Source organism: Paeniglutamicibacter kerguelensis (genome assembly GCF_017876535.1).
Taxonomy (GTDB): Bacteria; Actinomycetota; Actinomycetes; order Actinomycetales; family Micrococcaceae; genus Paeniglutamicibacter; species Paeniglutamicibacter kerguelensis.
The window spans coordinates 57672-113885 of sequence record NZ_JAGIOF010000004.1 but is presented as its reverse complement, the minus strand read 5'-3'; the positions used below and the strand labels follow the sequence as shown (position 1 = coordinate 113885).

49 protein-coding genes and 3 tRNA genes (2 of these 52 running past the window's edge) are annotated in these 56214 nt (G+C 65.4%); 26 read left to right on the top strand and 26 right to left on the bottom strand.

Annotation, left to right across the window (positions count from 1 at the left end):
- On the bottom strand, positions 1-733 hold the 5' portion of the coding sequence (locus JOF47_RS19995) for an Lrp/AsnC family transcriptional regulator (protein ID WP_210002224.1). It extends 254 nt beyond the left edge of the window; 733 of the gene's 987 nt are visible here — the first part of the coding sequence; it begins with the start codon at positions 731-733; the stop codon falls past the left edge of the window.
- 164 nt (positions 734-897) lie between these two features.
- On the opposite strand from JOF47_RS19995, the gene JOF47_RS19990 reads away from it, so the two are divergent.
- Together JOF47_RS19990 and JOF47_RS19985 are read left to right on the top strand one after the other, a co-directional pair.
- Positions 898-2145, top strand: a complete 1248-nt coding sequence (locus tag JOF47_RS19990) for a M20 metallopeptidase family protein (protein WP_210002222.1) — start codon at positions 898-900, stop codon at positions 2143-2145.
- A 166-nt stretch (positions 2146-2311) separates the two neighbouring features.
- Positions 2312-3568, top strand: a complete 1257-nt coding sequence (locus tag JOF47_RS19985; RefSeq protein ID WP_245357113.1) for an MFS transporter — start codon at positions 2312-2314, stop codon at positions 3566-3568.
- A gap of 84 nt (positions 3569-3652) precedes the next feature.
- On the opposite strand, the gene JOF47_RS19980 is transcribed toward JOF47_RS19985, so the two are convergent.
- The gene (locus JOF47_RS19980) at positions 3653-4762 is read right to left on the bottom strand and encodes an oxidoreductase (protein ID WP_210002218.1); all 1110 of its coding nucleotides are present in this window, start codon (positions 4760-4762) and stop codon (positions 3653-3655) included.
- A gap of 1 nt (position 4763) precedes the next feature.
- Positions 4764-5531 (bottom strand): hypothetical protein, encoded by a 768-nt coding sequence (locus JOF47_RS19975; RefSeq protein WP_210002216.1) that lies wholly within the window; start codon positions 5529-5531, stop codon positions 4764-4766.
- Between the two features lie 183 nt (positions 5532-5714).
- Here JOF47_RS19975 and JOF47_RS19970 point away from each other — a divergent pair, with 183 nt between their 5' ends.
- Complete coding sequence (locus JOF47_RS19970; RefSeq protein ID WP_210002215.1) at positions 5715-6287, top strand: YdeI/OmpD-associated family protein; 573 nt, start codon at positions 5715-5717, stop codon at positions 6285-6287.
- Here JOF47_RS19970 and JOF47_RS19965 read toward each other — a convergent pair.
- The gene (locus JOF47_RS19965; RefSeq protein ID WP_210002214.1) at positions 6284-7051 is read right to left on the bottom strand and encodes a glutamine amidotransferase; all 768 of its coding nucleotides are present in this window, start codon (positions 7049-7051) and stop codon (positions 6284-6286) included. The genes JOF47_RS19970 and JOF47_RS19965 overlap by 4 nt on opposite strands.
- A gap of 167 nt (positions 7052-7218) precedes the next feature.
- On the opposite strand from JOF47_RS19965, the gene JOF47_RS19960 reads away from it, so the two are divergent.
- Entirely contained in the window at positions 7219-7998 is a 780-nt protein-coding gene (locus JOF47_RS19960; RefSeq protein ID WP_210002212.1) for an SDR family NAD(P)-dependent oxidoreductase, read from the top strand.
- A 69-nt stretch (positions 7999-8067) separates the two neighbouring features.
- On the opposite strand, the gene JOF47_RS19955 is transcribed toward JOF47_RS19960, so the two are convergent.
- Complete coding sequence (locus JOF47_RS19955; RefSeq protein ID WP_210002210.1) at positions 8068-8844, bottom strand: DUF1684 domain-containing protein; 777 nt, start codon at positions 8842-8844, stop codon at positions 8068-8070.
- A 64-nt stretch (positions 8845-8908) separates the two neighbouring features.
- Between JOF47_RS19955 and JOF47_RS19950 the strand changes: the two genes are divergently transcribed.
- Positions 8909-9214 carry a hypothetical protein gene (locus tag JOF47_RS19950; protein WP_210002209.1) on the top strand — a complete coding sequence of 102 codons (306 nt, stop codon included), beginning with the start codon at positions 8909-8911 and terminating at the stop codon, positions 9212-9214.
- A 53-nt stretch (positions 9215-9267) separates the two neighbouring features.
- Here the strand turns inward: JOF47_RS19950 and JOF47_RS19945 are convergent, their stop codons facing one another.
- From JOF47_RS19945 to JOF47_RS19920, 6 genes are all read right to left on the bottom strand, one after another.
- On the bottom strand, positions 9268-11142 hold the full coding sequence (locus tag JOF47_RS19945; RefSeq protein WP_210002207.1) for a hypothetical protein: 1875 nt from the start codon (positions 11140-11142) through the stop codon (positions 9268-9270).
- Positions 11143-11144: 2 nt separating this feature from the next.
- Positions 11145-11750 (bottom strand): DedA family protein, encoded by a 606-nt coding sequence (locus JOF47_RS19940; protein ID WP_210002205.1) that lies wholly within the window; start codon positions 11748-11750, stop codon positions 11145-11147.
- Between the two features lie 26 nt (positions 11751-11776).
- Positions 11777-12877, bottom strand: a complete 1101-nt coding sequence (locus JOF47_RS19935) for a pseudouridine synthase (RefSeq protein WP_210002828.1) — start codon at positions 12875-12877, stop codon at positions 11777-11779.
- 112 nt (positions 12878-12989) lie between these two features.
- Positions 12990-13823, bottom strand: a complete 834-nt coding sequence (locus tag JOF47_RS19930; protein WP_210002203.1) for an Fpg/Nei family DNA glycosylase — start codon at positions 13821-13823, stop codon at positions 12990-12992.
- A 106-nt stretch (positions 13824-13929) separates the two neighbouring features.
- On the bottom strand, positions 13930-18921 hold the full coding sequence (locus JOF47_RS19925; protein WP_210002201.1) for an ATP-dependent helicase: 4992 nt from the start codon (positions 18919-18921) through the stop codon (positions 13930-13932).
- A gap of 60 nt (positions 18922-18981) precedes the next feature.
- The gene (locus tag JOF47_RS19920) at positions 18982-19440 is read right to left on the bottom strand and encodes a 23S rRNA (pseudouridine(1915)-N(3))-methyltransferase RlmH (protein WP_210002199.1); all 459 of its coding nucleotides are present in this window, start codon (positions 19438-19440) and stop codon (positions 18982-18984) included.
- 97 nt (positions 19441-19537) lie between these two features.
- On the opposite strand from JOF47_RS19920, the gene JOF47_RS19915 reads away from it, so the two are divergent.
- The 4 genes from JOF47_RS19915 to JOF47_RS19900 all read left to right on the top strand — a co-directional run bounded on the left by JOF47_RS19915 (position 19538) and on the right by JOF47_RS19900 (position 23470).
- A complete protein-coding gene (locus tag JOF47_RS19915) occupies positions 19538-20245 on the top strand; it encodes a phosphatase PAP2 family protein (RefSeq protein ID WP_210002197.1) in 708 nt (235 codons plus the stop codon).
- Between the two features lie 95 nt (positions 20246-20340).
- Positions 20341-21126, top strand: a complete 786-nt coding sequence (locus JOF47_RS19910) for an SDR family oxidoreductase (RefSeq protein ID WP_210002195.1) — start codon at positions 20341-20343, stop codon at positions 21124-21126.
- A gap of 154 nt (positions 21127-21280) precedes the next feature.
- Complete coding sequence (locus JOF47_RS19905) at positions 21281-21931, top strand: DUF6318 family protein (protein ID WP_210002193.1); 651 nt, start codon at positions 21281-21283, stop codon at positions 21929-21931.
- A gap of 972 nt (positions 21932-22903) precedes the next feature.
- A complete protein-coding gene (locus JOF47_RS19900; RefSeq protein ID WP_210002191.1) occupies positions 22904-23470 on the top strand; it encodes a dihydrofolate reductase family protein in 567 nt (188 codons plus the stop codon).
- Between the two features lie 78 nt (positions 23471-23548).
- Here JOF47_RS19900 and JOF47_RS19895 read toward each other — a convergent pair.
- Positions 23549-23639, bottom strand: a tRNA-Ser gene (locus tag JOF47_RS19895).
- Between the two features lie 69 nt (positions 23640-23708).
- Here JOF47_RS19895 and JOF47_RS19890 point away from each other — a divergent pair.
- Together JOF47_RS19890 and JOF47_RS19885 are read left to right on the top strand one after the other, a co-directional pair.
- Positions 23709-24947: a DNA glycosylase AlkZ-like family protein gene (locus tag JOF47_RS19890; RefSeq protein WP_245357078.1), complete on the top strand. Its 1239-nt coding sequence runs from the start codon at positions 23709-23711 to the stop codon at positions 24945-24947.
- Between the two features lie 191 nt (positions 24948-25138).
- Complete coding sequence (locus JOF47_RS19885; RefSeq protein ID WP_210002188.1) at positions 25139-25645, top strand: hypothetical protein; 507 nt, start codon at positions 25139-25141, stop codon at positions 25643-25645.
- 26 nt (positions 25646-25671) lie between these two features.
- Here JOF47_RS19885 and tadA read toward each other — a convergent pair whose 3' ends face one another.
- Together tadA and JOF47_RS19875 are read right to left on the bottom strand one after the other, a co-directional pair.
- Entirely contained in the window at positions 25672-26154 is a 483-nt protein-coding gene (gene tadA, locus JOF47_RS19880) for a tRNA adenosine(34) deaminase TadA (protein ID WP_342592875.1), read from the bottom strand.
- 92 nt (positions 26155-26246) lie between these two features.
- Positions 26247-27659 (bottom strand): FAD-binding oxidoreductase, encoded by a 1413-nt coding sequence (locus tag JOF47_RS19875; protein ID WP_210002186.1) that lies wholly within the window; start codon positions 27657-27659, stop codon positions 26247-26249.
- A gap of 151 nt (positions 27660-27810) precedes the next feature.
- On the opposite strand from JOF47_RS19875, the gene upp reads away from it, so the two are divergent.
- Positions 27811-28449, top strand: coding sequence for a uracil phosphoribosyltransferase (gene upp, locus JOF47_RS19870; protein WP_210002184.1), 639 nt, complete (start codon positions 27811-27813; stop codon positions 28447-28449).
- A gap of 89 nt (positions 28450-28538) precedes the next feature.
- On the opposite strand, the gene JOF47_RS19865 is transcribed toward upp, so the two are convergent.
- From JOF47_RS19865 to JOF47_RS19855, 3 genes are read right to left on the bottom strand one after another with little or no spacing between them, the layout of a single operon-like run.
- On the bottom strand, positions 28539-29087 hold the full coding sequence (locus JOF47_RS19865) for a GNAT family N-acetyltransferase (RefSeq protein WP_210002182.1): 549 nt from the start codon (positions 29085-29087) through the stop codon (positions 28539-28541).
- Positions 29088-29146: 59 nt separating this feature from the next.
- On the bottom strand, positions 29147-30856 hold the full coding sequence (locus tag JOF47_RS19860) for a sensor histidine kinase (protein ID WP_210002180.1): 1710 nt from the start codon (positions 30854-30856) through the stop codon (positions 29147-29149).
- The gene (locus JOF47_RS19855) at positions 30853-31593 is read right to left on the bottom strand and encodes a response regulator transcription factor (protein ID WP_210002178.1); all 741 of its coding nucleotides are present in this window, start codon (positions 31591-31593) and stop codon (positions 30853-30855) included. The genes JOF47_RS19860 and JOF47_RS19855 overlap by 4 nt, the downstream gene beginning before the upstream one ends.
- Before the next feature lie 583 nt (positions 31594-32176).
- Between JOF47_RS19855 and JOF47_RS19850 the strand changes: the two genes are divergently transcribed.
- Entirely contained in the window at positions 32177-32974 is a 798-nt protein-coding gene (locus tag JOF47_RS19850; RefSeq protein WP_210002176.1) for a winged helix-turn-helix domain-containing protein, read from the top strand.
- A gap of 78 nt (positions 32975-33052) precedes the next feature.
- Positions 33053-33574, top strand: coding sequence for a SixA phosphatase family protein (locus JOF47_RS19845; RefSeq protein WP_210002174.1), 522 nt, complete (start codon positions 33053-33055; stop codon positions 33572-33574).
- Here JOF47_RS19845 and JOF47_RS19840 read toward each other — a convergent pair.
- A complete protein-coding gene (locus JOF47_RS19840; protein ID WP_210002173.1) occupies positions 33571-34509 on the bottom strand; it encodes a LysR family transcriptional regulator in 939 nt (312 codons plus the stop codon). The two genes, JOF47_RS19845 and JOF47_RS19840, sit on opposite strands and share 4 nt — an antisense overlap.
- 73 nt (positions 34510-34582) lie before the next feature.
- Between JOF47_RS19840 and JOF47_RS19835 the strand changes: the two genes are divergently transcribed.
- On the top strand, positions 34583-35626 hold the full coding sequence (locus JOF47_RS19835) for an EamA family transporter (RefSeq protein ID WP_210002171.1): 1044 nt from the start codon (positions 34583-34585) through the stop codon (positions 35624-35626).
- Here JOF47_RS19835 and JOF47_RS19830 read toward each other — a convergent pair.
- The 3 genes from JOF47_RS19830 to JOF47_RS19820 are packed head-to-tail and all read right to left on the bottom strand — an operon-like array spanning position 35607 to position 39294.
- Positions 35607-36215, bottom strand: a complete 609-nt coding sequence (locus tag JOF47_RS19830; protein WP_210002169.1) for a TetR/AcrR family transcriptional regulator — start codon at positions 36213-36215, stop codon at positions 35607-35609. The two genes, JOF47_RS19835 and JOF47_RS19830, sit on opposite strands and share 20 nt — an antisense overlap.
- The gene (locus tag JOF47_RS19825; protein WP_210002167.1) at positions 36212-38530 is read right to left on the bottom strand and encodes a YhgE/Pip domain-containing protein; all 2319 of its coding nucleotides are present in this window, start codon (positions 38528-38530) and stop codon (positions 36212-36214) included. Before JOF47_RS19825 ends, JOF47_RS19830 begins: the two co-directional genes overlap by 4 nt.
- A complete protein-coding gene (locus tag JOF47_RS19820; RefSeq protein WP_210002165.1) occupies positions 38527-39294 on the bottom strand; it encodes an ABC transporter ATP-binding protein in 768 nt (255 codons plus the stop codon). Before JOF47_RS19820 ends, JOF47_RS19825 begins: the two co-directional genes overlap by 4 nt.
- Before the next feature lie 154 nt (positions 39295-39448).
- Between JOF47_RS19820 and JOF47_RS19815 the strand changes: the two genes are divergently transcribed.
- A complete protein-coding gene (locus JOF47_RS19815; protein ID WP_210002163.1) occupies positions 39449-40477 on the top strand; it encodes a lactonase family protein in 1029 nt (342 codons plus the stop codon).
- Between the two features lie 239 nt (positions 40478-40716).
- Here JOF47_RS19815 and JOF47_RS19810 read toward each other — a convergent pair.
- Positions 40717-40793 (bottom strand) — tRNA-Arg (locus JOF47_RS19810).
- A gap of 380 nt (positions 40794-41173) precedes the next feature.
- Between JOF47_RS19810 and JOF47_RS19805 the strand changes: the two genes are divergently transcribed.
- The 5 genes from JOF47_RS19805 to lepB all read left to right on the top strand — a co-directional run bounded on the left by JOF47_RS19805 (position 41174) and on the right by lepB (position 46455).
- Positions 41174-42604, top strand: coding sequence for a GH1 family beta-glucosidase (locus JOF47_RS19805; RefSeq protein WP_210002161.1), 1431 nt, complete (start codon positions 41174-41176; stop codon positions 42602-42604).
- Positions 42605-42720: 116 nt separating this feature from the next.
- Positions 42721-43338, top strand: a complete 618-nt coding sequence (locus JOF47_RS19800) for a methyltransferase family protein (protein ID WP_210002159.1) — start codon at positions 42721-42723, stop codon at positions 43336-43338.
- 387 nt (positions 43339-43725) lie between these two features.
- A complete protein-coding gene (locus tag JOF47_RS19795) occupies positions 43726-44259 on the top strand; it encodes a hypothetical protein (protein ID WP_210002157.1) in 534 nt (177 codons plus the stop codon).
- A gap of 181 nt (positions 44260-44440) precedes the next feature.
- Complete coding sequence (locus tag JOF47_RS19790) at positions 44441-45940, top strand: multicopper oxidase family protein (protein WP_245357076.1); 1500 nt, start codon at positions 44441-44443, stop codon at positions 45938-45940.
- On the top strand, positions 45937-46455 hold the full coding sequence (lepB, locus tag JOF47_RS19785) for a signal peptidase I (RefSeq protein WP_342592873.1): 519 nt from the start codon (positions 45937-45939) through the stop codon (positions 46453-46455). The genes JOF47_RS19790 and lepB overlap by 4 nt, the downstream gene beginning before the upstream one ends.
- A gap of 114 nt (positions 46456-46569) precedes the next feature.
- Here the strand turns inward: lepB and JOF47_RS19780 are convergent.
- Positions 46570-46646 (bottom strand) — tRNA-Arg (locus tag JOF47_RS19780).
- Between the two features lie 305 nt (positions 46647-46951).
- Here JOF47_RS19780 and JOF47_RS19775 point away from each other — a divergent pair.
- From JOF47_RS19775 to JOF47_RS19760, 4 genes are all read left to right on the top strand, one after another.
- A complete protein-coding gene (locus JOF47_RS19775; protein ID WP_210002153.1) occupies positions 46952-48781 on the top strand; it encodes a phosphoenolpyruvate carboxykinase (GTP) in 1830 nt (609 codons plus the stop codon).
- 126 nt (positions 48782-48907) lie between these two features.
- Positions 48908-50710, top strand: a complete 1803-nt coding sequence (locus JOF47_RS19770; RefSeq protein WP_210002151.1) for an SLC13 family permease — start codon at positions 48908-48910, stop codon at positions 50708-50710.
- Between the two features lie 103 nt (positions 50711-50813).
- Positions 50814-51341, top strand: coding sequence for a PadR family transcriptional regulator (locus tag JOF47_RS19765; RefSeq protein ID WP_210002149.1), 528 nt, complete (start codon positions 50814-50816; stop codon positions 51339-51341).
- The gene (locus tag JOF47_RS19760; protein ID WP_210002147.1) at positions 51338-52519 is read left to right on the top strand and encodes an alpha/beta fold hydrolase; all 1182 of its coding nucleotides are present in this window, start codon (positions 51338-51340) and stop codon (positions 52517-52519) included. The genes JOF47_RS19765 and JOF47_RS19760 overlap by 4 nt, the downstream gene beginning before the upstream one ends.
- A 142-nt stretch (positions 52520-52661) precedes the next feature.
- Here JOF47_RS19760 and JOF47_RS19755 read toward each other — a convergent pair whose 3' ends face one another.
- Both JOF47_RS19755 and JOF47_RS19750 read right to left on the bottom strand, forming a co-directional pair.
- Positions 52662-53843: a globin domain-containing protein gene (locus JOF47_RS19755; protein WP_210002145.1), complete on the bottom strand. Its 1182-nt coding sequence runs from the start codon at positions 53841-53843 to the stop codon at positions 52662-52664.
- 142 nt (positions 53844-53985) lie between these two features.
- The gene (locus JOF47_RS19750; protein ID WP_245357075.1) at positions 53986-54432 is read right to left on the bottom strand and encodes an RrF2 family transcriptional regulator; all 447 of its coding nucleotides are present in this window, start codon (positions 54430-54432) and stop codon (positions 53986-53988) included.
- Positions 54433-54604: 172 nt separating this feature from the next.
- Here JOF47_RS19750 and JOF47_RS19745 point away from each other — a divergent pair, with 172 nt between their 5' ends.
- Positions 54605-55933, top strand: a complete 1329-nt coding sequence (locus tag JOF47_RS19745) for a hypothetical protein (RefSeq protein WP_210002141.1) — start codon at positions 54605-54607, stop codon at positions 55931-55933.
- Between the two features lie 79 nt (positions 55934-56012).
- Here the strand turns inward: JOF47_RS19745 and JOF47_RS19740 are convergent, their stop codons facing one another.
- Positions 56013-56214: the 3' end of a hypothetical protein gene (locus tag JOF47_RS19740; RefSeq protein ID WP_210002139.1), read on the bottom strand. It continues 278 nt past the right edge of the window; the window shows 202 of its 480 coding nt (coding positions 279-480); its start codon lies beyond the right edge, outside the window; it ends in the stop codon at positions 56013-56015.

Genomic DNA, 56214 nt, shown 5'->3' with positions numbered 1-56214 from the left:
ATCCCGCCGGCACGCGGGCGAACCACTGGACGGTCAGCGGGTAGCCGGTGTAGTGGCTGGCCAATTCGCAGCGAAGGCTCACCATACCGGTCTCCAGTGCGGTCTTCAACGCGCGCCCGGTCGTGGAGGGATGCTGGCCGGTGACCTGGGCGATTTCCGAGGCGGTGGCCCGCCCGTCGCGCATCAGCACGTGCAGCATCGGCCAGAAGGTGTCAGGGATGATGGTTGGCGGGGCCACGGGAGGGTGGCTCAGCCGCTGCAGGGATGCCTGCTGCGCGGGGGACAGCACGTCCAGGCGCCAGGCGTTGCCCGTGGCGAAGAGCCTTGTGCACAGCGAGACCTTGATGCGTTGGACGCCCGTGGCATTGCGGATCTGCGGCAACACTTCCCTGGCCATGGTGAGCCAGTCGGCGGCCAGACAGGTGAGCCGGAAGTCCGCGGTGCTGCTCGCATCGTCGACCGTGAGCACCTCGGAGATGGAGCAGAGCTCGGAGGTGGCCTGGTCGATGAGTTCCGGGTTCGCCTGCACTTCGACGAAGGCCGTGCAATGCTGTTCGGGAAACCCGCCCAGGTGGCCCAGCACCCAGGCCATGCGGTCCTCGCGCAATTTGCCCCACCGCGCGGAAAGCGTGGCGGGGTGTCGGCCCAGTATGTCTCCCAACTCGGCCCAGCTGGCCCGCGGCGCGATTTGAAGCGCATGGACCAGTTGAAGGTCTTCGACGGGTAGTTCCACGTTTAGCTCCCTGGCGTCCCGTGCACAAGATCGCGGTTTTTGGCATGCCTTGCGCAATTTTTCTCGAATTTTATCCCATGATCCTGCCCGTGCCTCACTATCGAAAGTGATACGGCTCACGAAAAGTGAATCGAAATCACCGAACTACAGGAAGCGACCACGGCATGGGCAACTCACCAACCTCAATCCTTCAGGACGCGCAGGAACTGGCGCCGGAGATCACGGCGCTGCGCCACACGCTGCACCGGGCGCCCGAGGTTGGGCTGCAGCTGCCCGGCACCCAGGAACGGGTGCTGGATTGGCTGGAACCGCTGGGGTACGAAATCAGCATGGGCAAGGACCTGACCTCGGTCACCGCCGTCCTGCGCGGCGGCGCCGCGGCCGATGTCCCCGTCGGCGAGCGCCCCGTGGTGCTGTTGCGCGGTGACATGGACGGATTGCCGCTGCAGGAAAAGTCGGGCGTCGATTACGCCTCGCAGACCGGGGACACCATGCATGGCTGCGGGCACGACCTGCACACCTCGATGCTGGCCGGTGCAGCAACACTGTTGTCCGAACGCCGCGAATCGCTGGCCGGGGACGTCGTGCTGATGTTCCAGCCCGGCGAGGAAGGCTGGGACGGAGCCTCCTATATGGTGCGCGAAGGCGTGCTGGAGGCCTCGGGCAAGAAGGTCGATGCCGCCTTCGGCCTGCACGTCATGAGCGCCATGGAGGAAACCGGCGTGTTCACTGCCAAGAGCGGCCCGATCATGAGCGCCAGCGACGGCCTCTTTGTCACGGTGCATGGTGCCGGCGGCCACGGCTCGGCACCCTTCGCCGCCAAGGACCCTGTCACCGCAGCCGCCGAAATGGTCACTGCCTTGCAGACCATGGTCACCCGCCAGTTCAACATCTTCGACCCGGTGGTCATCTCCGTCGGAGTGCTGCGTGCCGGCACGGTGCGCAACATCATCCCGGACACCGCATATTTCGAGGCGACCATCCGCTCCTTCAGCAACGAGGCCCACGAGAAGCTCCAGGCCTCCGTTCCGCAGCTGCTGCAGAACATTGCCCGGGCCCACGGCCTTGAGGTCACCGTCAACTACCAGACCGAGTACCCCACCACCATCAACGACGAGTCGGAGACGCTCTTTGCGCGCAACGCGGTCGAGGAACTCTTTGACGCAACCAGCTACAAGGCCATGCGCGACCCGCTGGCCGGCAGCGAAGACTTCTCCCGCGTCCTGAACGAGGTTCCGGGTTCCTTCCTCTTCCTCTCCGCACTGACCCCCGGGGCGGACCTGGCAACGGCCGAGTACAACCACTCGCCGTATGCAAAGTTCGACGACTCGGTGCTCTCCAGCGGCACCGCGCTCTACACGCACCTGGCCGTCAGCCGGCTACAAGCACTTCGTGCATCAGCGGCAAACTAACCCGCTCCCACCACTTCTCCCCGGCACCTCCCGAAGGAACCACACCATGAGCATCACCGAGAACCTCACCCCGGCCACCGGGTCGGACACGCTTCCCGCCGGCCCGCGCCACGCGGATCCCGTTTCCCCGCACGGCGGACGCCCGCAGTCCAAGGTCAAGACCCTGATGGGCATCGGTGCCGGCAACGCCGTGGAGTGGTTCGACTGGGCGATCTACGCAACGTTCGCCTCCTTCATCTCCGGGCAGCTCTTCTCCAAGGCGGATGCGACCTCCGCGTTCCTGGCCACCATGGCGATCTTCGCCGTCGGCTTCGTGGCACGCCCCTTCGGTGGCCTGTTCTTCGGCCTGATCGGGGACAAGGTCGGCCGCAAGGCCGCCATGACCTTCGCGGTGGCACTGGCCTCGGTCGGCTCGCTGATCATCGCGATCACCCCGACGTACGAGTCCATCGGCGCTGCAGCCTCGTTGATCCTGCTGGTAGCCCGCCTGTTGCAGGGCCTGGCGCACGGCGGTGAAATGCCCAGCGCGCAGACCTACCTGGCCGAGATGGCGCCGGCCCCCAAGCGCGGCCTGTACTCCACGCTGATCTACTTCTCCGGCACCGCCGGCATCGTCGTCGGCACCCTGCTCGGCGCCATCCTGACCATGACGTTGAGCAAGGAACAGATGGCCGGCTTCGGCTGGCGCATCCCGTTTGCCATCGGCGCCCTGATGGGCCTGTACACCCTGATCATGCGTTCGCGCCTGAAGGAGACCAAGCAGTTCGAGGAGCAGAAGGCCGCCAAGGCCGAGCAGGGCAACCGCGGACCCTCGGTGTTCTCGCAGATCATCGCCAACTGGCGCAAGGCGCTGCAGGTCATCGGCCTGACCGTCGGGCTGACGGTGGTCTACTACATCTGGTCGATCTCCACCCCCGCCTACGCCATCTCCACCCTGAAGATGGATCCCGCCGCCGCGCTGTGGACCGGCGTTGCCGCAAACATCGTCTTCATGATCGCCCTGCCGTTCTGGGGCAAGCTCTCTGACCGCATCGGCCGCCGCCCGGTGCTGATCATCTCCTGCGTCGGCGCAGCCGCCCTGCAGATCCCGATGGCATCGTTTGTCCGAGGCGAGGCCTGGCAGCTGTTCATCTCGATGTCGGTCATGCTCATCTTCATCGCCGCCTCCGCCTCGATCGTCCCGGCCGTCTATGCCGAACTGTTCCCCACGGCGATCCGCACCGTCGGCGTGGCCATCCCGTACGCCATCTGCGTCGCCGCATTCGGCGGCACCGCGGCCTTCCTGCAGGCTGGCTTCGCGGCCTGGTTCGGCATGGCCACAGGTGCCCTGGCCTTCTCGGTCTACGCGATGGTCTTGCTGCTGACCAGTGCCGTCACCGCCTACAAGCTGCCCGAATCCGCGGGCAAGGACCTGAACGGCTAGGACCCGCCGGCCCGCCAAATAGACCGGGCACGCACTCCACAGGGGGTGCGTGCCCGGTTTTTTGGGGTCTCAGGGAAGGGGTGGTTACCAGTTGGCGCGCCAGTACTGGGCGGGGAACGGGATGTTCTCGTGCGGTTCGCCGAGTTCGGCGGCCGCGATCGCCGGCCAGTTCGGGTTCTTCAAGGCCGCCCGCCCGATCGACACCCCGTCGGCAGCGCCCGTCACCAGGACCTGTTCGGCCTGGGCCGGTTCGGTGATCAGGCCCACCGCCGTGACAAACGCACCGGGCACCGCGGCCTTGACCGCCGCGGCCAGCGACACCTGGAAGCCCGGGCCGCTGGGCCCGTGGTAGGCCCCGATCCCGGCACTGGACAGGTCGAAGGCGCCGACGCCCATCCCGAAGGCCTCGAGCGCAAAACGTGCGGTGTCGGCAATGCTCCAGCCGCCCTGAACCCAGTCGTCCCCGGAGAGCCTGATCGCCAGCGGCTTGTGCGCCGGCCAGGCCTCTCGCACCGCGGTGATGACCTCGCGTGCGTAGCGCGTCCGGTTCTCGAAGCTGCCGCCGTAGGCGTCCGTGCGCGTGTTGGTCAACGGGGAAAGGAACTGGTGGATCAGGTAGCCGTGGGCCGCATGGATCTGCACGACGTCGAACCCCGCGGCGTCCGCCCGCCGGGCCGCGGCGGCCCAGTCGGAAATCGACGCGTCGATCTGTTCCTGCGTCATGGCCGTCGGTGAGGCCAGCCCCAGCACGTCCGTGGCAGACGGGCCGATGGTTTCCCAGCCGCCGTCCCGGGGACGCAGGTTCCCGCGTTGCCCGGCGGCGGTGTGGCCGGGCAGCCAAGCGTAGGTGGAGGCCTTGCCGCCGGCATGGGCCAGCTGGATCCCGGCCGCCGCCCCTTGCGAGTGGATGAAATCGACGATCGGCGCCCAGGCTTCGGCTTGGTCGTCGTTCCAGATGCCCGTGTCCTGGTCGCTGATGCGCCCCTGCGCGGTGACGGCGGTGGCCTCGGTGTACACCAGGGCGAACCCGCCCGCGGCACGGGCCCCCAGGTGGGTCATCTGCCACGCATGCGGCACCCCGTCCCGCTTGGTGATCGAGTACTGGCACATCGGTGCCAGGAACGTGCGGTTGCGCAGTTCCAGGCCCGTGCCGTCCGGTGTGCCCAGGGTTGCCGGGGCAAAAAGCTTGCTCATGTCAGGTGCCAACCGGTTCGCCGGCAACGCTATTCCCTTTGGCTTGTGTGCAGGCGACCCGCAGCCGGCCGCCGTCGGGGTGGCGCACCGACAGCACGGTGTTCGGCCCCTGTTCGAGGACCGAGGACTCGTACCCGGCCAGGGCCAGTCGTTCTTCCATGGCCGAAGCTGAGCCCGTGTATTCAAAGGAGAGTCCGGCCTCGGGAACGTCGTTTTCGGTGACGTCGACGTATCCTCCATGTTTGGCCCGGTACCTCGCCCGGCCCGGGCCCCCATTGGCTGCTTCGGGTTTTGCGCCGGTGTTTGCCAGCGTGGAAATCGCCCCGGGGACATCGGGTGTGCCCCAGCACGCCACCACGGCCAAGCCGTGCGGATGCGGGTCGGGCGCCTGGGGCGTGCCGTCGGTGATCAAGGGGTCGACGGGGCGGGCACTGAAGGACACCCCGTCGGGGGCAACGATTTCCGCAATGGTCACCGAGCCGCCAGCGGCCGCTTCGGTTCCCAGGAGCACCGGCGTTCCGTCGCTGATGGTCCACTGCGCAAATTTCTGGACATCACGCACCTCGAACCCCAGTCGGGTTCCGAACGTGTCGGACTCGGAGACCAGGATGCGTCCGGCGTCCGCGGCGAAACACCGGCCTCCGGCAACGCCAAGGGCGGTGCCAAGACCGTTGTCGGCAACCCGGATTTCACCAAGCCCCAGTGCCGTGAGCAGCGCAACCCATTCGGGTGCGTGGGGGGTGTGCAGAATCGGCCTGACGCGCAACATTGGTGTTCCTCCAGAAAAATGGCGGGGGTTTTCAGGGCAAACGCGGGTTCCGAAATCGTGGAACCGCGGGATCCTGATTCGTTGCCCTACTTGGGATGCTAGCAACACGGCCCGGGATTGCGTGCCAAGCCCTGATGCGGCTTTTGTGTTGCTCCGGGCCCGCAGTGTGATGGGATGGTTCCCATGGCGTTAGATCTTGAAGAACTTTTGGTACCCCATGAGGATGCGTGGCGATCATGGCTGGTTGAGAACCATGCCTCGCACCCCGGCGTGCAGCTGGTGCTTCACAAGAAGGGCGGCAGCGTCACCGAACTCACCTACGCGCAGGCGGTCGACCAGGCGCTGTGCTTTGGGTGGATCGATGGTCGGCGCAACGGCCGCGACGAGGAGAGCTTCAGCAATAGGTTCACGCCGCGAACTACAAAGAGCAATTGGTCAGCCAAGAACGTGGAAACCATCACTCGGTTGACTGATGCGGGGCTGATGGCGCCCTCGGGAATCGCCGCGGTTGAGGCGGCCAAGGCCGACGGCCGCTGGGAGAATGCCTACGCGGGGCAGAAGGACGCTCAACTGCCTGAGGACTTCGTGGCGGCGCTGGAAGGGCATCCCGTTGCGCAGGAAAAGCTGGCAACCCTGGGCGGCAGCGAACGCTTTGCGATCTATTTGCGCCTGCACACGGTCAAGCGCGAGGAAACCAGACGAAGGAAAATCACCGAATTCATTGCCAAGCTGGACGCCGGCGAAGGAATCTTCTAGATTTCGGGCGGGGCTTGCCTATCCGTTTTCCCGTAGCGGTCCACGAAGTTCCGCAGGATCAGCTCCGGCCAGTCCACCTGGGATGCAAGGGCCCTGTCGTGCAGTTCCTGCGCCTCGTGCGGCGGGAAATAGCCGGCATCCCGGTAGACCATGATGCGCTGGGCCAAACCCGCGGGGTCAAGCTCCGGGTGGAACTGCGTGGCGTACAGGTTGGATTTGATGCGGAACATCTGCACCGGGCACGCCGCGGAATCCGCCAGCAGCACGGCTCCCGCGGGCAACACCGACACAGCTTCCTTGTGTCCCACGAACGCATCGAATTCATCCGGCAGGCCCGCCAGCAGCGGATCCTTCCGCCCGGCATCCAACACCCTGATGCGGGAGGTGCCGACCGGCTCGCCGAACTGCCTGTCGATGATCCCGCCCTGGTGCACTCCAAGGGTTCCGACCCCGTAGCAGGCGCCAAGGAACGGGAAGTCCTCGGCGACAAGCACGTCCAGCAGGGCGTCGAGGTCGGTTTCGCAGCGTTTCTGCAGGTTGGATTTCTTGCCGGGGTCATCGGAGGCGTTGAACGGGCTGCCGCCGAGGATCACCCCCGCGCAGTTGTCCAGGTCCAGCTCGTCGATCGGTCCCAGCGGGCCCCGGGCCAGGCTGATCACCTGCATTTGGTCCTCGCGCAGTCCGCCGGCGGCCAGCACCCCGCGCACCTCGTCGGCCGCGGCCAGATCGTGTTCACGTGTGGAAACCAAGATGAAGCGCTTCATGGCCACAGTCTATGGCCGCCGCCCAAGCAACTGGGGAAGCACGCCACGCGTACGCAAGACCCTTTTGTCCCGGCCGTTCCCGGTCTACGCTGGCATGAGTTAATAGCCGCTAACTTAAAAGGAAGCTCCGGGGCACCGGTCCGGAACTTATCCACGATGGAGGATTCATGCAGATCACCGATTCCGTAGCGCTAATCACCGGCGGGGCTTCCGGCCTGGGCGCAGCGACGGCCAAGGCGCTCCACGATGCCGGCGCCTACGTGGTCCTGCTGGACCTGCCCTCGTCCAAGGGAGCGGAAACGGCGGCGGCGTTGGGGGAGCGGGCCCGCTTCGTGCCGGCCGACGTCACTAACGAAGACGATGTCCGCGCGGCAATCGCGGCGGCCCGGGAACTCGGCCCGCTGCGCGTGGTCGTCAACTGCGCCGGCGTTGCGACCCCGGGCAAGGTGCTGGGGCGCGAGGGCGTGCTGCCGCTCGCGAACTTCGAGAAGATCATCGCGATCAACCTGACCGGCACGTTCAACGTGGTCCGGCTGGCAGCCGAGGCCATGGCCGCACAGGATGCCGTCACCGATGCCTCAACCGGCACGCAGGAGCGCGGCGTCATCATCAACACCGCCTCGGTAGCCGCCTTCGACGGCCAGATCGGCCAGCCCGCGTACGCAGCCTCCAAGGGCGCCGTCGCCGCAATGACGCTGCCGCTGGCCCGCGAATTGGCCCGCCACTACATCCGCGTGATGACCATCGCCCCGGGCATCTTCGAGACCCCGATGATGGCCTCGCTCTCCGCCGAGGCGCAGGCCTCGCTTGGCGCGCAGGTTCCGCACCCGGCGCGCTTGGGCAAGCCCGAGGAGTACGCCGCACTGGTCTCCCACATCGTGGCCAACCAAATGCTCAACGGCGAAACCATTCGGCTCGACGGCGCCATCCGCATGGGACCGAAGTAGGGCGACGGTTCAAGAACGGAGGGCCTGCGGCATCGACGCCGCAGGCCCTCCGTGGCTCCGACCGAAAATCTATTCGGGCAGTTGTTCCCCGGCGTTGACCGGGACGTCCAAGCGGTTTCCCGCGGCGGGCGCCGGGCAGACCGCATAGGGCGAGAACGCCATCGGGTAGTTCAAGGTGCGGTTGAAATCGATCGTGACGGAACCGTCGGCCGCCGGGGCCGGGATGCCGACAAAGCGCCAGGCTGCGGTGCTCATGCCGTTGGTGGCATCGCCAAAGGCCAGCACCAGCGAACCGTTGTCGTTTTGGGTCGCCGCAAGGCGATGGGTCTGCCCGGCCAACTCGAATTCGACCTTGCCCACCAGCTCGGCGGTGAAGTTCGCATCCTCGCGGAAGCTGCCGATCGGCACCGTGCGCGGGGGCTCGAACGCGGTGAAGCGGCCCTGGACAACGAATGCCGGGTCGTACGCAAAGACCGGCACGCCGGTGAACTCGCGTAGCGTCGGATGGCTGCGGTTGCGGGTGCGGACCATGTACCGCCCATCCCGCACGCCCAGCTCGACCAGTACGTCGCCGACGCGCACAAAGTGGATCGACTCGTCCTCATCCAGCTGCTTTTCCAGCGTGCCGGACAGCGGTTCGCCGTCCGGGTCGGTGACACCGTCCTCGGGGACAAACACGGCGTGGGCGCCATTGGCGTCGGCGCTCCAGAAGCCGGGCAGCAAATCCAGGGGCCCCGGCGTGCCGGGCAGCCACTGGTAGCTGCTCAGGGTCAACCAGCCGAATTCAACGGCCAAACCCTCGTTGCGCATGCGTCGCCACTGGGTGAAATCTGTTGGTGCACTCATGAAACCAGTCTGCCACCTTTGGCGGTCCCGCCCCGGGCCTGTTCCGCGCATTAAGCTGGAAGACATGCCTTCATACCGTGCACAACTGAACATCATGGGCCTGCGCCCGGGACACGCCCCGGAAGCCGTCATGGACACGGCCGTGGCGGCGCTGGCCGAACGCCACCACGTGGATGCGAACCAACTCGACGTGGTCGCCGGGGTCCCGCGCATCACCGTGCGCTACACCGTGGAGGACGACGGACAACCCGACGCCCGCGGCATCGAATCGGCCGCGCTGATGCGCGCGGCGGTGGAGGGCGTGGCGGTGACCGAAAAGCTTGTGGTGCTGCGCCGGGTCAAGGGCCGCTGGGTGCTGCTGCGACGCTAGGCGCCGTGCCTTGGGGGCTGGGGCTGGAACACCGTGCCACGGGACTCCGGGTGTCAGAATTCCGTGGGTTTGCCGCGGGCTGCCCGGTGCTCGGCATGGGTGATCTGGTAGCGGCGGTTCTCCGTGGCCACAAGCACCACAAATCCCGTCATGGCGGCCAACACCGCAACCCAGATCGACTGGTCGGGGCCAAGCAGCCGTGGCATCAGCAACCAGAACATGCCCCAGGCGAAGCCGGAGGCCAGATCGATGCGCCCGCGTTCGGTTCGGGACAGGCTTATGGCAACATGGCCGAGGCCCAAAACGATCAGGCAGGCAAAGACATGGGGGAACACGAATAAGTTCCAGGACTGCAAAAGCTCGGCAAAGGACGACGCCGACACCACCAGGAAGAAGCCTGCCATCAAACCCGCCGGGGCGTCGGTGAGCAGGCGTTCGGCGGTGCTCCGGGCCGTGTGGCCGTTCAGCTCACGCACCGTCACCAGCAACAACGCGGCGGCCAGGGTGGCCGTGCAGAAGGCAAGGAAAAGCGACTCGGCGTTCACCGACACCAGCCACAGCGCGGCAGCGGCCAGTGCCGTCGGGAAGGTGCGGCCCACGGCGCGCTGGCGCACCGCCGAACCCTGCGAAGGACGCCGCGCGAACCACGCTGCCAGCAACGACCAGCCGGCAATCACCGGCAACAACATGTAGGCGGCGGGTGCCAAGGACAACAACGTGTCCCGGCCGGGCAGCGAACCCGACACCAGCTTGCCGGTGCCGAAGATCGTTGTGACGGCCATGAACGCGGCGGCAAGCATGAAGAGCAGGCGCCGAATGCTGTCCTGCGCGGTGGCTTCCGGGTTGGGAGAGGTGTCCGGCAGGGTGTAGGGGGTGACGTAGAGGGCGTCGGCAAGATCCTGTTGCCTGTCGATGGCGGCCTTGGCGCTTGCCACCAAGGCCGCAAGCTGGGCGGGATCCGTCGGTGTCCGGGTGGGTGCCGGCGGTGCCACGGCGGGCAACGGCACCAAGTTGGATTCCTGGGCGGCGGCGACGCGTTGCTGTTCCAAGCGCTGTTGTTCCAGGCGCTGTAGATCAAGTTGCTGCTGTTCAAGACGATGCAGCTCCAGGATCCGCTCTTGGCGTTCATCCTCCAAGAGTTGCCGTTCGGCGACTTCCTGCTCGGCGCGGAGCCGGGCGGCATGTTCGGCTTCGGCGCGTTTGGCTTCCTCCGCAAGGGCCTCGGCATGGGCGGCGTCCATCAGCCGGGTCCGTTCGCGCGCCTCGGCCGCGCGGGCGTGTTCATCCTTTGCCCGTGCAAGCCGGGCCTTGAGTTTTGCGGGGGATTCGTAGATCTTGTCGCCGATCCGTTGCCACTCGGGCTCCGGCAGGGAGTCCAGCCAGTTGTTGACCGGCGAGAAGCCTCCGGAAACCGCCGTTGCCTCGTGGGTGTCCGCCGGGGTGGCGGGACTCGCCGGGGCCGCAGTGTCCGGCGGGGCGGCAGGAAGCGTCGGGGCCGTGGATGGCTTGGGCGGGATTGCTGCCGTCCGGGCCGCGGCCTTTTCCGGTGCTGCAGGATCGTGCGGATCGTCTGGATCGGCACCGGATCCGGACTGCCTGTCCATGTGCCTGAAGGGCGGTCCCGTGTGCGGCTGCGGGTGCGCGGGGTGCAGGATTTCGTCGAGGTCCTGCGGGATTTCCTGGTGGTGGCGCGGCACGGGATGGGCGATGCGTTCGGACACCCGGTCCGGCAAGGGCCGGTTGGCGCCGGGCGGAGCCGGAGCCGGAGCCGGTTGCGCCTGGGGGGCCTTGGCGTTGGGGGCCGACTTGGAACTGTCGGCATCGGGGAGGGCAGGTGCCGTCGGCCCGTTTTCGGACCCGGACGCGGCGTTGCGAAGCCGGGCCAACGCCGCGGACGCGGCAGTGGTGTGGGTGTCCGATGTGCTCATGCTCAACCCCTTCGTCGCCGGTACATGGCCAAGGCCCCAGCCAGTACGATTCCGACCAGCGTACCGAAAATCATACCCACGATGGTGGAAGCCCAGACAGGGAATCCTGTGACACTGGCGCTCAGGCGCCCCAGCAGCAGCATCCAGATCGCCCACAGAACGGCCCCGGCCGCCGCAAGAGGCGCAAAAACACGCCACGTGATGCGGGAGATTCCGGCCGCCGCCATGGAGGCGCTGCGCCCGCCGGGCAGGAACCGCATGCCCAACAGCGACGCGTAGGTTCCACCGGTCCCGAGCTTGAGCATCAGGCGTGTCATGTTCAGGTGCAGCCAGCGGCCCCACCTGTAGCGGGCCAGGTGTCGCCCGCCGTGTTTGAACAACACATAGAGGGCAACATCCCCGGTAAAACAGGCACCGGCGCAGACGGCAACCGCCGCCACCGGATTCAGCAGCCCCGCCGCGGCCATCGGCCCGGTGCCCATGGCCAGCACCTCGCTGGGGATTGGGGGAACCAAGGCGTCGAGGGCCACCAGAACGAAAAGCACCGGGTAGAACCAATCCCCGCCGGCCAGCAAGGAATCGAGCAAATCCCCGAGTGTCGATTCCATGCCGGCGAGCATCCCTGCGTCCGGCCCTAGCCCAGGGCCAGCCCGGGCGCACCCGGCGCCTGCGCCGCCGGGGACTCGGAAAGTTCAAGCTTGGAGCTGTAGGTGACGGGCTCCCCGCTGATTGGATCGACAAAGGAGATGGAGCGGGCCAACAGCTGCAGCGGCCGGGTGTAGTCATCCGGCGCCAAGTCCAGCAGCGTCGGGTAGAACGGGTCGTTCAGGATGCCCAGGCCCAGCGCGGCAAGGTGCACGCGCAGCTGGTGGGTTTTTCCCGAGTGCGGGCTCAACCTGAATTTCGCGACCTTCAGCCCCGCGAAGTTGCCGGCGGAGGGTCCGACGCCCAGCAATTCGACGAGAGATTCGGCGTTCGGCTCCCCGGCCTCCACCAGCGAGCGCAGCTGGCCCTTGATCTTGCTCATGCGGTTCCGGTAGATCAGCGGCAGGTCTTCCAGCGCCGCCTCCAGCCCCGCGGAGTCCAGCAGGCTGTTGCCCGGGCCCGCTGCGCCGGGAATGAAGTTGCCGCTGCGGTCCTCGGCGCGCCCGCCGAGCCCGCCGACCCCCATGACCTCGCCCGCCGGGCGGCCGTCCACGTCCTCCAGGGCACTGACGGCCTCATAGGTCTTGGATATCTCGCGGCGTTCGAAGAGGGTCTGGTAGTCGCCGCGGGTTTCCGGGTTGGTGGAGAAGAGCAGCACGCCGGCGGTCGCCCGGTCCAGCCGGTGCATGGGAATCAAGTCAGGGTTGCCCACCCTGTTGCGCAGGCGCACGAGCGCGGACTGCTGGATGAAGCGCCCGCCTGGGGTGGTGGGCAGGAAGTGGGGCTTGTCGATGACCAGCAGGTGCTCGTCGTGGTGCAGGACCGACTCGGTGAACGGGATTTCCGCCTCAACGGGAAGGTTCCTGTAGTACCAAATGAATTCGTGTTCGCCCAGCGGCGTGGAGAGCTCGATCGGCACCCCGCCCAGGCCTACCACCTCACCCGTCTCGAAACGCCGCACGATGCCGGCCTCGTCCACGTGCCCGAACCTGTGCAGCATGTAGTCGCAGACCGTCTCCCATTCCCCCGCGGAGGGGATGCGGAGCCGGGTTGCGTTGACGCCGTTGCGCACGGGCAGGGGGGAGATCATGGCCATGGAATCCAGTGTGTCATGCTTCCGCCGAGGGACCCGGCCGCGGACCAACGCAGCCCGGGCCCCCATCGGAGCCGCCGGGCCGCGTCCCCCAAGGACCGGTGATGCGTTAATGCGCTGTTTCACTCGTCGGAACGTAGACGTTCTGGCAGTCCGGGCAGAAGTACACGTCGCGTTCGGCGCTGCGCGGGGATTCGGCGAGCGTATCCTTGTGCAACAAGCCGCCGCAGCGCATGCACGGCAGGCCCTCCCGGCCGTACACCCAATAGGGGTTCATGCCGTCGGTGCCGGTGGTCACCCGGCGCGCACGGTCCTTGTTGGCGTGCAGCAGCCGGTGGGCGATGTCCACCAGGTGGCCCAGGTCCTCAATCGCGCCCACCGGGGTTCGCGGGTGCACCCTGGTGACAAAGAGCAGTTCCGAGCGGTAGATGTTGCCCAGCCCGCTGATCAGCCTCTGGTCGAGCAACGCCAGGCCGATCGGCCGGTCCGGGCTGCTCATCAGGCGGCGCACCGCCTCGTCCGGATCCCAGGAGTGGCCCAGCGGGTCGGGTCCGAGGTGCCCGATGACCTCGACCTCGTCGGTGGTCCGCAGCACGTGGAGGAACCCCAGCTCGAAGCCGACGGCGGTGAAGGCCGGATTGCCCAGCACCGCGCGGGCCTTGAACGCGGGGGTGCGCCAGCGCTCGCCGGTGGCATAGACATCCCAGTGCCCATCCATGAGCAGGTGCGAGTGGATGCTCAGCGGCGGGGCCGCGATCTTGGCCGGTGGCTTGACGCGGATGAGCAGATGCTTGCCGCGTGAAACCACGGACTCGACCATCCAGTCCACGATCGACAGAGTCGAGTGTTCCGGAACCCGGAAGTCACTGACGCTCAGCCGCCTGCCGGCCAGCGCGGCCTCCAATCGACGTGCCGTGCGAAAAACTGTATCCCCTTCGGGCATTGTCTTTACCACCAATCGCCTAGTCGGACACCCGACCCCCATAGTCGGGTGACCCTGGTCACTAGACTAGCCCGAGAATCCCGCGCTTGGGGGAAAATTCCTGCGCTTAGCTCCTAAACCGTAGCCCACTTGGGGTGGAATAGAATCCAGCGCGTCGTAATGCGGCACCCCAGGGTGAATCGGAGACGGGTTCGCCGTTGACCTTGTGCACCGCAAGCTTCTCGATGCCGGCCCGGCGCAGGGCCGCAACGAGCTCGAAAGCCGCGGTGTCGAGCAGGTTTTCCGCCGCTCCGGCCCCCGCGAAATCGAGGACGGTCTTGCCGCCGCGCTCCATATACAGGGCCAGCCGCCCGTCCAACAGCACCACCATGGCCCCGGCCTTGCGGCCCGGGCGGTGCCCTCCGGGTCCCTGCGGCCAGGCCAGCGCGGCACCGTAGGGGTTGGCCGGGTCGGTTGCCGCCAGGGCCAGGGCGCCGGGCGGACCCGTCTCCGATCCAGCGTCGCGCACGAAGGTGCGCAGCCTGTCGATCGTCGGGGAGGTGGAGAACTGCGCGGCCCCGAGCCTTTCGACGAAGTAGCCCCGGCGGGCATGGCCCGCCTCCTCCAGCCGTCCGAGCACCCGGTAGAGCTGGCCGAAGCCGCCGGGCACCGACTCGGCGGCGACCGATCCACGCGTCACCACGCCGTAGCGTTCGAGCAGGAACTCGGCGCTTGCATGGGCCCTGATGGTCGGGTCCTGAACGGGGTGCGGCAGCGCCGCCCAGCGGCCCGTGCCCGATTCCGGGACCCCGCCGAACCCGGAGCGCGGGCCCAGCTCGCGCCCCTGCAGGCGCATGACGCCGGGATCGCCGGCACCCGGTGCCTCGAACCCTGCCCTGCCCTGCCGCAGCATGGCCATCCGCCCGAGCCGTGCCGTGCGTGCCCGGGGGGCCAGCGCCGGCGCACGGTGCGCGGACTTGCCGCCGGAGAGCAGTCCGCGGACGGGCGCGAGCGTGTCGGGGGAGACGGCGCCCGCCCAGAACAGCTCCCACAGGGACTCGAGCACCGCCTCTGTGCGCGGCTCCGTCCCGGATGCCTCGTGCGCGCCGGGGACGATGGAGGGGACGGCCGCGGGGTCGGGAACCCCGGCCACCAGCCGGGCCAGTTGCGGCACAAAGTAGGCCCCGCCGGCATCGAGCACCACCAGCAGCCGGCGGGCCAGCGCCCCGAGGTGGTCGCGGTCCGGTTGCGGCAGGCTCAGCGGCGCGTTTTCCGCGGTGTGCAGCGCGACCCAGCCGTCGGTTCCGGCCAGCGCCCCGGCCCCGGAGACCAGCACCTCCCCGGCGCTCATCAGCTCGTCGAGCATGCCCGGGGCGTAGTTGCGCACGCGCACCGGCAGCACGAAGGATTCGATGGCGGAGGCCGGGACGGGTACCCCGGCCAGCTGCTCGACCACGGCCAGTACCCCGTCGATGCCGGAAAGCCCCTGGCCGATGCCCTGCCAGGCAGGCAGGAACCTGGCGAACGTCGGCTGGTCGACGGGCTCGACCTCGGCGCGCAGGGCCGCGAGCGAGCGGCTGCGGATCATCCGCAGCACCCCGGCCTCGCAATACTCAAGCTGTGCGGACCGGAACCCGGCGGCGTCCTCCACCAGGAGCTCGGCGGGCCTGAACGCCCCGGTCATGAGCCGGTTTTCGGCTACCAGCTGGTCCAGCGCGGCCTTGGCCACCGCGACGCCCAGCCCCAGGGCGGCGGCGACATCCGCCGCGGTGAAGGGCCCGTGGGTTCGGGCGAAGCGTGAAACCAGGTCGCCGACAGGGTCCTCGACGGGGTCGATGAAGGCCAGCGGCACCCCGTGCGGCAACGGCACACCCAGCCCGTCGCGCAGCCGCGGCGCATCCTCGATGGCGGCGAAGACGGCGCCGCCGCCGAGCCGCACCTCCAGCGCCCTGTTCGCGCGGACCAGGCCCCGCAAGTGCGTTTCGGCCAGGGACACATGGGCCACATGGGCGGTCCGGGCGGCGTCGGTATCCTGCCCGGTCCCGGCTGGCGCGATCTCGGCGGGCTCGGTCTCAGCGCGCAGGCGCGCGGCAACGGCTTCGATGCCCAGTGGTCCGAGCATGCGCAGCAGGTCCGCCGCGCCCTCCATCCCGGCCAGCTGCCGGCCCGGGGCCAGGCGCTGCAGTTCCGCCTCGGTGCGGAGGATGACCTGCGCATCGAGCAGCTCGCGCAACTCGGTGCGGCCCAGCAGCTCGTTCAGCAGCGCCGGGTCAAGGCTCAGTGCCGCGGCTCGGCGCTCGGCCAGCGGCGAGTCGCCCTCGTAGAGGAACTGCGCCACGTAGCCAAAGAGCAGCGACTGGGCGAAGGGCGAGGGCAACCGGGTCTGCACCTCGCGCACCGAAATGCCGCGCGAACCCATCAGGGCCAGCAGGTTCTTCAGCGACGGCAGGTCGTAGACGTCGTTGAGGCACTCGCGGACCGTCTCGAGGATGATCGGGAAGTCGGGGTACTTCCGTGCCACGTCCAGCAGCTGCGCACTGCGCTGGCGTTGCTGCCACAGCGGCGTGCGCTTGGCGGGGTTGGTGCGCGGCAGCAGCAGCGCCCGGGCCGCGCATTCGCGGAAGCGGGAGGCGAAGAGCGCCGAGTTGCCCACCTGCGCGGTGACCAGGTCCTCGATTTCCTCGGGCTCGAACGCAAAGAGCTCGGCCCCGGGTGGTTCGTCGTCCATCGCCGGGACCCGCAGCACGATCCCGTCATCGGCCGCCATGGCGGAGCCGTCCAGCCCGTAGCGTTCGTGCAACCTGGCACCCACGGCCAGCGCCCAGGGCGCGTGCACGGGCAGGCCGAAGGGCGAGTGCAGGATGACCCGCCAGTCGCCGAGTTCGTCGACGAAGCGTTCGACCACCATGGTCTTGTCGCTGGGCACCACGGAGGTCGCCTCCGCCTGCGCGCCCAGGTAGTTCAGCAGGTTGCCGGAGGCGAAGGCGTCAAGCCCGATGCCCGCGAGCTCCTCCCGCGCGGCGGCCTCCGGCATGGACACCAGGGCGGCGGTGAACTTTCCCAGCGCCGCGCCGAGCTCCACGGGCCGGCCCTGGGTGTCGCCCTTCCAGAACGGAAGCTTGCCGGGCTGCCCGAACGCGGGGGAGACCAGCACCCGGTCGTGGGTGATGTCCTCGATCTTCCAGCTGGTCGCCCCGAGCGCAAACACGTCCCCGACCCGGGACTCGTAGACCATTTCCTCGTCGAGCTCGCCCACCCGGCGCCCGCCCTTGGCCCCGGAGTTCTCCTCCGAGCCCACCAGGTACACGCCGAAGAGCCCGCGGTCCGGGATGGTGCCGCCGCTGACCACAGCAAGCCGCTGGGCGCCTGGGCGTCCGGTGAGCGTGCCGGTGTCCCGGTCCCAGACGATGCGCGGGCGCAGCTGGGCGAACTCGTCGGACGGGTACTTGCCGGCGAGCATTTCCAGCGTCGCGGTGAACGCGGCGCGCGGCAGCCCGGCATAGGGGGCGGCCCGGCGCACGGTGTCGAACCAGGCCTCCACGTCCAGGTCCTCCAGCGCGCAGGCGGCCAGGGTCTGCTGGGCCAGCACGTCCAGCGGGTTGGCGGGGATGTGCAGCTTCTCGATCTTCCCCTCGCGCATGCGGGAGACGGTCAGCGCCGTGGAGAGCAGATCCGCGCGGTGCTTGGGGAAGAAGGTGCCGATCGAGGTCTCGCCGACCTGGTGCCCGGCGCGGCCCACGCGCTGCAGGCCCGACGCGACCGACGGGGGCGATTCGACCTGCACCACCAGGTCCACCAGCCCCATGTCGATGCCCAGTTCCAGCGAACTGGTGGCCACCACGGCGCGCAGCACCCCGGTCTTCAGGTCGTCTTCGATCTGCGCGCGGGTCTCCTTGGAGACGGATCCGTGGTGCGCCCGGGCCAGCGGGACCACGCCGACTTCCCCGGCCCCGGAGACCATGCCGGCCTGCGCCATCATGGCGGCGGGCATGCCGCTGCCCGGCTGCACGCGCCGGGGCGCCGACCCACCGGTCATCTCCGCGCCGGTGGATCCGATGCCGCCCGGGGCAAAGCCTGGATCCACATCGATTCCGGTCACCCGGGATTCGTGGATCTCGTTCAACCTGCCGGTCAACCGCTCGGCCAGGCGCCGGGAATTGGCGAACACGATCGTGGAGCGGTTCGCCTCGATCAAATCGACGATCTGTTCCTCGACGTGCGGCCAGATGCTCGCCTGCGGGGCCAGCCCGGAACCCGGGCCCAGGTCGTGCGCGGCCGCGGCGGCCGGCAGGTCCGTCATGTCCTCCACAGGCACCCGCACGCTCAAATCCCAGGTCTTGGTGATCGGCGGGGCAATCACGGACACCGGGGCACCGCCGCCCACAAAGCGCGCCACCTCCTCGCGCGGCTCCACGGTTGCCGAAAGCCCGATGCGCTGCACCGGGGTCCCCAGCAGCGCATCCATCCGCTCCAGCGAGAGCGCTAGGTGCGCCCCGCGCTTGGTGCCGGCCACCGCATGGACCTCGTCGAGGATCACGGTGTGAACCCCGGCCAGCGACTCGCGGGCCCGGGAGGTCAGCATCAGGTACAGCGACTCGGGGGTGGTGATCAGGATGTCCGGCGGGTTGGTGACAAGCTTGCGGCGCTCGTTCGCCGGAGTGTCGCCGGAACGCACGCCCACGGACACCTGCGGCACGGCCAGCCCCAGGTGTGCGGCGGTGGCCTTGATGCCCACCAGCGGGGCGCGCAGGTTCCTCTCGACGTCAACGCCCAGGGCCTTCAGCGGCGAAATGTAGAGCACCCTGGTTCCGGCGGAATGGGTGCCTCCGGTTTTCGGCCGGGTGGCGGCTGCGGGCCGGTCGCCGTTTTCCAGCCCCGGCAGCGCGGGGGCCATGATTTCGGTGGCCGTGCGGGCAAAGGAATCCAGCGCCCAGAGGAACGCGGAGAGCGTCTTGCCCGATCCCGTCGGGGCGATGACCAGGGCGTGCCGCCCGGTGGAAATCGCGTCCCACGCGCCGATCTGGGCCGGCGTCGGCGCGGCAAAGGCACCTTCGAACCAGGCCCGCGTGGCGGGCGTGAATCGTTCGAGGACGTGTCGTGGATCCGGTTGCTTGGCCATCATTCCCAGCTTAAGTGCCTGCACCGCCAATATGCGCCGCGGCGTTGCTGACGTGTTGGTTTAGACGTGGTGGTACTTGCCGCCGCCGGCGATTTCCTGTGCCCGGTAGAGCTGTTCGGTCAGGATGAGGCGCACCAGCTGGTGCGGGAAGACCAGCTTGGACAGGCTCCAGATAAAGTCGGCGCGGTTGTGCACCGATTCGTCGACGCCGTAGGCCCCGCCGATCACCACGGTGATGCTGCGCGAGGTGTCCAGCGGGCGCTGCAGCGTCGTGGCCAGTGCGGGGGAGTCGATGTTCTTGCCGCGCTCGTCGAGCAGGATCAGGAAGTCCTTCGCATCGACCTTGGCCAGGATGCGCTCGGATTCCTCGGTGCGCGCGGCGTCGCCATCGCGGGAGGAATGCGGCAGCAGCTGCCACTTCACGTCGAAGGGCTTTTTCATGCGCTTCTCGTAGCGGTCGATGCCCTCGGTCACCCAGGATTCATGTTTCTTGCCGATGGCCAGCACGCGGATTGTCATGTTTCCATCTTCCCGCATCCACTGCCTGCCTCCGTATCCGGGCGTCCTCCCAGCGAGCATCAAGGCACTGACATGTTGGAACGTTAGGCTGATAAGCATGAACACCCCCAGACGCCGCGGACCCGGACGTGCTCCAAGCGTCGGATCCATATTTGTCCTTGTCCTTGCCCTGACGCTGGGTCTCTTCGGCGTTGCCCGGCGCTTGTGGGTTTCGGCGCGGATGGGCGAAGGAATTGGAACGTGGGATGTTCCGACGCTTGAATGGATGGTCGCACACCGGACGCCCGTCGCCACGAATGTTGCATGGTTCTTTTCGACGCTCGGCAGCGCCTGGGGCATGACGACGATTGCACTTCTTGCCACCGGGTTTCTGGCTTGGCGGACCCGCAGCTATTGGCCGGTGCTGCTGATCGGATTCACCGCGGCGGGTTCGGTTGCCTTGACCGTGCTGCTGAAAAACCTGACCGCGCGAGCGCGTCCGCTGCTGGCCCAGGTCGTCGAGCCTCTGCCCACGTCGTATGCCTTCCCCAGCGGCCATACGCTCAATGCCACCGCGATTCTCGGGGTCGTCGGTTACCTGCTTTTCCTTGTCCTGCGGAGCCAGCTAGCCCGCATCTTGAGTCTGGTTTCCTTGGGAATCTTGGTCTTGGCCATTGGATGGAGCCGCATCTATCTGGGACACCATTGGCTGACGGACGTGCTTCAAGGGTTGTTGATCGGCGGCGCCTGGGCGGCAATCGTCATCTCGTTGCACCATTTTGTGGTGCTGAAGAATCGGCGATTTGCGCACTGGATCATGGTCTAGGTACGCCGTAACGGAATTGCCGATGGGCCTGCCGGGGAACTTTCATTCCAGGCAGGCCTATCTGTTTAGGTGCTCCCCAGGCGTAGGCTCGGGGCATGAAAGTCATTGTTCTCGGAGGACAGGGAAACATGGGCGGGCGCGTGGCACAGCTGCTGGAGTCTGCCGGTCACCAAGCCATCCTCGCCAGCCGTTCGACCGGTATCGATGCATACACGGGAACGGGTCTGGCGGATTCGTTTGCGGGTGCCGACGCGGTGGTCGACTGCCTGAACATCATCTCGATGAAGGCCGATGTATGCGTCGATTTCTACGAGACGACCGCTCGAAACGTGATCCGGGCGGCCGAGGACGCCCGCGTGGCGCATCTCGTGTGCGTGTCGATCGTGAACGCGCGCAACCCCGAGATCAACAGACACATGGGTTACTATCGCGGCAAGGCGGCGCAAGAAGCGCGATACCAAAACGCCCCGGTTCCAACCACGATCGTCCGTTCAACACAGTGGTTTGAACTTACGGAGACACTCATCAACCAACTGCGTGTCGGCCCGATTGCGCTGGTGCCACGGATGATGAGCCAACCTGTTGCCGCCGATGCCGTTGCCCGAGTCATTGTTTCCGCGGTTGAACTGGGGACGGAAGCACCTGCTGGAGTTGAGCTGGCGGGCCCGGAACCTCGAAACATGGCGAAGTTGGCACGGTTGGTCGCACACAACAACAACGTGCTTCAGAATGGTGCTCCGCATACCCGGGTCATTGCCGTCCCGGTGCCCGGAATCAAGGTCTTGAACGGCGGACTGCTGCCAGGAGTCGGGGTCGCGAAGGATCCGACTACATTCGAGGAGTGGTTGACCAACGGAAGAACAGCAAGCAATTCGGGATAAGGCGTCAAGAAAGCGTTTGAACTCAGTGAGAGTTGCTCTCCAGTTCGATATTTCGTCTTTGAATTGAAATGGCTTGTGGATAACCCCTGCCGCACACAGCCGATCCGGTCTACGATGTCGATCAAATGACTCCGACCTGAATCGTAGGCCAGGCATGTTTGGCAAAACTAAAAGCGTCATCATCGCCCTATGCGCGGGCGCATTCTTGATGGGAGCCGCTGGCTGCACAGCCTCGGCGGATCCCGCCGAGCCTTCCAGCTCGCTACCACCAGCATCGATCAACGCACCCAGTTTGTCGCCCACGCCGAGTGCCAACCCGACGCCGAAACCAGTTCCAGCGAGCTCGACGGGCCCTGCGCAAAACTGGCCCGTCCCGAAAATGCCGGAAGCCGCGAAAGAAAGAACAGAAGCGGGAGTTGCTGCATTTACCGAGTACTGGTTCGAGCTTGTTAGCTACTCCGATGCGACCAACGATACGAAACCTCTCAAATCGGTTACGCAAAGGTCGTGCTTCTTGTGCGCGGAACAGATTGTTGATCCAGTTGATCAAAACAAAGCGGTGGGTGCTTGGCGCGCAGGTGGAGCGATTGATGTTTCGATCACTTTGTCAAAAGCAATCGGTGACGATGGAGTCGCTGGATTCGCGTTGCAGCGGGAAGAAATAGTCGCATATATAAGTTCTGGGAAGGTCCAAGGGACATTCCCTAAAACCTCAGAACCGATGGTTGGGACGTTATACCTAGTATTCAAAAAAGGGTGGCAGGTCGTGGACCTTGAGTTCATCGAGCCTGGGGAAAAATCATAATGAGGTCGCGCAGTCTGATTTCAATAGCTACGGCCACAATTTGTATAGTCTTTTCGGGGGTTCCGGCTACGGCAGATACCCTGCCAGACGGATGCGGATCGAGCACATCGCTGGGCGGCCAAGCGATTAAGAGTGCCCAGTCTGGTTGTGTTAGTGGAGCCAGGTCTGACGTCCCAGGCTACTTCAATGACGCTAGCAAGAGTCGTCTAGTCAACAACGGTCCGAAGATCCAGTACAAAGTGCTGTATTTCCGGCAATGCGAGCCGTCCCTTGTGAATCTCATGGGATGCAATGCAAATACGGATCCCCCATGTGCGGACGGCAGTTATCCGATGCTACGTCTAATTTATGTTTTGAACGGACCTCGAAAAGGTCAACAGATATCGAGGCAATCCTATTGTTCAAACGAGCCTCCAGCTGACATTCCAGGCGCTGAGCAAGACATTGCAAAAGTAACCCCAGAGCGGTTCCGAGAGCTTCCGATTCTGGCTTCAACGATCATTAGCCAACCGGAGAACTTCTCGCTTCGAAATGGTCACGCCCATCTGTACGCAGACTCGGAAAACCAGAATTTCGACATCGTGATCTTTGACCAAGACGTACGAGTGCGCGCCATCCCGACATCGTATTCGTGGTCGTATGGCGACGGTTCGTCCCGTACCGTGAACTTCCCCGGCGAACGGCAAACCAATCGCGGATTTGATGCGCCGACTTCCACCAGCCATGTCTATAAGGAAACCGGAGACTTTGGCGTGGGTCTTACGACTAGATTCCGTGGGGAGTATTCCACCGAAGGCGGTCCGTGGACCCCGATCCCAGGCGTAGCCAATGTGCCGAGCACATCGGTGACCATTAGCGTTTGGCGAACCAAGAAAGTACTTGTCGCAGAAAACTGCCGAGCAACCCCTGATGGTCCGGGGTGTGCGTCGATCTTTGAGTAATTGTTCACCAGAACCAAACGAAGAAGGTCCCATGGCTAAGCTCTTCTACACTGCAATCGCCTCACTTGACGGCTATGTAGCCGATGCAGAAGGCAACTTCGATTGGAGTATGCCCGACCCCGATGTGCATGCCTTTGCCAACGAACTCGAACGAGGTATCGGAACGCAACTGATGGGCCGGAAACTCTACGAAGTCATGAAATTTTGGGAGCCGATGTACGGGCGAAAGGACTTGCCGCCGTTCATTGAGGACTATGCCACGATTTGGCACGATGCGGAGAAGATCGTCTACTCCAAAACCTTGCGGGAAGTTGATACCAAGAGAACCCGGATTGAATCGAGCTTTGATCCGGTGGATGTCGGAAGAATGAAAACCGAGGCCACTGCAGACCTCTCCGTGGGCGGCGCAGAACTTGCCGGTCAGGCCTTGAAAGCCGGGTTGGTCGACGAGATCCATTTCTTGGTGTCTCCGGTGATTGTCGGAGGCGGCAAACGAGCTTTGCCGCATGACGTTCGATTGAATCTGGCCTTGTTGGGGCAGCGTGTTTTTCCGAATGGGGTAGCGCATCTCCACTATCGAGTCTTAAACGGAGAGTAACTTAACGACCGGTCGCTGCGCCCAAGTCTTAAACGACTGAAGGGTTCCAACTCCCTGCGGAGTTGGAACCCTTCAAACTGGCGGTGACGGAGGGATTTGAACCCTCGGTACGGGGTTACCGTACACAACATTTCGAGTGTTGCACCTTCGGCCGCTCGGACACGTCACCAGACCTGAACACTCTATCGGAAGAATGGCGTACAACAAAAACGAGGGGTCGCCGGGGAAGAATGTAGCCATGATGCTGAGGACCGAAATGCCGACAATTCCCATCGACAAGCTGACCCAGGAGTTTCTCCGTGCGTGGTCGTGGCACCGGCAGGGACTTGACGGGAATCTCATGGGAGAGGACGCCGCAAGCGTGCTGGATCGTGTGGGATGGGCCCGTTCCGTGGGAGGCGCCAATATCTACCTGACGCTCTTTGCCAGGGCCGGCATCAGGAGGGAAGCCGCCGATCGATTGGTGGCAACTCAGGAAATTCACGAACTGCCCACGGCGCGCGGGTGCACGTACGTCTTGCCAGCTGCCGACTTCGCATGGGGATTGCAGCTGGGAGGAGCCTCTGCGGAAGCCTCAGTGAAGATCCTTCTGCGGTTGGGCGTCGAGCGAGACGAAATTGAACGACTGGCCGACTCCGTGAAGGAAGTCCTGCTGCGTGCCAAGGCGGCCGGAGAACCGCCGATGGACCCGCGCGAGCTCAAGGAGGTGTTGGGCGACCAAGTCCGCAACATGGGCGAGGAGGGCAAGAAGAAGGGCGCCACCACGACTTTGCCCGCGGCGCTTGGATTGCTGCAGGCGGACGGACGAATCCGGCGGGTCCCGGTGAACGGCCGCTTGGACCAGCAGCGCTATTCGTACGTGGCGTGGGAGCTTCCGGCCACGGGGGAGAGCGACGAAGCGGTGCGGTCTCGGATGGTGGAGAGGTTCCTGGGATGGACCGGCGGGGCGACGACGGGACAGATTCGTTGGTTTACGGCGTTCACCGTTGCGCAGACCAAGGCTGCGCTGGCTTCGATCGGTGCGGTGGACGTCAAGACCGCAGGCGATGACGTGCTGTGGATGATGCCGGAGGACGTGTCCTTGATGGCAAGGTTCGAGATGCCAGCCGATGAGGATGTGCATTTGCTGGCCGGATCGGATTCCCTGGTGCTGCTTCGCCGGAACTCAAGCGACGCATTCGACGCCGCGGGACGGGCAGCCGTCACCGGAATGGGTGGCTCCGCCTTGGCGGCCGATTTGTCCGACCACCCGATCGTGGACCGCGGAAAAATCATCGGATTGTGGCAATACGATCCGGAGAATGAACGAATCGCGTGGTGGACGTTTGAGCCGGCGAGCAAGAAGGTCCTGAAACGCATCGCCGAGGTGCAGGCGTGGATCGGCGAGGATCTGGGGGACTTCAGGTCGTTTAGCTTGGATTCGCCAAAATCACGCTTGAAGAACATCGCCGCGTTGGATAGGTTGCGGAGTGAATGAGCTCACAGGGCGCGTCGCCCGGTAACCGAATAGGGGCCTGAAATATGTTGATTGCAGGAAGAGTTCCGTTGCAGTCCGTGATGCGCCAGCTGTCCGAGGATCGTCAGGTGTTTCATTCCGAAGGCGACTTGCAGCATGCCTTCGGCCGTGCGATATGGAGGCTTGATCCACGGATCAAGGTTCGCATGGAGATGAGGCAGCAAGATGTCGGAGACCCCCGGGAAGTCCTTGACATGCTCTGTTTCACGCACGCAGGAAGTACTGCGGTCGAGTTCAAGTTCTATCCGACTGCCGGGCAGGGCAAGGACCTGAGGGGCGAGGAATTCAACCTCCGCGAGCAGGGTGCGGATGACCTGCTGCGACACGGGTTCGTACACGACATCTTCCGCCTTGAAAGGTTCTGCCAGGCCAAACCGGCCGGCAATGGCCTCGCGCTTCTGATGTCCAATGTCCCGGCTCTGTGGAGTGAGTCGGCGTGTGCGGGCCAGGCAAGCCACGACGAGGATTTCCGGCTGCACGAGGGAACGACCCTGAGAGAAACCCGGGCCTGGGCGGGCCAGCCTGATCACCACAAGACGCGGACCCTGCAGGGGAACTACGACCTGCGGTGGGACGACTATGCCCCGCCCGTCGAGGGGCTTGGGCAGTTCAGGTACCTGGCCGTCGAGGTAGCACCGAATCGACTCCCGGCGGGCTGAGCACGTCGCTCCCGGAAACCTGGGCGCTACCGCTTTGCGCGGAAGAAATCAGTGAGCAGCTTGGCGCATTCCTCTTCCCGCACACCGGGGTAGACCTCGACCCAGTGATTTAGCCGCGGTTCGCGCAGGATGTCGAACACCGAACCGACAGCCCCGGCCTTCTCATCCCAGGCCCCGAAGATGACCTTGGGGATGCGGGAGAGCACGATCGCCCCGGCGCACATGGCGCAGGGTTCAAGGGTGACCACCAGCGTGCAGTCCTCCAGACGCCAGCCATCGTCGTTTCCCGAGGCACGCAGAGCGTCCGCGGCCGCTCGGATGGCAATCACTTCCGCATGCGCGGTGGGATCCCCGTGGGCTTCGCGTTCGTTGCGGCCGGTGGCAAGCACGTTGCCATCCGGCCCCAAAATCAGCGCACCGATGGGTACATCGCCGGTGGCCAGAGCGGCGCGGGCCTCGGCGAGGGCCAGGCCCATGAGCTCACGATGGCTGGATCTTTCAGGAATCACCCGGCCAAGTCTAGTTTGGGCGTGCCTCGAAGCGCAGCTCGCTGGGCTGGCGATGCAGGTCCAGTCCCTGCCGCCTTGGAACCAAATCAGCTTCAACCGCCGGCGTGGGGCAGGGTGATGTTGTGGTTCAAGCGCAACCGGTTGTGAGGATCGTAGCGGCGTTTGAGCGCCGTGAGCCGGGCAAGCTTTTCCGCTCCATACACACCCAGCGCGTCGAATCCATGGGGAAGACTCTCGTCGCCGCTGGAGAAATTCACGTACTCCCCGCCGCTGGAGAATCGCTGCATCTCGCGGTGGAAGCCGCGGATGAATGCCACGTGGTGGTTGTCCCGGGTCGCATCGTTCCAGAACCCGTAGATGTTGATCCAGAACGGGGACGAACGATCGGGAAATGCGGTTGCGTCGGCGGGGACCCTGCCCATGGAGCCTCCCATGACGTGGATGTCGAATGCCGTTCCGGGCCAGTCGAGCTGTGTCCCGTGGGCGACCAAGACGTCGATTGCCCCGTCCGACAAGGCATCGAATGCAGTGTTCTTCCAGTAGGCGCGCACGCCCTTGGGGAACAGCGAGTCCATGGCGGACTGCCATGCGGGCCAAGAGACGGGCGAGATGTCCTGCTCATCCGGGGGAGCCACGGTGGTGAAAGCCTCCACGCAGGCGGCGCCGGCAGCTTGGTCCGGATCCGCCCACAGGAAACCGACGACGAGGATGCTCTTGGAACCCAGGTCCCAGTCGGCCGGCGGCACCAACACGGTGGCGATGACGGTCATCTGGTCGGGCAGTCCCGTTGACCAATCGCGCAGCGCGCGCAGGGCTTGCGTCCAGTGCTCTGCCCGGTAGATGAGGTTTCCGGCGTAGAGGTTTTCCGGCATTGGGTGGGCCCTGAACGTGAAGTCCGTGACGACACCGAAGTTTCCGCCGCCGCCGGTGAGACCCCAGAGCAGGTCTGGATTGGTTTCGGCATCGGCGTGGAGCTCTTCACCCTCGGCCGTGACCAGGTCTACAGCGAGGAGGTTGTCCACGGTCAGGCCATGGGTCCGGGTGAGCCAGCCGAATCCTCCTCCGAGGCACAGGCCCGCCACCCCGGTCTGTGACACGACGCCGACGGGGACGGCGAGTGAATGGGCGCTGGTGGCACGGTCCAATTCGCCGAGCAGTGTTCCGGGCCCTGTCCGGACCACCCGTGACGCGGGATCAACGTGCACGGTGTTGAGCGCCCGCAGGTCAAGCACGAGCCCTTTGTCGACGGTGCCGTGCCCGGCCACGTTGTGACCGCCGCCACGGATCGCCAACGGCAGGTTGTTCTCCCTGGCAAAGGTCAGGGCAACGGGGACGTCCGCGACATCGGCCGCCCTGATGACCAGCAGCGGGCGGCGGTCGATCATGGCGTTCCACACTGTCCGCGCTTCGTCGTATTCGGTGTCCGCGGCCGTGACAAGTGTGCCGTGCAGGGAAGCGGACAGCGTCCGAAGAGAGGATGCCCCGGGAAAATCCTGTGTGCCCATGGTTCCAACCTTGAGTCGCGTCCGGGCCACACCCGGCCCGGAACGTAGCCCATTGTCCGCCTGTCCGGGGGACCGGTCAATGGCGGGAATCACGATGAATTCAGTGGCGAAAACGGGATTTTTACCGGATCAGGCTGGTAGATTTTGCTTCATGCGCGTACAGGTAATTGACCACCCGTTGGTGGCCCATAAGGTATCGGTCCTTCGAGACAAGAACACCCCGTCGCCGGTATTCCGGCAGCTGACCGACGAGTTGGTGACCCTGCTGGCCTACGAGGCAACGCGCGAGGTCAAGACCGTACAAGTCCAGATCGAGACCCCTGTGGCAGTGACCACGGGCATCGCCTTCGCCAAGCCGACCCCGTTGGTGGTGCCGATCCTGCGCGCAGGCCTGGGCATGCTCGAGGGAATGACCCGTCTGGTGCCGACCGCCGAGGTCGGCTTCCTGGGCATGGCCCGCAACGAGGAAACCCTGGACATCATCACCTACGCAGAACGCCTTCCGTCGGACCTGACCGGCCGCCAGGTGTTCGTGCTCGATCCAATGCTGGCCACCGGCGGCACGCTGATCGAATCGATCAAGTTCCTCTTCGACCGCGGTGCCGAGGATGTCACGTGCATCTGCCTGATCGCAGCCCCGGAAGGTCTGGCCCGATTGGAAGAGGCCTACGGAGACAACGACAAGGTGCACCTGGTGCTCGCTTCCCTGGACGAGAAGCTGGACGAGAAGTCCTACATCGTTCCGGGCCTCGGCGACGCCGGCGACCGCCTGTACGGCGTGGCCCACTAGTCCCGCAGTTTTTGGACCGTGGCGTCCGTTCCCGCTTCCCCGCATGGGGGCGGGAACGGACGCCACGGTGTTTAAGCCGCGATCCGGCTTCACGATGTTTGGATATGGATCTCTTCCCAGTCGAACGTGGTTACCGTGCCGTGCTGCCAGTCTTGGCGCAGGATTGCGTAGGCGGTGGAGGCGACATGCCCGCCGTCTTCGGTCGGCCAGCCCATGCGGTAGTGGGCCTCCTTGAGGAAGCCGCACCGCAGGAAGGTCTTGCGCATCGCTATGTTGTCCTCGCGGGTTTGCCCCTCGAAACGCAGGACACCGGGCATCGTGGTGAAGACCAGGTCGCAGAGCGCACGGACGACTTCCACGCCCAGGCCCCTGCCGCGATGTGCTTCATCCAGGCGCAGGTCGAACAACGGGGAGGCATCCTGCAGATCCTCAAGCGAGACAATGCCGAGGCGCTGACCGTCCCGGAGAACCCAGTAACCCTGGGTCTCCGAATTCCAGAACCTGCCGCCTTCAACGCCAGCCCGCACGGATTGGGGCTGTGGCTCGGCCTGGACATGGAATGGAAACCCGTTTGAGGTCAGGAATGCTATGACGTCCTCGGTATCGGCAGGGGACATCGGCAGGAAATTTACGGTCATGACCGGATTCTAGTTCTCGCCGGCGGTCTATCCCGCGATTTTCGCGAACGCAGCGGAAGCTAAGCCCTCGGCTGCGTGGGTGGCTTCGCCACCTTGGTCGGGTGGTCAGGCTTGGGCGGGACGTCGTCTGGCAACGGCAGCCGCACGGTGAATACAGTCTGTCCGGGCTTGGAGACGACGGAGATGGTGCCGCCGTGGGCCTCCGCAATGGCTTGCGCGATGGGCAGGCCCAGTCCTGTGGTGCCGTCGGCCCCTGACCGCGCGGAATCCGCTCGGGTGAAGCGCTTGAAGACGTGGGGCAGGAACGCCTCGTCGATGCCCTCCCCGGTATCTTCGACCTGGAGCACGGCCTCTTGGGCAGCGGAATCGGTGTCCAGCCTTACCATGACGGTGTTTCCCGCCGAGGTGTGCTTGCGGGCGTTGGCCAGCAGGTTGGTGATGACCCTGCGCAGCGAACTGGCGTCTGCCGAGACCACGACCGGAGTTTCCGGCACCCGGGTGACCCAGTGGTGGTCGGGGGTGGTGATGCGGAAGTCCTCGGTGATCTCCGAAACCAGCTGACCGAGGTTTACCGGAGCCTTCTTGAGCTGGTGCTTCTCATCCAGGCGGGCCAGCAGCAGCAGATTCTCGACCAGCGAGCTCATTCTGGTGCTTTGTTCAAGCACACGGTCCAGCGAGCGCTGGCCGTCGTCGCTGAAATGCTCGGTGGCGCTGAGAAGTTCGGTGTAGCCGCGGATGGCCGACAGCGGGGTGCGCAGCTCGTGGGAAGCGTCTGCCACGAATTGGCGCATCTGTGCCTCCGACTGCTCGCGCGCGGCGAAGGCGGTTGCCACGTTGTCCAGCAGTGCGTTCAGCGCGTTGCCGACGTCCCCGGATTCCGTGCCGGGAACCGAGTCCTCCGGTGCCACCCGTACCTCCAAGGCCACGGTGCCGGCATCAAGCTCGGCATTGGCCACCGAGGAAGCCACGGACGAGACACGCTTCAGTGGCGCCAGGGAGCGGCGGATGATGATCGAGCCGGCCAGCCCGGTGGCTGCCAACCCGGCAGTCGAGATGATCACTGTCAGCCAAGTCAGGGATGCGATGGTTCGCTCGTTTGGTTCCAGCGGCAGACCGGTGATCAGGATGCCGCCGTTTGCCGGATCCGGCTGGGCAGAGAGCAGGTAGTCGCCGATGCTCAAGTGCCTGACGACGGGAGGGGCACCGACCACCAGCTGCGAAAGCGGCAGCGTGTCCGTGTCGACGATGTCCTTGCGCTCGCCGGTCTTTTCATCGAGCACACCGGCGGCGAACAGGTATCCGGAGACGATCTTGGCATTGAGGGTTCCCGAGGCCTGGCCGGGCGCAAAAAGGGGCGCTGGATTCGTTGGGTGGCCCTGCGAGCGTGAGTAGGCTTCGGCGCGGTCGGCGGCGAAAGCCAGCTGCTCGTTGAGTTGGCTGGACAGTGTCTGGCGCATGCCGGCGTTGATGAGCAGGCCGATCACCGCGCAGATCATCGCGAGGGAGCCGATGAGGGCCAGCAGGAGCCGGCGCTGCAGGGTGAAGTGGCCGTAACGCCGGGAGAATGAGTGCTCCGCGGACGGATCGGCTCGGGGGAGGTCCTCGGGAGTCCCTTCTGGTGCGGATGGGAACGGTGGATCGTTCGGAGCCGCGGGGCTGCCGGCGGGCGGGGGAGAGTCGGAAGCCGACAGATCGTCCTCCGGGCCGGTGCCGGAATCCTTCTCCGGTGCCTCCGGCTGCGTGATGCGGGGCCGTGCGTGATTGCTCATTGTGCGGGCTTCAGCATGTACCCGGCGCCGCGCACCGTGTGGATCATCGGGGGCCAGTCGGCCTCGATCTTCTTGCGCAGGTACGAGATGTAGAGTTCGACGATGTTGGCCTGGCCGCCGAAATCGTAGTGCCACACGTTGTCCAGGATCTGGGCCTTGGAAACCACCCGGCGGGCGTTGAGCATCAGGTATGAAAGCAGGTCGAATTCCGTGGCGGTCAGGTTGATGGGAACCCCGGCCCGGGTGACGTCGTGCGAATCGGTGTTCAGCACCAGGTCGCCCACGACGAGTTCGGCGGTGTCGGCGGCGCTGGCGCCGGAGCGTTCAACCAGCTTGTGCAGCCGCAGCAGGACTTCCTCGAGGCTGAAGGGCTTTGCCACGTAATCGTCGGCCCCGATGCCCAACCCCTCGATGCGGTCCTCGACGGCGTCCTTGGCGGTAAGGAAGAGCACCGGCACCTCGGGAAGGTACATGCGGACCTTGCGGAGCACCTCTGGGCCCTCGAATCCGGGCAGCATCCAGTCCAGGACCAAGACGTCCGGGTTGGAGGTACGTGCCGCTTTGACGGCACTGGGCCCGTCGTGCGCTACCGTCGCTTCCCAGCCGAGCATGCGCGTGCCCATTGAGACCAGTTCGGCAAGCGAGGGTTCATCGTCGACCACCAAGACCCGGATGGGGGTTCCGTCCGGGTGGGTGAGGCGGGGCAGCTGGGTGGGAGAAAAGCGTGAGGCTGGCATGTTTCAACTCTCCATCCGGGGTGTAGGACGCGACTGTGATGACCCTGTGCGCGGCCTGTGAACCGTGTTGAATACAGCTTATTGCCTGCCGTGCGGGGCATGGACGGCGTTTCTAAACCGGGCGGTTGAATTGCCCATTGTTTGGATCGTTTTGCGGGTGTAAGACTGCCCACGATTGCAGGGTTATGCGCTTGATTGATCACTTTGCGCATGCTTTTGCAAAAGATCGGGCATACCGTGACCTATACGGCTTGTCTATTGCATATCTGTGCAATGTGATGATGGTCACTTTCGATACCGTTCGTCTCAACATATGGACAGAATCGAAGTTTGTTACTTGCGGGTTCCGATTATTACGAGGAAACTGAAACTTGTGAATAGCGCAGCAACAGCAACCCAGGGCCTCCGCGGAGGCGTGGTGATCACTCACCTCCAGTGCTGTTGTCGAATGCCCAGCTGAGTGTCGAACCTATTTCGACGCTCAGTGAAACTCGCATCGGTCCCGATTCCGCACCGGCGGATTGGGGACACCTAAGCATTCGCGCCATTCCGTGGCATTCACACGAGTTAGAGGTAAAGCAGCATGTCGGTTACGTCCGGATACGTCCATGTCTCCATCCGCAACGCCCAGTCCCGCGCAGCAGCAGCGCAGCGCACCACGACTCCCGGCGGCTATGCCCCGGCCGGTTATCGCCAGCTTCATGCGGTGCCAGCTACCCATGAGACTCGACCGATGACAGCTCCAACCCCGATCGTCGCCCCGAGCGGCACCCCGGGTCCGCAGCCGGTGGCCAACGACACCACGGCCCGCGGCTTTGTGCTCTATGTCGGTCTTGACGAATCGGTGGCGCAGGCGCAGGGAACCTCCCTGGGCAAGCTGGCAACCCAGGTTCGCGCCTTCCTGGCCACGCTCTCCCCGGAAGCGCAGACCCACGCAGCGGTCGCGCTGGCCCCGGCCAGTGCACAGGGCGAGAACATCGACGTGGTCCGCCACGCGCTGGGCGACCCCACTGTCAACCGCCGCCCGCGCGCCGACGCCCGCCCCGCGGCACCGCGCCCCTCCGGCGTGCTGATCGACCTTTCCCGCCGCGAGGTCCACCTCGACGGCGAGACCCTGAACCTCACGTTCAAGGAATTCGAGCTGCTGAACTACCTGGTGGAAAACGGCACCCGCACGGTGGGCCGCGACGAGCTGCTCAGCAACCTGTGGCGCAACGCCGAAGAGGTCCCCAACGAGCGCACCATCGACGTGCACATCCGTCGCCTGCGCTCGAAGCTGGGCCGCCTTGCCAACACCGTGCGCACCGTGCGCGGCCAGGGCTACCGCTTCTACGAGCACCCCGAGGTCGTCGTCTGGGCCGCCCCGGAATACACCATCTAGTTCCAGGTCCCATCCCGTTGGGGGCGTCGCATCCGTTGATGCGACGCCCCCAACGTTTAAGCGGCCTAAGCTGGGTACATGAGTGAGCACCACCTGAAACGCCTCGTCTTGCTGCGCCACGCCAAGAGCGACTACCCCCTGGGCGTGGGCGACCACGACCGTCCGCTGGCCGCGCGCGGAAACCGCGAGGCGCCGGCGGCGGGGGCGTGGCTGCGCGAAAACGACGTGGTGCCGGACTTCATTGTCACCTCCGATGCCTTGCGCACGCGTTCGACCTGCGCCTGGGTGATTTCCGAGCTGGGCGACAAGGCCCCGACGCCGTACCTGGATTCACGCGTCTACGGCGCCTCGGCCGCCAGGCTTTGCGCGATCATCAACGAAACGCCGGACACTGTCACCACGCTCATGGTGATCGGCCACCAGCCGGTCCTGCAGGAGCTGGCCATGCGGCTGGCAAGCGTGGACTCGGACGAGGAGGCCGTCTACGAACTGGCCATGAACTACCCGACACTGGGCCTCACGGTCCTGGAAACCGAAAAGCCGTGGGCGGAGGTCGACGGCCGCGACATGCGCGTGACTAACTTCGTGGTGCCGCGCTAGCCCGCGCCCTGCCCGCCGACCCGGCCCTCGGTCCGCTCAAACACCTCGCGCAGGAGGCCGGTGAGTTCGGTGACGGCCGGCGAGCCGGCCATTGAATCGCGGTAGATCACCTGGATGGTGCGTCGCTGTGGCGCGTCGGACAGCGGGCGGGCCACCACCGAGGCGTCCAGCGGGCCGCGGCCAAGCCGCGGGACCAGCGCAACCGCCACACCGGCGGAGGCCAGCGCAATGAGCGTTGCGAACTCCGGGTCCTCGGCCACCACCCGCGGCACCACTCCCAAGTCCGCGAAGAGCCGCATGAGCGCCTCGTGGCAGATGGCCCCGGCCGGGGTCGCCGCCCAGGGCTCGTCGATGAGCTCGCTGCGGGCGACGGCGGCTTGGAACGCCAGCCGGTGGTTGGCCGGGAGCACCACGTCGGCCTCGTCGAACCCGAGGGCCTGCGCACGCACGCCCGGCGGAATGGCCAGCGGGATCGAGCTCCAGTTGTGCACCACCGCCAGATCGGCATCCCCGCGCGCGATCTGTTGCACCGCGGCCTCCGGCTCGACGCTGCGCAACTGGGTTTCCAGCTTCGCATGGTGTGCCCCGCTGGATTGGTAGAGCGCCAGCGCCGGGGCAACCAGCCCGCGCATCGCCGTGGAGAACGCGATGACCCGCAGCCTGCGTTTGGCCAGCACGGGTGACTCGACCAGCGTGGTCACCCGCTCCAGCTCGCGCAGCAACGGGCCGCCCTCCGCCACCAGCAGGTGGCCGCGCTCGGTCAAGCGCACGCCCCGGCCCTGGCGTTCGAGCACCGGGGCGTCAAGGGTTCGTTCAAGCTTCTTGATCTGCTGCGAGACGGCCGAGGCGGTGAAGCCGAGCGCGTCGGCGGCGGCGATCACCGAGCCGTACCGCTCAATGGTCACCAGCGAGCGCAGTGCCTGCAAATCGATCATGAAGCGATGCTACAAGAAACCATGAAGGATTCGAAGCTGGTGCTACATGGTCATTCGGTGGGAAGGTGGGCATGTGAAACCCCGCGATATGCTCCTTGCCCTGCTCGTCGCCCTGCTCTGGGGACTGAACTTCCTGTTCATCGACCTGGGGCTGCGCGACACCCTGCCGCTGGTGTTTGTGGCACTGCGCTTTGCCGCTGTTGCCTTCCCGTTGGTCTTCTTTGTGCCGAAGCCCAATGTCGACTGGAAGGTTGTTGCCGGCATCGGGTTGACCATGAGCGCGGGGCAGTTCGGGTTGCTTTTCACCGCGATGCACCTGGGGCTGCCCACCGGGCTTGCGCCGGTGGCGCTGCAGGCGCAAATGTTCTTCACCATCGCACTTGGCGCCCTGTTCCTGCGTGAGTACCCGACGCGCCAGCAGATCGTGGGATCGGTGTTGGGCATTGCGGGGCTGACCGTGGTCGGGCTCGGCCGGGTTGCCTCGCTGCCGGAGGGCGCGGCCTTGGCAACGGTGTTGGTTCCGCTGGTGGTGTGCGTAGCCGCGGGCTTCAGCTGGGGCATCGGAAACGTCATTTCGCGTTCGGCCTCGGGCGCATCGGGCCTCGGTCTGGTGGTGCATTCGGCGCTGTGGGTGCCGGTTCCGATGCTGGGTCTTTCGCTGCTGCTCGATGGCCCCGCTGCCGTGGGAGACGCGTTGACCACGATGGGTCCGGAAACCTTGTGGGGAGTGGTCTTCACGGCGCTGGTGGCATCGCTGATTGGATACAGCATCTGGAACACCTTGCTGGGGAAATACCCCACCGCCAAGGTGGTGCCCTTTACCTTGCTGATCCCGGCGATCGGCATGGGCAGTGCCGCGCTGGTGCTCCGCGAATACCCCAACGACCTGGAAATCGCCGGGGCCGCGGTGCTGGTCCTGGGGGTTGCCGTCGGGACGCTGCGCTTCAAGCCGCGGGCAAAGGCGCCGGCAGGGCCAAAGGCCGAGCGGAAGGCGACCGAAGGACACGGTTCCCCCGAGGCCTGTTCGGGCGGGACCACCGGGCAAGCTGCGGGGCAAGCTGCGGGGCAAGCCGCCGGGGAGCCGGGGGAGGCGAAACCTAGCGCAGTGGCGCCGTGAATGCCATGACGGCATCCACGCAGCCCTCCACGCTACGTTCGGGATGGAAGACGTGCCTGTCCCTGCCCAGGATCAACGCGGCGCCGAAGATTGCTGTGGCCAACGCATCGAGGTCCACCGCGGGCGAGCCCGGGGCCGGCGGTCCGTCGGCGGCCATCCGCCCCAGCGCCGTGCGCACCAGCGAGATGACCTCGTGGCGCATCTGGGCCAGCGACGCCGCCCAGGCGCTGTCGGCCTGCCACTGCTCGGAAATCCACAGCTGGGCGAAAGAGGGGTATTCGGCGATGAACTCCAGCGCGCCGGAAACCATCAGCCGCAGGCCGAGGTCGGCATCGGCGTGCCGGGCCCCGTCATCGAGCCGCTCGAAGAGGATCGCCGCACCGTAGTTCAGCAATTCGCCGATCAGCTCGCCCTTGGACCCGAAGTTGTAATACACGGTGCCCTTGGACACGCCCGCGGCCTTGGCGATCTCATCGACGCTCACCGCGTGGTGCCCGCGGGTGCCGATCAGCTCCATCGAGGCGCTGAAGAGCCTGTGCTTCGAATCGGTGACCCGCACGCGGGTGCGTGGGGACGGGGTCTCGCTCATGCGCTCAGCTCCGGTTGCAGTGTCTTCAGGGTCCAGGTCTTATGCAAGCGTACTGCGATCGTGCTGGCAACCAGGCCCAGGATCGTGTAGCCGACCAGGCCCGCGACGATGGGTCCGAGCACGCTGAGGTCCGCGCCGTACATCAGGTGGCGCAGCCCGGTGACGACGTGCCCCATGGGCAGCCAGCGGTGTGCCACGTGCAGGGCGTCCGGGGTGGTTTCCCACGGGAAGGTCCCGCCGGAGGAGACCAGCTGCAGCACCATGAGCACCAGCACCACCATCTTGCCGGGGGTGCCCAGCAGCGCGCAGATGCCCTGGATGATCGCCGTGAACGCCATGGACGCCAGCAGGAACAATCCCCAGGTCATCCACGGGTGCGCGGTGTTCAGGCCGAGGCCGAAGAGCACCACGGCGTAGAGGATCGTGCCCTGGAGCATCGAGATGCCCAGGAACGGCAGCCAGCCGCCCACCGCGATCTTCCAGTTCGCGGCGTTGGAGGCCAGTGCGCGCTTGGTGATCGGGCGCATGATCTGCACCAGGATGAACGCTCCGATCCAGATGGCAAGGGTCATGAAGAACGGTGCCAGGCCCTCGCCGTACACGCTGGCCTTGGCCTGGTCGGTGCGCTTGATGTCCACGGGGTCGCCGATGACGGAGGAGATCTGTTCGCGCGTGGTCGGGTTCGGGTTGGGAACCTCCGCGCTTCCGTCGGCCAGCTTGGTGCTCAGTTCCCCGGCCCCGTCCTTGAGCTCGGTGGCACCCGAACCGAGTTCGCCGACCCCGTCGCCCAGGTCCGTCACGCCGGCCACGAGCGTGCCCGTGCCCTCGTGCAGGGTGTTGGCGCCGGCGGCGAGGGAACCCGCGCCGGTGTCGAGTTTCTTGGCGCCGGCCAGGGCGTCGCGTTGGCCGCCGGCCAGCGTCGAGGCGCCGGAAGCCAGGGTGTGCGCACCGTCGTTGAGCTTGGAGGCCCCGGCGGCGGCATCGGAAATGCCGGACTTCAGGGCGGGCATGGCCCCGGCGAGTTGGCCGGTTCCGTCGGCGAGTATGGAGAGGCCTCCGGAAAGTTCCTTGGCGCCGGCGGCAACCTGGGCCGAGCCGTCGGCCAGTGCCGATATCTGCGAGCGGGCCGTTGCCAGCTGCTTCTTGGTGTCCGCAACCTGGGTTTCGATGCCGCTGGAACCCGCGGTCTGCTTCACTGCGGCGGTCAGTTCATCGGCCTGGGCCTGGGTGATGGCCCCGGACTTGATGAGTTCCGCGGTGCGGGCATCGAGCGTGGCCTTCGCCGCGTCGAGGCGTTTTTCCGCGTCCTTCTCCAGGGCGGTGATGGTGTCCGCCGCCTGGCTGACCTTGTCATTCAGGGCCTTGTTGCCCGCAGCGACCTGGGCGGCGCCGGTCGAGAGCTTCTTGGAGGCCTCGGCCGCGGTGTCCGCGCCGTCGTCGAGTTGCTTGGTCTTGGCGGGAAGCTCCTTGGTCTTGGACTTGAGCTGGCCCAATCCCGCGTTGAGGTCCTTGGTGCCGTCCGCCAGCGTGCCGGCGCCGTCGGCGAGCTGGTCGGCTCCCTTGGCCAGCTTCTTTTGGCCGGACACCAACGACGAGGTGCCTTGGTGCAGGGTGTTGGCGCCGTTGCCCAGGTCCCCGGCACCGGTGTCCAGCTTGGTGGCCCCTTCGTTGAGGGAGCCCACGCCGTCGGCAAGGGTGCCCACTCCGTCGGAGAGCTTCACGGTTCCGGTGTGCAGGTCCCCGGCGCCGTCCGCGGCCTTGACCATGTTGGTGTGGATGTCGGAGAAACCGGTGAGCAGGGCGTCGGCGGTTTGCGTGCCGACCTCCTTGGCCACGGTGTTGTGGACCTGGCCGGCGAGCTTGTCTGCGAAGGTGCCGACCATGTAGTTGTTCGCGTCATTGGTGGTGATCTTCAGGATGGCCTGCTGGGCCTTCTCGAAGTCGCCGGGGGAGGCGAGGTTCGCCGAGAAATCCTTGGGGATGGTCATGGAGAAGGAGTAGTCGCCGCTGGCAACCCCCGCCTCGGCCTCGGCCTCGGATTTCACCACGGTCCAGCCGAAGGTGCCGTCGTCGAGCAGCTCCTTGGTGACGTCGTCGCCGACCTGCAGCTCCTTGCCGTCCTGCTCGGAACCGGCGTCGAGGTTCACGATGGCGGCCTTGACGTTGTGCAGGTGCGCGTAGGGGTCCCAGTTGGCGTAAAGGTACAGCGCGCCGTAGAGCAACGGGACCAGGCACATGGCAAAGATTGCCAGCCGCGGCAGGCGGCCGGAGGTCATGCGCTTGAGTTCGGAGAGCGCCAGGCGCAGCGTGGTCATCGGGTTTCCTTCGATGCTGTTGAAAAAACGGAGGGTTCCGGCGCTGCCGGAGCATCTTCCACGGGCGGAATGGAATCCGTTGCCGCGGCATCCGCGGTGGTCTCCGCGGTGCCGGGGGTTGCCGGCGGTTCGAACGCGTCATGTCGTTGAACGGCCCCGGCGTAGGTGCCGGCGCCCTCCCACCAGAGCGGAATGCGGGTCACGACGGCAACCACGGCGGGGGAACGGCGGCCGGCGGCCACCGTTTGCAGGTAGTCGATCCAGGATTCTTCCGGGATGCCGTGCCGGTCGGGGGAGTCGAAGACGGCCAGCTCAACCCGGTGGTCTTCGAGCGCCAAGTGCGTCAACAGTGCCAGCCGGTCCAGCGGGTCTATCGCATCGAGCCATGAGTCGGCCAGGTGGTCCATCCGGTGGCGCTCCATCCAGGAATCGATGCTGCTGCGCCGCCAGAGCGGGCCGGGCTGCAGGGCCAGGTCCTCGGCCACCAGGTCCCGGACCTTGAGGTGGGCCTCCGGCTCGTTGATTTCGGGCGAGTCGACAAGGGCGCTGATGCGTCGCACCGAACGCAGCGTGGAGTTGCCCGACCAGGCGACGCTTCCCGAGGAGGGGCGCATGCGTGCGCTCAGGCCCAGGGACAGTGCGGTTCGGGTCGGTTGCGGTTCGGCTTGCACCAACAGGATCTGCCCGCGGGCAACGGCGAGGCTGGTTGGTTCCAGCAGTGGTTGGTGGCGTCCGGCGATGGCCAGCGAGTTAGCGATAAGCACAAACCCAGAGTAAATCAAACTGACCGGTCAGTTCAAATAGTGTGGATGTCTGTTTTGACACTCTCCCGTGATTCGAAGGCCGGCGGCGACACAATCAGGTATCGATTGGCAGCCGACAGCGCCCGAAGGGGGCCGGTCGCGAGAAGATTATTAAATGGGAAACCAGTACTGGGTCGGCGCCTATTCGCCGGATGGCGGCGGCACAAGCCAAGGAATTCGTGCGATCGAGTATCGCAACGGGTCGCTGCATGACCTTGGGCTGGCCCACCCTGCCGATTCCCCTTCCTGGATCACCGCGCACCCTGGACTCCCCGTCATCTATGCGGCGCTCGAGCACCGTGGCGAAATCGCTGCCTACCGGGTCGTTTCCTCCAACAAGGTCGAATCCCTTGGCCGCCCCGTGGCTGCCGGCGCCCTGCTCTGCCACCTCACCCTTGACGCCGTGGGAAGCACGCTGATCGGCAGTTGCTACGGGGACGGCAGGGTCCTTGCCTACCCGATTGCCGCCGACGGCTCGCTGGGGGAACCACACTTGGCCGTGGCCTCGGAAGACCCCTATGCCAGGGAGGGCCACGCGCCGCGGGCGTCGCGCTCCCACCAAAGCGCCACGCTACGCAACGGCCGCATCATCACCACCGATCTGGGTCACGACAGCCTGCGCGTCTGGGATTTGGTGGCCGGCCAGCTGGTGTTGCGCCAACGCATCATCCTGAACAAGGGCGACGGCCCCCGCCACCTGGTTGAGCACCCCTCCGGCTTGATCTACGTGGTCACCGAACACAGCGTTGAAATCATCATGCTGGCCCCGAGCCAGGAGGGCGGCTACGAGGTCCGCTCTCGCACGGCATTGGGCGACGCGTTCATCCCCGGGGAACACTATCCCTCGGAGATATCCCTGGACTCGCGGGCCAACCGGCTCTACGTGGGAGTGCGCGGCGCGGGCTCGATCGCGGTGCTGGGTATCGGTGCCGACGGGGTGCCGCTGCCGATCGGCATGGAATCGTGCGCCGGCGATTGGCCGCGGCACCATGTTCAGGCAGGGCAGGCGCTGATCGTCGCAAACCAGCTTTCCAACACCATCGTGGCGTTCGGGCTGAATGCAGAGGACGGAAGGCCCGACCGCCGGCTGAGCTGCCTGAAGCTCGAGAGCCCGACGTGCCTCGCCGCCCAGACACTTCCCTGAAGTGGCTTGGGCCGGGCCCGCGCCTGAGGCGGGATTCCGGGGATCCCGGCAATACCGTGACCATGGCGGCGCGAAAAGTCCAAGCGGGCGGTCTCGATGTGGTCGCCACGGATACGGATGACGTGGCGGGACGCGCGTTCGTGTTGGTACGCGCCATTGGCATGGGGATCTCGAACTTCGCCCGGCTGGGAACCGCGCTGGAAAGCAGAAAAGCCACGATTTCTCGTGGCTTTTCTTGTTGGTGCGCCCAAAGGGATTCGAACCCCTGACCTTCTGTTCCGTAGACAGACGCTCTATCCAGCTGAGCTATGGGCGCATATTCAATTCGGTCCGTGCCTCGCGGCTCGACCTCGAACAACTATACATAGCTTTGGCCCGCTGGTCGATCCAAGCGGGCAAACAGTGCGCGACATCACGTCATCGTGGGGCGGGAGCCCCGATTTTGTCGGTGGCCGGCGTTGCTGCCGGAGGGGCGCTTCGGGGGCCACTGTCGCCGAAGTTTTCCGGTGGTTGATTTCCGGGCGGCACTGGGCAACAGTGAGATGGTGTCCCCGGTGGCCACGCCGCCCATTCTCGGTTTCTCCATGCTGGCCGGCGATTCCCTCGCCAAGCTCCGCTTCAAGTGGAAGCGGGCACCGTTCTCCGGCCGTGTCCGCGAAACCTCGGTCCAGGAATCATGGCAGGAGCCGTCAAGGAATGAAAAGCAACCTAGAAGCCCAAGAATTTCCATGGCCCCAGGGTTTCCTGTGGGGCTCGGCCACCGCAGCGGCGCAGATCGAGGGGGCGGCACGCCAAGACGGCAAAGAAGACTCGATCTGGGATGCCTTTGCCAGGGTGCCGGGGGCGATCTCGGGCGGGCACAACTTGGAAACCGCCGTTGACCACTACCACCGCTATGCCCAAGACGTGGGAATCATGAAAACCTTGGGACTGGATTCGTATCGGTTCTCCACCAGCTGGGCGCGTGTCGTCCCCGGCGGACGAACGGTGAACCAGAAGGGACTGGACTTCTACGGCCGGCTGGTGGACGAACTCCTCGAGGCCGGAATCCTGCCCTGGCTCACGCTCTACCACTGGGACCTTCCCCAGGAGCTCGAGGAACGCGGCGGATGGGCCAACCGCGAGACGGCCCACCGTTTCGCGGATTACGCCGAGGCCGTCCACGGAGCGCTGGGGGACAGGGTCGCCCACTGGACGACGTTCAACGAACCGCTGTGCTCGTCACTCATCGGATATGCCGCCGGGGAACACGCCCCGGGGAGAACGGAACCGCGCGCGGCCTTGGCAGCCGTGCACCACCAGCACCTTGCACACGGCCTGGTGGCCAAACGCCTGCGCGAGCTCGGCGCAAGGGAAATCGGCATCACCCTGAACCTCACCAACGCCGTGCCCAACGATCCAAATGACCCGGCGGACGAGGAAGCAGCCCGCCGCATTGATGCATTGTGGAACCGGATGTTCCTGGACCCGGTCCTGCGGGGTTCCTATCCCGCTGATCTGCTCCGCGACGTAGAGGGGCTGGGCCTCGGGGAGGTCATCCAGGACGGGGACCTGGAAACCATCCACCAGCCGATCGATTTCCTTGGGGTCAATCACTACCACGACGACAACGTCTCGGGGCATCCGCTGCCCGCGGGCGAAGCGGCGCCGCTGCTGCCGACAGGGTCCACGAAGTCATCCCCGTTCGTGGGCAGCGAATACGTGAGCTTTCCGAGCCGGAACCTGCCGCGCACGGCCATGGGCTGGGAGGTCAACCCGCAGGGGCTGCGAGTGCTGCTCAACCGGCTGGCGAACGACTACCCCGACCTGCAGGCCCTCTACATCACCGAGAACGGTGCGGCCTACGAGGACCGCGTGGAGGCCGACGGCAGTGTCGCGGATCCCGAACGCCGCGATTACATCATGGAGCACATCGGCGCCGTGGCCGGGGCCATCGAGGACGGGGTGGATGTACGGGGGTATTTCGTGTGGTCGCTGCTGGACAACTTCGAATGGGCCTGGGGCTACGGAAAGCGTTTCGGCATCGTCCGGGTCGACTACGACACCCAGGTTCGAACGATCAAGGACAGCGGTCTGGCCTACGCCGAATTGATTCGGGCGAGCCGCGAACCGAAAACGGCACGCTAGGGGAAAACCGTGGCCACGTCGAGGGGGCCGCTTCCCCCTGCCAATCAGGGCGTGCCACACTGAAAAATGACCGCAATCATGATGCGGCTGCCCGCCAATGAGAGGGGGTAAACCGAATGAAACCGCTACCGTTCGAGTCGTTGCCTGCCGCTACGGTCTTCGCGGCGGCGTTCGCCGGCTTTGTCTTGGTCAACCTTCAAATGGGAGGCGCGGGTTGGTGGGGTGGAGCCAGCACATTGCGGGAGCCCGCGCTGGACCGAGGGTCGTTGCTGGTCGTCGCGCTGACGACTGCCCTGGGGTTCGGCATTGGTTTTCCAGTTTCCAACAAGGTGTTGGCAGCCACGATCGCGCCTGACAGCCCCGTCACCAGGTGGTCCGTGTTCATCCTGGGGATCGTCGTCATGGTTGCCGGGTCGCTGTTCAGGCTGTGGGCGATCAGGACGCTGGGACACTTCTTTACCGCGGATGTCCGCGTGGTGGCGGGCCAGCACGTCGTAACCTCCGGCCCATACAGGCGTGTTCGCCACCCGAGCTACACCGGCTTGATCGTTGCGTTCGCCGGAATGGGCCTGGCGCTCGGAAACTGGCTTTCTCTGCTCGTTCTCATCGTTCTTCCGTTGGTTGGCTTGGTCTTCCGCATCCACGTTGAGGAAGCGGCCCTGCTTGCCAAGCTGGGCGATCCCTATGCGCAGTACATGTCCCGTACGAAGCGATTGCTGCCCGGGATCTGGTAGCGGCACAAGGTACCTGCTGTCCTTCGTTCCCGAAGGACAGCAGGTACCGCGCCATCAAGGGCGCGCGGAAGCGGGACTCCAGGACAGATCGCCGCGCCGCCGGGCCGCGCATTCGACCGCGGGTCTGGACCGGCGTTGTCATCTGGCTCGCCTATGGCGTCCTGTGCATCCCGAACGCCGTGCCCCGCAGCATGGAACACATCGGTGCCGCGGCCGGGGAATGTGTTCGTCGTCCACGAGGACCACGACGCTTCTTGAGCCGACTGATTCCCCGGACTCGGGATGTTTTCAACGGCATGCACCGGATGCTATCTGGCCCGCCAGCGATCCTCCCGCAGGTCAAGGCAAACATGGTTTCCCCAAGGTCGTATGCGGAAAATCATGGGCATGGGAACTGGTGTGGAACACAAGACCCGGCCTGCAAGGATCCGGCGGCGGCGCTTTATCTTCATCCCCCTTGCATTTTTGTGCATACTCGCCATCGGGCTCGGCTACCTGTTCGCCACGGCCGAGGCCAAGCCAAGCGTGCAGTTGGGGGCTCCGGGGGAGGTTCCCGGCGGCATCGCGATGATCACCGGCGTTGTCCCGGTTGAATTGGATGGATGGCAGTCGCCCTCTCCTGTCGCCGCCCTCCAGCAGGGTGTCCAGAAGGGGGCCCACCGGGTGCGGATCGAGGTGCAGTTCACGGCCATGGAGCCGGGCGGACTGCGGCTGGATCCGGCGGGCTTCATCGTCGACGGACTCGGCTCCGGTCGGCCCGGCCCGCTGTGGTCGTCTCCCGAATCCACACTCGTGGACGAAGGTGAATCGGTCAGTGCCACGATGGTTTTCGAACTGCCAAACAAGGCGATTGCCCTGGTTCTCGAAGGCCCAACCGGCAGCAGGCTCTCGCTCGGCAAGGAACACCATTCCGGTGGCTGATCGCCTGCGTTTCACGAAAGACCAGTCAGCTATTGGGAGGTGACTCGAAATGTCAGTATCAAGGCGGGAACTCATCAAATTTGGAGGGCTTGGGGGTCTTGGAATTATCGGTGCAGGTCTGGTGACGGTGCCGATTTCCACGGTTTCTGCGAAGTCCGCGAGCCAATTGAAGGACAGTGACATGCCCAGGCCGTATGCGGCCGCTTTCGTCCGGCCGCCGGTCTTGACACCGCAGTACGTCACGACGGACCCCGACGGCGCCAAGGTGAACCATTATCGGATCACCATGCGCCAGGCCTCCGCGCAGATCTTGCCGCGGAAGACTACCAACATCCTCGGATTCAACGGCATCTTCCCCGGCCCCACCATCGAGCTGGAACAAGGCACCCGCTCAATGGTGCACATGCGCAACCAGCTGCCGAAAAACCACCCGACGCTCGGCCATCTGCTTGCGACTTCCACCCACCTGCACGGCTCGGCATCACTGCCGCAGTATGACGGCTATGCCAGCGATGTGACTTTGCCCGGGTTCTACAAGGACTATTTCTACCCGAACTTCCAGCCTGCCCGCACGCTCTGGTACCACGACCACGGCGTCCATTTCACTGCCCAGAATGTCTATTCCGGCCTCGCGGCGATGTACATCATGCATGACAAGGCGGAGCGGGCGCTACTGCCGCAGGGAGCCTTTGACGTTCCCATTGTGATCAGTGACGCGATGTTCGCAGCGAACGGCAGCCTTGGCTACGACGACCGGAACCGTTCAGGCCTCTGGGGCGACGTGGTCCTGGTCAACGGCAGGCCCTGGCCGCTGATGAAGGTCCAGCCCCGGGTTTACCGCTTCCGGGTCCTCAACGCCTCGGTCTCGCGCTCGTACAGGCCGACGCTCAGCACGGGGGACCCTGTCTATGTGGTCGCCACCGACGGCGGGCTGATGCCGACGACCCAGGCCGTCAAGTACTGGCGCCACGGATCGGCCGAACGGTACGAGGTGCTGATCGACTTCAGCAAGTACAAGCCGGGCCAACGGATCGAATTGCGGAACCTGTCGAACGAAAACAACCGGGACTTCGACAACACGAACAAGATCATGGCCTTCGAAGTCGTCGCGCCGCCTAGCGAGAAGGAGATGAAGCTGGACCCGAAGTGGAACTACATCCCCACCACGCTGGTGGACAGCCACGTGATGCGGCTGACCAAGAACGACGCGGTCAAAAAACGCCAGTTCAGGGTGCAGCGGGGCGACGAGGACGGGCCGTGGAACATCAGCAGCATGACCTGGGAAGACGTCATCGCCAGCAACTTCAAGCTCGCCGGCGCGGACCCCAAGCTGGGCGCCGTGGAAATCTGGGAACTCGAGAACAAGTCCGGCGGCTGGTTCCATCCCATCCACATCCACCTGATTGATTTCCAGATCCTGAGCCGCAACGGCAAGCCACCCGCGGCCTGGGAACGGGGGCCGAAGGATGTGATGTACGTCGGAGAAAACGAGAAGATCCAGGTGATCATGCAATTCGGTCCGCACAAGGGCCGTTACATGGTGCACTGCCACAACCTCGTCCACGAGGACCACTCCATGATGTTCCAGTTCCGGGTGGGCCTGGGCGTGAATGATCCCGACGTCAATGATCCGATCTTGGCCGCGCCGGCCAAGCTGGACCCGGAAACAGGGCCGGCGTGAGCGCGGCCAGGACGGACCGCCCCGGCGCGCGGGCTCTTCCCCGGCGGCGGGGAAAGGCTGTTGCCGTCGTCCTCGCGGTGCTCCTTGCCTTGTCGTGCCGGCTCTGGATCCTGGAGCCGGTCGCCGTGGAATCGGACAGCATGGAACCCACGGTCGGTGCCGGCAGTCTGGTGTTTGTCTTCAAGCCGGGGCCGGAACTCTCCGGCGTGCATTCCGGTGATCTGGTGGTCTTCCCGTCCCCGGCGGACGGCACGCCCGTGATCAAGCGAGTGGTGGCCGTCGGAGGACAGCAAATCGAGGTCCAGGACGCCGTGCTGTATGTCGATTCGTCCCCCGTGAACGAGCCGTTCGTTGACTTGGCCACGATCGACGGAACCTACTATCCGCGCACCGAGGTTCCCGCCGGGACCGTTTTTGTCATGGGCGACAACCGGGAGCGATCCATCGATTCGCGCGACTACGGCCCCGTTCCGCTGGAAAGCATCGACGGACTGGTCCTCGGGCCGAGGCCCTGAGGCGCGGCCGCCAATCGCGCGGGTTCGGCGATATCGACGGAGCCCTTCACGACCCGAAGCGGGCAAACGGAAACCAAAAGCAGAAAAGCCACGATTTCTCGTGGCTTTTCTTGTTGGTGCGCCCAAAGGGATTCGAACCCCTGACCTTCTGTTCCGTAGACAGACGCTCTATCCAGCTGAGCTATGGGCGCATATTCAATTCGGTCCGTGCCTCACGGCTCGACCTCGAACAACTATACAGACGATTCCGGCTCACGCAAAATCGAAAGGCTCGGGCCAGTGATTGCGCAGTGTCTCAAATGTTGAGGTATACCGGTCTACGTGACCTTCGTCACTTAAGATCTGGACTTGCCGGGACCGAAGTCCCGAAAAATAGCGGTTTTGGTTTGAGCGTAACCCTGTTCCATGAATTTTGGCGACCTGAGTCACAGGACTTATTTTGGTCGGCAACCTAGCATCGACTTATTGCAAATTCAGCCCAATGGAGGGAATGGACATGAGCGAGAGCTCGGACCAGAAGGTCATCGATGCAGCACCGACTACGCATTCAAAGCTGGCAGCTTGGGTGCAGGAAGTTGCGGAACTGACGCAGCCTGACCATGTCTATTGGGTAGATGGCACGCAGGAAGAGAACGATCGACTGACCGCCGAACTCGTTGCTGCAGGCACCCTGAAGAAGCTCACGCACGAATCGTTCCCGAATTCCTTCGCTGCATTCTCCGATCCCAAGGACGTTGCCCGCGTCGAGGAACGCACCTTCATCTGCTCGGAAAACGAGCACGACGCCGGCTTCACCAACAACTGGATGGCCCCGGCGGTCATGAAGGAAAAGCTCAACGGGCTTTTCGACGGCTCCATGCGTGGCCGCACCATGTATGTCATCCCGTTCGTGATGGGCCCGCTCGACGCCGAGCAGCCACAGTACGGTGTTGAGATTTCGGACTCGGCCTATGTTGTCACTTCCATGCGCATCATGGCCCGCATCGGCAACGATGTGCTGCGCAAGATGGAAGCCGAGGACGCCTTCTTCGTTCCTGCGCTGCACACCGTGGGTGCCCCGCTGGCCCCGGGCGACGAGGATGTCGCCTGGCCGTGCAACGAGGACAAGTGGATCGTGCACTTCCCCGAAGAGCGCTCCATCTGGTCCTACGGTTCGGGCTACGGCGGAAACGCCCTGCTGGGCAAGAAGTGCTACGCCCTGCGCATCGCCTCGGTCATGGCCCGCGACGAAGGCTGGCTTGCCGAGCACATGCTCATCCTCAAGCTGACCAACCCGGAAGGCAAGAGCTACAACGTGGCGGCCGCTTTCCCGTCGGCTTGCGGTAAGACCAACCTGGCCCTGCTGGATCCGACCATCGAGGGATGGAAGGCCGAGACCCTGGGCGATGACATCAACTGGATGCGCATCGGCAAGGAAGGCGAGCTTCGCGGCGTCAACCCGGAATACGGCCTCTTCGGCGTCGCCCCGGGCACCGGCTGGTCCACCAACCCCAACGCCATGCGCGCCATCACCAAGGGCAACTCCATCTTCACCAACGTTGCGCTCACCGATGACGGTGGCGTTTGGTGGGAAGGCATGACGGACCAGGCGCCTGCGCACCTGACTGACTGGCTGGGCAACGACTGGACCCCGGATTCCGGCCGTGTTGCGGCACACCCGAACTCCCGCTTCTGCACGCCGATCGACCAGATCGACATGCTTTCCCCGGAGTACTACAACCCGGAAGGCGTGGAAATCCACGCCATCCTCTTCGGCGGCCGCCGCAAGACCACCATCCCGCTGGTCACCGAAGCCCGTAGCTGGACCAACGGCATCTTCATGGGTTCGACCCTGTCCTCGGAAACCACCGCAGCCGCTGCCGGTGCCGTGGGCGTTGTCCGCCGCGACCCGATGGCCATGCTGCCGTTCATCGGCTACAACGCCGGCGACTACCTGAACCACTGGGATTCCATCGAGGGCAAGGCCAACCCGGCGCGCCTGCCCAAGATCTTCCTGGTCAACTGGTTCCGACGCAACGCCGAGGGCGGGTTCGCCTGGCCGGGCTTCGGGGACAACTCCCGCGTGCTGAAGTGGGCCATCGATCGTATCGAGGGCAAGGCCGACGCCCGCGAGACCCCGATCGGCTACGTTCCGACCGGCGACTCCGTGGACCTGACCGGCCTGGACATGACCCCGGCCGAGGTCGAGGCCGCTGTCACCGTCGACAAGGACGAATGGATCACCGAGCTGGCCAGCATCGAGGAATGGTACGCCAACTTCGGTGATGCCCTGCCGGATTCCCTGCAGGCCGAACTCGACGGACTGAGGGAACGCCTGGGCGCCTAGTCCAGGTATGTAGGCATCGCCCGGCGGGCCGGGGTGCGGATTGGTTTCCGCACCCCGGCCCGCCGTTCTTGTTCCCCGGCCCGGCAAGGCTCCGCGAACCGGCGGGCGTGTATTAGGGTTTGCCCCATGAGCGACAGCACAACCACATTGGTCATCCTTGCGTTGGCCGTTGCCGCGTTCATCTGGAACAAGCTTCCGGTGGAGATCGTCGCGCTCGGTGTGGCCCTGGCGCTTTTCGGCACCGGGATCGTCAGTGCAGAGGACTCCTACTCGGGCTTCGGCAGCGGAACCGTGGTGCTGATTGCAGCGCTTTTTGTTGTCGCCGAGGCCATCGACGCAGCCGGCATCACCACCTGGCTGGGCGGGTTGCTGATCCGCTTCTCCGGCACCAGCCGCACCCGCCTGCTGGTGCTGACCATGGGCATCACCGCGGTGCTCACAGCCTTCATCAGCGTCAACGGCTCCGTGGCGGCGCTGCTGCCGATGGTCGTGGTGTTGGCCGTGCGGCTGGGGCGCGAACCCGCGCAGCTGCTGATGCCCATGGCCTTTGCCGCGCATGCCGGTTCCCTGCTGGTGCTCACCGGATCGCCCGTGAACATCCTGATCCTCGAGGCGGCACTGGATTCCACCGGCCGCGGCATCGGCTTCTTCGAATTCGGACTGGTGGGCCTGCCGTTGCTCATCGGCACCATCGGCCTGGCGCTCTGGCTGGGTCCGAAGCTGATCCCGCGGCGGGACCCGGACACGCTTACGCGCGACCTCAGCTCCCACGGGGAAACGCTGATGCGCTACCACCTAGGGAACGACGGGCTCAGCCGCCTGGAGGTGCCGGCCGGGTCCGGCCTCATCGGCCAGCCCAGCGTGGACCCGCTGGCCGACCACCCGGAGGGGCTCTTCCTGATCGGCGTGCAGGACCGCTCCGGGAAACCCGGCAGCGCACCGCTGCTTGCCGAGGGCGACCAGGTCATCGTCCGCGGCGATCAGGGCATCATCGACGCGTTCGCGACCCGCCACGGCCTGATCCAGGCCGCGGATTCCACTTGTGGGCTGATCAGCAGCTCCTTCGGCGTCGCCGAGGTGGTGGTGCCGCCACGCTCGGACCTGGTTGGCACCGAGGCGTACCCGGGCATGATTACCGAGAGCGGTGCACTGGTGGTGCTCTCCCACCAGCGGCCCGGGCACCCGTCGACCCTCGGCCGCGCCAGCGTTAACGCGGGGGACACCCTGCTGTTGCAGGGCACCTGGTCCGCCCTGGACAAGCACACGGCCGACCACCAGGTCATACTCGTCGACTCCCCGGATGCCGTGCGGCGCCAGGCCGTTCCGCTGGGCCCCGGGGCGGTGCCCGCGCTCGTCGTGCTCGGGGCCATGGTCCTGATGCTGACCACCAACGTCGTCCCCGCCCCGATCGCAGCAATGCTCGCTGCGATCGCCATGGTCCTGTTGCGGGTCATCACCCCCGGGCAGGCGCACCGTTCGATGGCCTGGCAGACGCTGATCCTTGTCGCGGGCATGATTCCGCTCTCCCTGGCCATTACCTCCACCGGAACCGCGACGATGATCGCCGAGGCTATGATCTCGGTCGTCGGGGACTCCGGGCCGCTGCTCTTGCTTGCCGCGATCTTCGCCGTCACGGCCGTGCTCGGCCAACTGATCAGCAACACCGCCACCGCGTTGATCATCATCCCCATTGCGCTGTCGATCGCGGGTGAGTCGGGCATCAACCCGATCGCGGTCCTCATGTGCGTCTCCGTGGCTTCCGCCGCGGCATTGTTGACCCCGGTTGCAACCCCGGCCAACATGATGATCATGCAGCCGGCCGGATACCGCTTCGGGGACTACTGGAAGTTCGGCCTTGCCGTCATGGTGCTGTACGCGGTGGTTGCGTTGTTCCTGGTCCCGGTGATCTGGCCGCTGGGTGCTTCCTAGTCCGCCGTATATACCCCCAATATGACCAACTGACAAGGGGCGGCAAGTTCCGGATTGCGTGGCTACGAGTTGAATCACCAGCTGGATGTGTCAGGATGAAAGCATGATTCTCGCGCGTTTGATCCTCGGGCTCCTGAGTTTGGCACCCATGACCGGGTACGAGCTGAAGAAGCACTTTGATTCCTCGATCAACCATTTCTGGAACGCGGACAAGGCCCAGATCTACCGAACGCTGGCCCAATTGGTCAACGACGGCCACGCCACGGTCCTGACGGTCAAGCAGGGCAACTACCCCGACCGGCAGGTCCACCACATCACGGAGCTTGGCCGAGAAACCCTTGTGCGGTGGCTGGAAGCGGACGTCACGGCGCACGCTCCGCGCGAACCGTTCCTGGCGAGGGTCTTTTTTGCCGCCGAGCTCGAGCGCGACGGCGTGGTGGAATTGATCGAGGCCAGGCGCCGGGCCACCCGGAATTTGCTCGACGAATACCTTTCGCAACGTGAGGACATCGACATGCGTGCAGCAGCGGACCGCCGAAGCTTCCTGATGGCGGCAACACTCGATAACGGCATCCGCCATGCGGCGGCCGAACTCGAATGGCTCGAAGCCGTCTCGGAGCATCTGCCATGAGCCGGCACAACGATTCAATCGCCGGCGGCGCGGGAACCGACGAGGAATTCGTCGACCCGGTTCCGGAATCCCAGGCCCCCGTCGACGGCGGGGACAAAGTGAAAGCGGACGGCAAGGCAACGGCCGCCGGCGAGAAGAATGCGTCCGGGCAGCCGGCCGCCGAGAAAACGTCAACCGGGAAAGCCGCGGCCGAAACCGCGTCAGCCGCCAAGGACGCGGCGAAGGAAAAGCCGGCACGCCCGCCCCGGGTGCCGAAGCCAGCCAAGTCGCCGGCCAAACCCGCCGCCGCACCGGCTGCTTCCAAGACCGAAGCACCCAATGCCGAAGCGCCCGCCACCGCAGTCGTCGAACCGGCGGCCCCGGCGGACAAGGCGCATCGAGATCCGGGCGGATATCCGGAATTCCATGCCCCCACGCGCGCCAGGCGCGACGGCAAGGCCGCGCAGACCATCGTTTTCCTGCACGGAGGAAACGTCGCGAACTGGAGCTGGGATCCGCAGGTGCGGGCCTTCAGTGACTATGAGGTGCTGACCCCGCACCTGCCGGGCTTTGGGGCCCGCGCCGACGAGGACTGGGCGGGTCTGGACAGCGCGGCGGACGACGTCGCCGCGATCATCGCCGACGAGGTCTCAAACGGCGGGGCGCACCTGGTGGGCCTGTCCCTGGGCGGCGCCATCGCCCTGCGCGTCGCGGCGCGGCACCCCGAACTTGTCGAGTCGCTGATGATTTCGGGCGTTCCCGCGGCCGGCGTTTCCGCGTCGATGCGTGCGATGAGCCGAATCCAGCTCAAGCTCTTCAGTAGCGAATGGTATTGGCGCTTCCAGGCCGGCGCCTACGGCATGGTTGCCGATGAAAAGGAATTGTTCGCCGACCACGGCACCAAGCTGCGCACCGACAACATGCGCGCCATCATGGACGAGGTCGATCCGGGCGGGCTGCCGGAAAAGCTGGGCGACTACAAGGGTCCGGCGTTGGTCGTCGCGGGCAGCAAGGAACCCAAACTCGTTGCCAAGTCCTTCCCCGTGCTGGAACGGGTGCTGCCGCAGGCGCTGTTCAGGACGGCGGCGGGCAGGCACCACCAGTGGAACATCGAGGATCCGATCCTCTTCAACGCAACCGTCCGTTCGTGGGTAGAAAAGGGCATTGCCCACCCGAGGCTGCAGGCGCCGAACGCCTAGCGGCACTGTCCGAGGCCGGCCCCGGACCGCGGTCTGCCAAAGCGTGAAGGGCCGCCGGCGATTTCGCCGGCGGCCCTTCACGTCGCGGAACCCGTCCGGAACGGCCCCTTGGGGCCGGACCGGAAGTGGGTCATGGTGCCGCTTAGGCGGCGAGCCAGAGATCCGGGCCGAACACCTCGTAGTGGATGTTCGTGGCGGGGATTCCTGCATCGATGGCCTGCGAGCGGACTGCACGCATGAACGGCAGCGGGCCGCACAGGTACAGCCGGGCGTCGGCCGGCAGGTCGAGTCCCGCCAGGTCCATGTAGCCCTCGGTCGCTTCTGTGTTGTCCGTCTTGGCCGTGATGTCCTCGAGCCACAGCTTCAGCTCGGCGTTGGGTAGCGCCTCGATGGATTCGCGCATCTGCTCCTTCAATGCCCAGGCATCCTCGGTGGCCTCTGCATGCAGGACCAGCACCTGGCGGTCGGAACCTGCGGCGGCAAGCGTTGCCAGCGCGGAGGCGCTCGGGGTGCAGCCGATGCCCGCGGTGGCCAGCACGATCGGCGCGCCCGTGGTGTCGATTGTCAGGTCGCCGTACGGGTTGGAAAGTTCAATGGTGTCGCCGACGGACAGGTTCCGGTGCATGAATGGCGAGACCTCGCCGCCCTCGTCGAACTTCGTGGTGATGACACGCTCCGCGGTGGAGGTTGCCGCGTCGCTCAGGGTGTACTGGCGGCACTGGCGAATGCCGTCGGCCAGCGCAACGCGGACGGAGACGAACTGCCCGGGCTCGGCGACGGTGACCGGGGTGTCGTCGGCCGGGACAAAGCGGAAGGTGATCGAGCCGGTGCCGGCCGCCTCCTTGGAAACGAGCATCCAGTCGGTCCAGATCTTGTTGTTGGCCTGCTTTGCGTAGAGGCCCTTTTCGATCTTGATGAGCGCGTCCGCCATGAGCCAGTAGACCTCGGTCCATGCCTCGGCGACCTCCGGGGTGACTGCTTCGCCCAGGTCCTCGACGATGGCCGCGAAAAGGTGCTCGTAGACGATGGCGTACTGCTCCTCGACGATGCCCAGCGAGGTGTGCTTGTGGGCGATGCGCGCCAGGACCGCCTCCGGCAGGGTGCCCGGATTGTTGACCAGGTGGCTGGCGAAGGCCGCGATGGATCCCGCAAGGGCCTGCTGCTGCGTGCCGTTGTTCTGGTTCGCGCGGGAGAACAGTCCGTCAAGGAGCTCCGGGCGTGCCGCAAACATCCGCGAGTAGAACTTGGGGGTGATGTGCGAGATCCGTTCGCCGATGATCGGCAGGGTGGCTTCAATGACCGGGCGGGACTTCTCGGAAAGCATGGTGTGGCTCCTTGGCGAAGACGTTGGTTTTATCTTGCATTTGATATACAAGATTGATAGTTAAGTTCTACGCCACGTAGAAGATGGATGCAAATCGAGGCGGTTCCGCCGCGTCGAAGAACCGTTTAGTGGACCCGGCTGTTTAGTGAACCAGCGGGAAGGGGAGCAGTGCCTTTGCCGAAGTCGCCGTCAGGTCCGCAACGAGCAGCGAATCAAGTTCCGCGTAAAAGGCTTCGCGCGCCCGCCGCAAAGCCGAACGCAACTTGCAGTGGGCCAGCAAGGGGCAGGGGACTCCGGCCTCGGACACGCAGTCGACCACGTCGTCGCGGTCGTCCAAATCGCGCATCAGCCCGCCAACGCTCAGCTGCAGGCCGTGTTCTGTGATTTGCGAGCCGCCATAGCGCCCGCGGGTGACCTCAAGGGCTCGCCGGTTGCGCAATTCGAGAACCGCCTTGGCGACATGGTTGTAGGGCACGCCGATCTGCTCGGCGATCTCCCGCGTGGTGACCTGTTGGTCTCGCTGGGAGCCGAGCAGCATGAGGGTGCGTAGGCACACGTCGACAAAGGCGCTGAGTTTCACGCTTTCCATTCTTGCAGGTGTTTTTCCATGGGAACTGTGTGCGTTCAGCGGCCGCGATCATTGCCCCTGAGTCGGTGGTGAAACCATAGCCGACTTCTGGAAATGCGCCGGATCGAAGCCTAGAGTTTGCCTTGGCCCGTGATCGGGAATCAATGAAATGTTCAAGAGGAAGTGACGAGCGATGGCTTGGCGCACTGTGGGATCCGTTGAGGAATTGCTTGGGGCGTTCCGCGAAGGCGCCCAAAAAATCGAACTGACCACCACGCTCTCGGGCCTGGGGTCGATCACGCTGCCACCAGGTGTTTCGCTGCGCGGCGGGGGCCTTGAATTCGGGGCCAAGGGGTTGCGGCTCAGCAGCGACAACACCGTGGAGAACCTCTCGGTGACCGTGCCGGAGCACGAAATCGCCATCTACAACGACGTATCGGTCAAGGACCTGGGAACCCTCACGCTGCGCGGCATCACCACGCGCGGCCAGATTTACCTGCAGGCCAGTGACAACGTACGCGCCGGAACTATACATGCCAAGGACATCCATGTGGCCGCGGCCGACACCCGTGACCGCTTCGACAGGCCCACGGGCTTCGGGGTGGAAGCCCTGCAGGGGGCCTTTACGCTCTGGAACAAGCAGCCCGACACCGCCGTGGTGCTGCATGCCCGGCTGGAGAACATCTCGGCCGGCAGCATCGGTCAACCGGTCCGCGGCAGCGGGGTCTTCGTGGGCGGCCACATGGATGATGCGGGCAAGCCCGACGGCGGAACCGTAGTGGTGGACCTGCTCAGCACCGGCGAGGTGCATTCCGATGGTGGCATTGCCCCGGGTACCCCGGACCTGATCAGCGGCGGCGTCTTTGTCATTGCCGGTGCCGAGGTCGAGGAGGTGCAAAACCTGGGAAGCACCACCACCTACGGCCCGAACGACATGGTGCTGGACAACTGGGGGCGCGTCCAGCGATGGAACGCACAGGCCCCCGTGACCTCGCACGGCCCCAGCGGCATCGGATTCGTGAACTTCGGGGACATCGACTCACTGAACGTCGGTGCGGCCATCGAAACCCACGGGCTGGGTGCCCGCGGGTTCAACGTGTACGACGGATCGCTCCGGCGCGCATCCTTCAAGTCCATCGCCACCTACGGCGACGGAGCCGTGGGCGTACAGATCAGCAGGGAGCTGGCTGAGCTGACGATCGCCCAGGGCATCATGACCAAGGGCGGCACCGGCCAGTCGCTGGTCAAGGGCGTGCTGGTGGACCTTTCGGCAATCGCCCTCAGCGTGAAGCCGGCGGGCCACGTGGGCCGGATCAGCATCGGCGGGGACGTCAGCACCGAGGGGGCCGGGATTGTTGCCGTGGAACTCGAGGGCGGCGTCGATGTCATGGACATCGGCGGGCAGATCGAGGCGCTGGGCGACGGCGCCGACGGCATCCGTCTCAGCGCGCCAAACGCCGACCGGCTGGTGCTGCCGGTGATCAAGGCGGAGCGCGGCCAAGAGAAGGTGGTCATTCCGTAGGAGCGGCCAACGGACAGAAAACCGTAGCCCGGGAGATCGCAAGGATCCTGCCCGGGCTACGGTTTTTAGCTGGGTGGAACTAGATCCACACCTGCAGTTCGCCGGTTTCGGCGCTTGGCTCGGAGAAGTCCCATTCGCCGGTTTCCGGGTCCGGCGACGTGTACGGCTGCACGATGGCAACGGCGCCGCCGTCGCGGTGCTCGGCCACCACGTGGACGGCGTCCTTGCCCTCTTCGAGCAGGGTCACGTCGGAGACGAAGGCGACGGCATTGAAGTCGTCG

What these genes read in the sequence shown, in the direction of transcription:
- JOF47_RS19985 (WP_245357113.1), top strand. Translation starts at nt 2,312, where the DNA reads ATGGGCATCGGTGCCGGCAACGCCGTGGAGTGGTTCGACTGGGCGATC.
- JOF47_RS19770 (WP_210002151.1), top strand. Translation starts at nt 48,908, where the DNA reads ATGAGCGACAGCACAACCACATTGGTCATCCTTGCGTTGGCCGTTGCC.
- JOF47_RS19930 (WP_210002203.1), bottom strand. Translation starts at nt 13,823, where the DNA reads ATGCCCGAAGGGGATACAGTTTTTCGCACGGCACGTCGATTGGAGGCC.
- upp (WP_210002184.1), top strand. Translation starts at nt 27,811, where the DNA reads ATGCGCGTACAGGTAATTGACCACCCGTTGGTGGCCCATAAGGTATCG.
- JOF47_RS19765 (WP_210002149.1), top strand. Translation starts at nt 50,814, where the DNA reads ATGATTCTCGCGCGTTTGATCCTCGGGCTCCTGAGTTTGGCACCCATG.
- JOF47_RS19790 (WP_245357076.1), top strand. Translation starts at nt 44,441, where the DNA reads ATGCCCAGGCCGTATGCGGCCGCTTTCGTCCGGCCGCCGGTCTTGACA.
- JOF47_RS19845 (WP_210002174.1), top strand. Translation starts at nt 33,053, where the DNA reads ATGAGTGAGCACCACCTGAAACGCCTCGTCTTGCTGCGCCACGCCAAG.
- JOF47_RS19950 (WP_210002209.1), top strand. Translation starts at nt 8,909, where the DNA reads ATGCCTTCATACCGTGCACAACTGAACATCATGGGCCTGCGCCCGGGA.
- JOF47_RS19825 (WP_210002167.1), bottom strand. Translation starts at nt 38,530, where the DNA reads ATGACCACGCTGCGCCTGGCGCTCTCCGAACTCAAGCGCATGACCTCC.
- JOF47_RS19815 (WP_210002163.1), top strand. Translation starts at nt 39,449, where the DNA reads ATGGGAAACCAGTACTGGGTCGGCGCCTATTCGCCGGATGGCGGCGGC.
- JOF47_RS19955 (WP_210002210.1), bottom strand. Translation starts at nt 8,844, where the DNA reads ATGAGTGCACCAACAGATTTCACCCAGTGGCGACGCATGCGCAACGAG.
- JOF47_RS19960 (WP_210002212.1), top strand. Translation starts at nt 7,219, where the DNA reads ATGCAGATCACCGATTCCGTAGCGCTAATCACCGGCGGGGCTTCCGGC.
- JOF47_RS19750 (WP_245357075.1), bottom strand. Translation starts at nt 54,432, where the DNA reads ATGGAAAGCGTGAAACTCAGCGCCTTTGTCGACGTGTGCCTACGCACC.
- JOF47_RS19855 (WP_210002178.1), bottom strand. Translation starts at nt 31,593, where the DNA reads ATGCCAGCCTCACGCTTTTCTCCCACCCAGCTGCCCCGCCTCACCCAC.
- JOF47_RS19830 (WP_210002169.1), bottom strand. Translation starts at nt 36,215, where the DNA reads ATGAGCGAGACCCCGTCCCCACGCACCCGCGTGCGGGTCACCGATTCG.
- JOF47_RS19935 (WP_210002828.1), bottom strand. Translation starts at nt 12,877, where the DNA reads ATGATCTCCCCCCTGCCCGTGCGCAACGGCGTCAACGCAACCCGGCTC.
- JOF47_RS19885 (WP_210002188.1), top strand. Translation starts at nt 25,139, where the DNA reads ATGAGGCAGCAAGATGTCGGAGACCCCCGGGAAGTCCTTGACATGCTC.
- JOF47_RS19760 (WP_210002147.1), top strand. Translation starts at nt 51,338, where the DNA reads ATGAGCCGGCACAACGATTCAATCGCCGGCGGCGCGGGAACCGACGAG.
- JOF47_RS19850 (WP_210002176.1), top strand. Translation starts at nt 32,177, where the DNA reads ATGTCGGTTACGTCCGGATACGTCCATGTCTCCATCCGCAACGCCCAG.
- JOF47_RS19745 (WP_210002141.1), top strand. Translation starts at nt 54,605, where the DNA reads ATGGCTTGGCGCACTGTGGGATCCGTTGAGGAATTGCTTGGGGCGTTC.
- JOF47_RS19970 (WP_210002215.1), top strand. Translation starts at nt 5,715, where the DNA reads ATGGCGTTAGATCTTGAAGAACTTTTGGTACCCCATGAGGATGCGTGG.
- JOF47_RS19990 (WP_210002222.1), top strand. Translation starts at nt 898, where the DNA reads ATGGGCAACTCACCAACCTCAATCCTTCAGGACGCGCAGGAACTGGCG.
- JOF47_RS19775 (WP_210002153.1), top strand. Translation starts at nt 46,952, where the DNA reads ATGAGCGAGAGCTCGGACCAGAAGGTCATCGATGCAGCACCGACTACG.
- JOF47_RS19915 (WP_210002197.1), top strand. Translation starts at nt 19,538, where the DNA reads ATGAACACCCCCAGACGCCGCGGACCCGGACGTGCTCCAAGCGTCGGA.
- JOF47_RS19980 (WP_210002218.1), bottom strand. Translation starts at nt 4,762, where the DNA reads ATGAGCAAGCTTTTTGCCCCGGCAACCCTGGGCACACCGGACGGCACG.
- JOF47_RS19795 (WP_210002157.1), top strand. Translation starts at nt 43,726, where the DNA reads ATGGGAACTGGTGTGGAACACAAGACCCGGCCTGCAAGGATCCGGCGG.
- JOF47_RS19840 (WP_210002173.1), bottom strand. Translation starts at nt 34,509, where the DNA reads ATGATCGATTTGCAGGCACTGCGCTCGCTGGTGACCATTGAGCGGTAC.
- JOF47_RS19890 (WP_245357078.1), top strand. Translation starts at nt 23,709, where the DNA reads ATGATGCTGAGGACCGAAATGCCGACAATTCCCATCGACAAGCTGACC.
- JOF47_RS19900 (WP_210002191.1), top strand. Translation starts at nt 22,904, where the DNA reads ATGGCTAAGCTCTTCTACACTGCAATCGCCTCACTTGACGGCTATGTA.
- JOF47_RS19860 (WP_210002180.1), bottom strand. Translation starts at nt 30,856, where the DNA reads ATGAGCAATCACGCACGGCCCCGCATCACGCAGCCGGAGGCACCGGAG.
- JOF47_RS19975 (WP_210002216.1), bottom strand. Translation starts at nt 5,531, where the DNA reads ATGTTGCGCGTCAGGCCGATTCTGCACACCCCCCACGCACCCGAATGG.
- JOF47_RS19925 (WP_210002201.1), bottom strand. Translation starts at nt 18,921, where the DNA reads ATGGCCAAGCAACCGGATCCACGACACGTCCTCGAACGATTCACGCCC.
- JOF47_RS19905 (WP_210002193.1), top strand. Translation starts at nt 21,281, where the DNA reads ATGTTTGGCAAAACTAAAAGCGTCATCATCGCCCTATGCGCGGGCGCA.
- JOF47_RS19875 (WP_210002186.1), bottom strand. Translation starts at nt 27,659, where the DNA reads ATGGGCACACAGGATTTTCCCGGGGCATCCTCTCTTCGGACGCTGTCC.
- JOF47_RS19755 (WP_210002145.1), bottom strand. Translation starts at nt 53,843, where the DNA reads ATGCTTTCCGAGAAGTCCCGCCCGGTCATTGAAGCCACCCTGCCGATC.
- JOF47_RS19865 (WP_210002182.1), bottom strand. Translation starts at nt 29,087, where the DNA reads ATGACCGTAAATTTCCTGCCGATGTCCCCTGCCGATACCGAGGACGTC.
- JOF47_RS19800 (WP_210002159.1), top strand. Translation starts at nt 42,721, where the DNA reads ATGAAACCGCTACCGTTCGAGTCGTTGCCTGCCGCTACGGTCTTCGCG.
- JOF47_RS19920 (WP_210002199.1), bottom strand. Translation starts at nt 19,440, where the DNA reads ATGACAATCCGCGTGCTGGCCATCGGCAAGAAACATGAATCCTGGGTG.
- JOF47_RS19805 (WP_210002161.1), top strand. Translation starts at nt 41,174, where the DNA reads ATGAAAAGCAACCTAGAAGCCCAAGAATTTCCATGGCCCCAGGGTTTC.
- JOF47_RS19910 (WP_210002195.1), top strand. Translation starts at nt 20,341, where the DNA reads ATGAAAGTCATTGTTCTCGGAGGACAGGGAAACATGGGCGGGCGCGTG.
- JOF47_RS19965 (WP_210002214.1), bottom strand. Translation starts at nt 7,051, where the DNA reads ATGAAGCGCTTCATCTTGGTTTCCACACGTGAACACGATCTGGCCGCG.
- JOF47_RS19945 (WP_210002207.1), bottom strand. Translation starts at nt 11,142, where the DNA reads ATGAGCACATCGGACACCCACACCACTGCCGCGTCCGCGGCGTTGGCC.
- JOF47_RS19940 (WP_210002205.1), bottom strand. Translation starts at nt 11,750, where the DNA reads ATGGAATCGACACTCGGGGATTTGCTCGATTCCTTGCTGGCCGGCGGG.